The organism is Variovorax sp. GW821-FHT09D05, assembly GCF_059416325.1.
This window is the reverse complement of the sequence record NZ_JBWKOZ010000013.1, coordinates 1-56,666: the sequence shown is the minus strand read 5'-3', so window position 1 is coordinate 56,666 and position 56,666 is coordinate 1. Positions and strand designations below refer to the sequence as shown.

At 65.0% G+C, this 56,666-nt stretch carries 51 protein-coding genes (1 of these 51 running past the window's edge); 27 read left to right on the top strand and 24 right to left on the bottom strand.

Going from position 1 to position 56,666, the window contains the following annotated elements; all coding sequences use genetic code 11:
* A protein-coding gene (locus AC07O3_RS29835; protein WP_495341036.1) for an MFS transporter crosses the window boundary here: on the bottom strand, positions 1-1,226 show its 5' portion. It extends 22 nt beyond the left edge of the window; 1,226 of the gene's 1,248 nt are visible here — the first part of the coding sequence; its start codon is at positions 1,224-1,226; its stop codon lies off the left edge, out of view.
* Positions 1,227-1,295: 69 nt separating this feature from the next.
* Between AC07O3_RS29835 and AC07O3_RS29830 the strand changes: the two genes are divergently transcribed.
* The 9 genes from AC07O3_RS29830 (at position 1,296) to AC07O3_RS29790 (ending at position 9,206) form a co-directional block, all read left to right on the top strand.
* Positions 1,296-2,090, top strand: coding sequence for an AraC family transcriptional regulator (locus tag AC07O3_RS29830; protein WP_495341035.1), 795 nt, complete (start codon positions 1,296-1,298; stop codon positions 2,088-2,090).
* Between the two features lie 28 nt (positions 2,091-2,118).
* Entirely contained in the window at positions 2,119-3,138 is a 1,020-nt protein-coding gene (locus tag AC07O3_RS29825; protein ID WP_495341034.1) for a GNAT family N-acetyltransferase, read from the top strand.
* A gap of 45 nt (positions 3,139-3,183) precedes the next feature.
* The gene (locus AC07O3_RS29820) at positions 3,184-3,630 is read left to right on the top strand and encodes an SRPBCC family protein (protein WP_495341033.1); all 447 of its coding nucleotides are present in this window, start codon (positions 3,184-3,186) and stop codon (positions 3,628-3,630) included.
* 96 nt (positions 3,631-3,726) lie between these two features.
* Positions 3,727-4,452, top strand: a complete 726-nt coding sequence (locus AC07O3_RS29815) for a DUF6348 family protein (RefSeq protein ID WP_307617666.1) — start codon at positions 3,727-3,729, stop codon at positions 4,450-4,452.
* Positions 4,453-4,817: 365 nt separating this feature from the next.
* Positions 4,818-5,579, top strand: a complete 762-nt coding sequence (locus tag AC07O3_RS29810; RefSeq protein WP_495341032.1) for an SDR family oxidoreductase — start codon at positions 4,818-4,820, stop codon at positions 5,577-5,579.
* A gap of 152 nt (positions 5,580-5,731) precedes the next feature.
* A complete protein-coding gene (locus AC07O3_RS29805; protein ID WP_426389650.1) occupies positions 5,732-6,160 on the top strand; it encodes a hypothetical protein in 429 nt (142 codons plus the stop codon).
* A gap of 509 nt (positions 6,161-6,669) precedes the next feature.
* Entirely contained in the window at positions 6,670-7,557 is an 888-nt protein-coding gene (locus tag AC07O3_RS29800; protein WP_495341031.1) for a glycosyltransferase family protein, read from the top strand.
* 7 nt (positions 7,558-7,564) lie between these two features.
* Entirely contained in the window at positions 7,565-8,833 is a 1,269-nt protein-coding gene (locus AC07O3_RS29795; protein ID WP_495341030.1) for a TCR/Tet family MFS transporter, read from the top strand.
* Between the two features lie 82 nt (positions 8,834-8,915).
* Positions 8,916-9,206 carry a DUF1330 domain-containing protein gene (locus AC07O3_RS29790; RefSeq protein WP_093179630.1) on the top strand — a complete coding sequence of 97 codons (291 nt, stop codon included), beginning with the start codon at positions 8,916-8,918 and terminating at the stop codon, positions 9,204-9,206.
* A 29-nt stretch (positions 9,207-9,235) separates the two neighbouring features.
* Here the strand turns inward: AC07O3_RS29790 and AC07O3_RS29785 are convergent, their stop codons facing one another.
* Positions 9,236-10,126: a LysR family transcriptional regulator gene (locus AC07O3_RS29785; RefSeq protein WP_093080771.1), complete on the bottom strand. Its 891-nt coding sequence runs from the start codon at positions 10,124-10,126 to the stop codon at positions 9,236-9,238.
* Between the two features lie 82 nt (positions 10,127-10,208).
* On the opposite strand from AC07O3_RS29785, the gene argC reads away from it, so the two are divergent.
* Positions 10,209-11,132, top strand: coding sequence for an N-acetyl-gamma-glutamyl-phosphate reductase (gene argC / locus AC07O3_RS29780; RefSeq protein ID WP_097198554.1), 924 nt, complete (start codon positions 10,209-10,211; stop codon positions 11,130-11,132).
* A gap of 74 nt (positions 11,133-11,206) precedes the next feature.
* Here the strand turns inward: argC and AC07O3_RS29775 are convergent, their stop codons facing one another.
* On the bottom strand, positions 11,207-12,943 hold the full coding sequence (locus tag AC07O3_RS29775; protein ID WP_426389645.1) for a YadA family autotransporter adhesin: 1,737 nt from the start codon (positions 12,941-12,943) through the stop codon (positions 11,207-11,209).
* Between the two features lie 189 nt (positions 12,944-13,132).
* Here AC07O3_RS29775 and AC07O3_RS29770 point away from each other — a divergent pair, with 189 nt between their 5' ends.
* Positions 13,133-14,758, top strand: coding sequence for a phospholipase D family protein (locus tag AC07O3_RS29770; RefSeq protein ID WP_495341029.1), 1,626 nt, complete (start codon positions 13,133-13,135; stop codon positions 14,756-14,758).
* Between the two features lie 34 nt (positions 14,759-14,792).
* Here AC07O3_RS29770 and AC07O3_RS29765 read toward each other — a convergent pair whose 3' ends face one another.
* Positions 14,793-16,694 (bottom strand): GspE/PulE family protein, encoded by a 1,902-nt coding sequence (locus tag AC07O3_RS29765; protein ID WP_495341028.1) that lies wholly within the window; start codon positions 16,692-16,694, stop codon positions 14,793-14,795.
* Between the two features lie 244 nt (positions 16,695-16,938).
* Between AC07O3_RS29765 and AC07O3_RS29760 the strand changes: the two genes are divergently transcribed.
* Positions 16,939-17,280 carry a hypothetical protein gene (locus AC07O3_RS29760; protein WP_093058531.1) on the top strand — a complete coding sequence of 114 codons (342 nt, stop codon included), beginning with the start codon at positions 16,939-16,941 and terminating at the stop codon, positions 17,278-17,280.
* A 26-nt stretch (positions 17,281-17,306) separates the two neighbouring features.
* Here the strand turns inward: AC07O3_RS29760 and AC07O3_RS29755 are convergent, their stop codons facing one another.
* The 10 genes from AC07O3_RS29755 to AC07O3_RS29710 form a co-directional block, all read right to left on the bottom strand.
* Positions 17,307-17,768: a GNAT family N-acetyltransferase gene (locus AC07O3_RS29755; protein WP_093080889.1), complete on the bottom strand. Its 462-nt coding sequence runs from the start codon at positions 17,766-17,768 to the stop codon at positions 17,307-17,309.
* Positions 17,769-17,819: 51 nt separating this feature from the next.
* A complete protein-coding gene (locus AC07O3_RS29750; protein WP_495341027.1) occupies positions 17,820-18,767 on the bottom strand; it encodes a CobW family GTP-binding protein in 948 nt (315 codons plus the stop codon).
* 7 nt (positions 18,768-18,774) lie between these two features.
* Positions 18,775-20,451 (bottom strand): amidohydrolase, encoded by a 1,677-nt coding sequence (locus AC07O3_RS29745; RefSeq protein WP_495341026.1) that lies wholly within the window; start codon positions 20,449-20,451, stop codon positions 18,775-18,777.
* On the bottom strand, positions 20,448-21,485 hold the full coding sequence (locus tag AC07O3_RS29740; protein WP_426389639.1) for an ABC transporter ATP-binding protein: 1,038 nt from the start codon (positions 21,483-21,485) through the stop codon (positions 20,448-20,450). Before AC07O3_RS29740 ends, AC07O3_RS29745 begins: the two co-directional genes overlap by 4 nt.
* Complete coding sequence (locus AC07O3_RS29735) at positions 21,482-22,528, bottom strand: ABC transporter ATP-binding protein (protein WP_489016798.1); 1,047 nt, start codon at positions 22,526-22,528, stop codon at positions 21,482-21,484. Before AC07O3_RS29735 ends, AC07O3_RS29740 begins: the two co-directional genes overlap by 4 nt.
* Positions 22,528-23,445: an ABC transporter permease gene (locus AC07O3_RS29730; RefSeq protein ID WP_440532158.1), complete on the bottom strand. Its 918-nt coding sequence runs from the start codon at positions 23,443-23,445 to the stop codon at positions 22,528-22,530. Before AC07O3_RS29730 ends, AC07O3_RS29735 begins: the two co-directional genes overlap by 1 nt.
* Complete coding sequence (locus AC07O3_RS29725; protein WP_495341025.1) at positions 23,442-24,419, bottom strand: ABC transporter permease; 978 nt, start codon at positions 24,417-24,419, stop codon at positions 23,442-23,444. The genes AC07O3_RS29730 and AC07O3_RS29725 overlap by 4 nt, the downstream gene beginning before the upstream one ends.
* A 12-nt stretch (positions 24,420-24,431) precedes the next feature.
* Positions 24,432-26,036, bottom strand: a complete 1,605-nt coding sequence (locus tag AC07O3_RS29720; RefSeq protein WP_495341024.1) for an ABC transporter substrate-binding protein — start codon at positions 26,034-26,036, stop codon at positions 24,432-24,434.
* Between the two features lie 197 nt (positions 26,037-26,233).
* Positions 26,234-27,724, bottom strand: coding sequence for an NAD(P)/FAD-dependent oxidoreductase (locus AC07O3_RS29715; RefSeq protein ID WP_093080751.1), 1,491 nt, complete (start codon positions 27,722-27,724; stop codon positions 26,234-26,236).
* 62 nt (positions 27,725-27,786) lie between these two features.
* The gene (locus AC07O3_RS29710; RefSeq protein ID WP_495341023.1) at positions 27,787-28,182 is read right to left on the bottom strand and encodes a nuclear transport factor 2 family protein; all 396 of its coding nucleotides are present in this window, start codon (positions 28,180-28,182) and stop codon (positions 27,787-27,789) included.
* A gap of 137 nt (positions 28,183-28,319) precedes the next feature.
* Here AC07O3_RS29710 and pdxR point away from each other — a divergent pair, with 137 nt between their 5' ends.
* From pdxR to AC07O3_RS29690, 4 genes are all read left to right on the top strand, one after another.
* A complete protein-coding gene (pdxR, locus tag AC07O3_RS29705) occupies positions 28,320-29,858 on the top strand; it encodes a MocR-like pyridoxine biosynthesis transcription factor PdxR (RefSeq protein WP_093080746.1) in 1,539 nt (512 codons plus the stop codon).
* A gap of 166 nt (positions 29,859-30,024) precedes the next feature.
* Positions 30,025-31,038: a taurine ABC transporter substrate-binding protein gene (tauA, locus tag AC07O3_RS29700; protein ID WP_093058457.1), complete on the top strand. Its 1,014-nt coding sequence runs from the start codon at positions 30,025-30,027 to the stop codon at positions 31,036-31,038.
* 26 nt (positions 31,039-31,064) lie between these two features.
* The gene (locus AC07O3_RS29695) at positions 31,065-31,853 is read left to right on the top strand and encodes a taurine ABC transporter ATP-binding protein (protein WP_489016803.1); all 789 of its coding nucleotides are present in this window, start codon (positions 31,065-31,067) and stop codon (positions 31,851-31,853) included.
* The gene (locus AC07O3_RS29690; protein ID WP_093179650.1) at positions 31,846-32,739 is read left to right on the top strand and encodes an ABC transporter permease subunit; all 894 of its coding nucleotides are present in this window, start codon (positions 31,846-31,848) and stop codon (positions 32,737-32,739) included. Before AC07O3_RS29695 ends, AC07O3_RS29690 begins: the two co-directional genes overlap by 8 nt.
* Here the strand turns inward: AC07O3_RS29690 and AC07O3_RS29685 are convergent.
* Positions 32,657-33,670, bottom strand: coding sequence for a LysR family transcriptional regulator (locus tag AC07O3_RS29685; RefSeq protein ID WP_495341022.1), 1,014 nt, complete (start codon positions 33,668-33,670; stop codon positions 32,657-32,659). The genes AC07O3_RS29690 and AC07O3_RS29685 overlap by 83 nt on opposite strands.
* 148 nt (positions 33,671-33,818) lie before the next feature.
* Here AC07O3_RS29685 and arr point away from each other — a divergent pair, with 148 nt between their 5' ends.
* The gene (arr, locus tag AC07O3_RS29680) at positions 33,819-34,214 is read left to right on the top strand and encodes an NAD(+)--rifampin ADP-ribosyltransferase (protein ID WP_495341021.1); all 396 of its coding nucleotides are present in this window, start codon (positions 33,819-33,821) and stop codon (positions 34,212-34,214) included.
* Between the two features lie 181 nt (positions 34,215-34,395).
* Here the strand turns inward: arr and AC07O3_RS29675 are convergent, their stop codons facing one another.
* Together AC07O3_RS29675 and AC07O3_RS29670 are read right to left on the bottom strand one after the other, a co-directional pair.
* On the bottom strand, positions 34,396-34,941 hold the full coding sequence (locus tag AC07O3_RS29675; RefSeq protein ID WP_495341020.1) for a PM0630 family protein: 546 nt from the start codon (positions 34,939-34,941) through the stop codon (positions 34,396-34,398).
* A gap of 350 nt (positions 34,942-35,291) precedes the next feature.
* Positions 35,292-36,698, bottom strand: coding sequence for an MFS transporter (locus tag AC07O3_RS29670; protein WP_495341019.1), 1,407 nt, complete (start codon positions 36,696-36,698; stop codon positions 35,292-35,294).
* Positions 36,699-36,797: 99 nt separating this feature from the next.
* Between AC07O3_RS29670 and AC07O3_RS29665 the strand changes: the two genes are divergently transcribed.
* Complete coding sequence (locus AC07O3_RS29665; protein ID WP_093179654.1) at positions 36,798-37,670, top strand: LysR family transcriptional regulator; 873 nt, start codon at positions 36,798-36,800, stop codon at positions 37,668-37,670.
* 399 nt (positions 37,671-38,069) lie between these two features.
* Here the strand turns inward: AC07O3_RS29665 and AC07O3_RS29660 are convergent, their stop codons facing one another.
* The 3 genes from AC07O3_RS29660 to AC07O3_RS29650 form a co-directional block, all read right to left on the bottom strand.
* On the bottom strand, positions 38,070-39,230 hold the full coding sequence (locus AC07O3_RS29660) for a serine hydrolase domain-containing protein (protein WP_495341018.1): 1,161 nt from the start codon (positions 39,228-39,230) through the stop codon (positions 38,070-38,072).
* 268 nt (positions 39,231-39,498) lie between these two features.
* Entirely contained in the window at positions 39,499-40,368 is an 870-nt protein-coding gene (locus AC07O3_RS29655; protein WP_495341017.1) for an NmrA/HSCARG family protein, read from the bottom strand.
* Between the two features lie 41 nt (positions 40,369-40,409).
* Positions 40,410-41,351 carry an NADP-dependent oxidoreductase gene (locus AC07O3_RS29650; protein WP_495341016.1) on the bottom strand — a complete coding sequence of 314 codons (942 nt, stop codon included), beginning with the start codon at positions 41,349-41,351 and terminating at the stop codon, positions 40,410-40,412.
* A gap of 104 nt (positions 41,352-41,455) precedes the next feature.
* Between AC07O3_RS29650 and AC07O3_RS29645 the strand changes: the two genes are divergently transcribed.
* Both AC07O3_RS29645 and AC07O3_RS29640 read left to right on the top strand, forming a co-directional pair.
* Positions 41,456-42,331, top strand: a complete 876-nt coding sequence (locus AC07O3_RS29645; protein ID WP_097198568.1) for a LysR family transcriptional regulator — start codon at positions 41,456-41,458, stop codon at positions 42,329-42,331.
* A gap of 61 nt (positions 42,332-42,392) precedes the next feature.
* Positions 42,393-44,030 carry an alpha-amylase family glycosyl hydrolase gene (locus AC07O3_RS29640; RefSeq protein WP_495341015.1) on the top strand — a complete coding sequence of 546 codons (1,638 nt, stop codon included), beginning with the start codon at positions 42,393-42,395 and terminating at the stop codon, positions 44,028-44,030.
* A 4-nt stretch (positions 44,031-44,034) separates the two neighbouring features.
* Here the strand turns inward: AC07O3_RS29640 and AC07O3_RS29635 are convergent, their stop codons facing one another.
* The 4 genes from AC07O3_RS29635 to AC07O3_RS29620 are packed head-to-tail and all read right to left on the bottom strand — an operon-like array spanning position 44,035 to position 50,772.
* A complete protein-coding gene (locus AC07O3_RS29635) occupies positions 44,035-46,335 on the bottom strand; it encodes a CocE/NonD family hydrolase (protein ID WP_495341014.1) in 2,301 nt (766 codons plus the stop codon).
* The gene (locus AC07O3_RS29630; protein WP_495341013.1) at positions 46,332-48,092 is read right to left on the bottom strand and encodes an ABC transporter ATP-binding protein/permease; all 1,761 of its coding nucleotides are present in this window, start codon (positions 48,090-48,092) and stop codon (positions 46,332-46,334) included. The genes AC07O3_RS29635 and AC07O3_RS29630 overlap by 4 nt, the downstream gene beginning before the upstream one ends.
* 2 nt (positions 48,093-48,094) lie before the next feature.
* Complete coding sequence (locus AC07O3_RS29625; protein ID WP_495341012.1) at positions 48,095-49,486, bottom strand: glycoside hydrolase family 15 protein; 1,392 nt, start codon at positions 49,484-49,486, stop codon at positions 48,095-48,097.
* Entirely contained in the window at positions 49,483-50,772 is a 1,290-nt protein-coding gene (locus AC07O3_RS29620; protein ID WP_495341011.1) for a glucoamylase family protein, read from the bottom strand. The genes AC07O3_RS29625 and AC07O3_RS29620 overlap by 4 nt, the downstream gene beginning before the upstream one ends.
* A 139-nt stretch (positions 50,773-50,911) precedes the next feature.
* Here AC07O3_RS29620 and AC07O3_RS29615 point away from each other — a divergent pair, with 139 nt between their 5' ends.
* From AC07O3_RS29615 to AC07O3_RS29585, 7 genes are all read left to right on the top strand, one after another.
* The gene (locus tag AC07O3_RS29615; RefSeq protein WP_495341010.1) at positions 50,912-53,056 is read left to right on the top strand and encodes a glycoside hydrolase family 3 N-terminal domain-containing protein; all 2,145 of its coding nucleotides are present in this window, start codon (positions 50,912-50,914) and stop codon (positions 53,054-53,056) included.
* Between the two features lie 295 nt (positions 53,057-53,351).
* A complete protein-coding gene (locus AC07O3_RS29610) occupies positions 53,352-53,666 on the top strand; it encodes a hypothetical protein (protein WP_495341009.1) in 315 nt (104 codons plus the stop codon).
* A gap of 287 nt (positions 53,667-53,953) precedes the next feature.
* The gene (locus AC07O3_RS29605; RefSeq protein ID WP_495341008.1) at positions 53,954-54,475 is read left to right on the top strand and encodes a hypothetical protein; all 522 of its coding nucleotides are present in this window, start codon (positions 53,954-53,956) and stop codon (positions 54,473-54,475) included.
* A gap of 103 nt (positions 54,476-54,578) precedes the next feature.
* A complete protein-coding gene (locus tag AC07O3_RS29600; RefSeq protein WP_495341007.1) occupies positions 54,579-54,935 on the top strand; it encodes a hypothetical protein in 357 nt (118 codons plus the stop codon).
* 158 nt (positions 54,936-55,093) lie between these two features.
* Positions 55,094-55,615: a hypothetical protein gene (locus AC07O3_RS29595; protein WP_495341006.1), complete on the top strand. Its 522-nt coding sequence runs from the start codon at positions 55,094-55,096 to the stop codon at positions 55,613-55,615.
* A 97-nt stretch (positions 55,616-55,712) separates the two neighbouring features.
* Positions 55,713-56,000 carry a hypothetical protein gene (locus AC07O3_RS29590; RefSeq protein WP_495341005.1) on the top strand — a complete coding sequence of 96 codons (288 nt, stop codon included), beginning with the start codon at positions 55,713-55,715 and terminating at the stop codon, positions 55,998-56,000.
* An 88-nt stretch (positions 56,001-56,088) separates the two neighbouring features.
* A complete protein-coding gene (locus AC07O3_RS29585) occupies positions 56,089-56,514 on the top strand; it encodes an NIF family HAD-type phosphatase (RefSeq protein WP_495341004.1) in 426 nt (141 codons plus the stop codon).
* The last annotated feature ends 152 nt before the right edge of the window (positions 56,515-56,666 follow it).

The window sequence follows — 56,666 nt, the reverse complement described above, 5'->3', positions numbered from 1 at the left end:
GGCAGCAGAGCCGCCACCACGCCCAGCAGGGGCAGGTAGGCGATGGTCTGGTAGACGAAGGCGATGCTGGTGTGGTCCGCGAAGATGCCCAGCACTGCGGCGCCCAGCCCGCCCATTCCGAACGCGAAGCCGAAGAACAGCCCCGACACCATGCCCACCTTGCCCGGCATCAGTTCCTGCGCATAGACCAGGATCGCAGAGAAGGCCGAGGACAGCACGAGTCCGATCACGACGGTCAGCGCCGTGGTCCAGAACAGATCGGCATGCGGCAACAGGAGTGCGAACGGTGCCACGCCAAGAATGGACACCCAGATCACCGGCTTGCGGCCGATGCGATCGCCAACGGGTCCACCAAGCAGCGTGCCCAGCGCTGAGGCAAAGAGGAAGAAGAACAGGTGCAGTTGCGCGTTCTGCACCGTCAGGCCGAAGCGCTCCATCAGGTAGAACGTATAGAAGCTGCTGATGCCCGCTACGTAGAAGTACTTGGAGAAGATCAGCACCAGCAGCACCGCGATGGCGCCCATCACCACCTTGGGCGGATACGGCGCCGCGGCGGGCGGCTTCTTGCGGCCGGCCGTGGCGACATGGTGCGCGGCATACCAGCGGCTCACCTGCAGCAGCAGGACGATGCCCAGCAATGCCGCCAGCCCGAACCAGGCCACGCTGCGCTGGCCGAAGGGCACGATGACGGCAGCAGCCAGCAGCGGCCCGATGGCCGTGCCGGTATTGCCGCCCACCTGGAACACCGACTGCGCGAAGCCGTGCTGCCCTCCCGAGGCCAGCCGCGCGATGCGCGACGACTCCGGATGGAAGATGGACGATCCGATGCCCACGAATGCCGCGGCCAGAAGCACGAAGCCGAAGCTGGGAGCGAAGGCCAGCAGCATCAGGCCGATCAGCGTGGACATCATTCCGAAGGGCAGCGAATACGGTTGCGGCCGGCGGTCGGTGAACAGGCCCACCAGCGGCTGCAGCAGCGATGCGGTCAGCTGATAGGTCAGCGTGATCAGCCCGATCTGGGTAAAGCTCAACGAGAACTCGCCCTTCAGGATGGGATACATCGCCAGGATCAGCGACTGCATCATGTCGTTGATCATGTGCGAGCTGCTGATGCCGGCGAGGATGCCGAAGGCCGGCTTGGATTTTTGAGAAAGAGAGGCCGGATCGCTGGCCGCACCGGTCGGCGTGGCGCTGGCGTCCAAGGATGCTGCTGCGGAGGTTGTCATGGGAGAATTATCGAAAGCACCGCTGCGCCTGTCTCGCGCCAATCCACCAGAAACCCTCGCGAAAAGGACATGGACTCATCTCGCAAGCCCAAGGCCCTGCCTCAGGTGCTCAAGGAGATCGACGACGCGCCGACGCCCGTCACCGGCCGGGCCACCGACTACCCAAGCGGCTGGTACATAGAGCCGCATGCGCACACCAAGCACCAGTTGATCTATGCCGTGCGCGGCGTAATGGTGGTGCAGGCCCGGGCGGGCCGCTGGGTGGTGCCACCCACTCGCGCCATCTGGATGCTGGCCGGCATGACCCACGAGATCCGCTGCATCGGAGAAGTGCACATGCGCAGCCTGCAGGTGGCGACCGATGCCGCCCCCAAACTGCTGGGCGAGACCCGGGCCGTGGGCATATCGCCCCTGCTGCGCGAACTCATCCGAGCCGCCATGGAGGTGCAGCAGCCTTACGTGCCCGGCACCCGCGATGGCCGCGTCATGCGCTTGATTCTGGACGAACTGCGTGCCTTGCCGGTGTTACCACTGCACCTGCATATGCCGTCCGACCCGCGGCTGCTGCAGATCTGCGAACTGCTGCAGCAGCAACTGGACGACTCCTCCACCATGGCTGATTGGGCGCGGCGCCTTGCGGTGAACGTGAAGACCATCCAGCGCCTGTTCGTGAACGAGACCGGCATGACCTTCGGTCAATGGCGGCAGCAAGCTCGGCTGCTGCGAGCGCTGGAGCTGCTGGCGGCCGGCGAGAAAGTCATCGACGTTGCCCTTGCGCTGGGTTACGAAAGCCCCAGTGCCTTTGCCACAATGTTCCGCAAGCAATTCGACCAGACGCCCAGCCAGTTCTTTGCCGAAGGCTGAGTCCTCGCGGTAATCATCGGAACGAGCCATGAAGATCGACGCATTCGACGAAGGCCTTGAGCACCGGAATATCGTCCCGTATGACCTTGCATACGCCCGAGTCTTCGCCGGGGTGAAGGAGTACGTGTGCATGCATTTGGCCAGCGTGGAACTCGTGCACATCGGGAGCACGGCGGTGGTCGGACTGCGTGGCAAGCCGATGATCGACATCACGGCGATCACCTCCCGCGATGACCTTCGGGAAGAGCAGAGGGCGTTCGAGCGCATCGGCTTTCACCGTCGGCCGGTCTGGGTCGACAGGGATGAGAAGCCGTATGTCTGCGCCTCCGTCTTACATGAAGGGCGGCGCTTCAACGTCAACATCCACATCTGCCATCGCGGCGATCCTGTTCACAAGGATTCGCTGGCCTTCATCGACATACTCAGCCGCCGCCCGGATCTGCGCAGAAGGTACGAAGAAGCGAAGGATCGCGCCCATGCGGTAGACCCGGCCAACCCCCAGGTCTACAACCGGGAGAAAGAGGCCGTGATCAAGGAGATAGAGGCGCAGATTCCAAAGGCCTCGACAAAGGAAGGATGCATGGAAGTTCATCAAGTTGGCGCTTCAGAACTCAAGGACCTTCTGGCCTTGTACAAGTATCTTCACGACGCCGATGACCCCTTGCCCAACGCCGCAACTGTCGAGGCCGTCTGGCAGGAACTGCTGGGCAACCCTCGCTACAAATACTTCGGCGGTTATGTGGGCGGCAAGCTCATCGCAAGCTGCGCCCTCACCGTCGTCCCGAATCTCACCCGCGGTTGCAGGCCCTATGGCGTGATCGAGAACGTCGTGACCCACGCCGACCATCGCAAGCAGGGACATGGCAAGGCGGTGCTTGCAGAGGCCTTGTCCTTTGCGTGGTCGCAAGGCTGCTACAAGGTCATGCTGATGACCGGCAGGAAGGATGAAGCGACCTTCCAGTTCTACGAGTCGGCCGGCTTCAATCGCAATGACAAGCAGGCGTTCATTGCAAAGACGCCTGCCGACCAGGGCCGTTCCTTCCCGTGAGCCTCGAAACGAGGCTCATCCTCTTCACTTCAGGAGAACACAACCATGGCTACCAACACCGTTCGTCTGCACCGCGTGCTGCGCACTCCGCCGGACCGGCTCTACCGTGCCTTCGTCGAGCCCGGCGCTTTCGAGCGCTGGCTGCCACCGTTCGGATTCACCGGAAAAGTCCACAGCATGGAGCCCGTGGTCGGAGGCGCCTGGCGCATGTCGTTCACCGCCTTTGGTACGGGCCACAGCCACTCGTTCGGCGGGAGGTACCTGGAGCTCGTCCCCGGCCAGCGCATTGCATACGACGCCACTTTCGACGACCCCAATCTGCCTGGCACCATGAAGACCACCGTGACGCTGACTCCAGTGTCCTGCGGCACTGAAATGTCCGTTGTGCAGGAGGGCATCCCCGACGTGATTCCTGTCGAGATGTGCTACCTGGGTTGGCAGGAATCGCTTGTCGCACTGGCCCAGTTGGTCGAGCCGAATATTCCGGGTTGAGGAGGCCGCTTTGAGCTTGTGGTGCCACCTCTGGAGAAGGGCGTTGCGACCTGGCCAGAATTTGCTAGTCAAAACTTCAGGGGAAAGGGTAATTCAATGCACCCTGTGATCCGTCTTCTCGCAACCCTCATCGTGTTATTGAGCAGCGTGGCACACGCAGGACAGGGGCGCGAGTACGTCAACTCCTATTTCGAACTCTGGCTCAAGGCCCACAACTTCACGAAATTCGAGAAGAAGCCGGATGGGCTTTTCTTCCCCGCGCAAGGGGTACTTCTCGACGGTGAGATCCATGAGGCAAAGGAGTTTTCCTCCAGCAAGTTGTACTCGGTCGAATCCCGGGTTTCCATCACGTTCAAGGATGGACGTCGGCTCGATGATTTCGTCGCAGGCATAGGGAGCAGCGCCGAGGACGCGTTCAAAGACTCGCTGCAGAACTTCTGTCTTACGACGTTGCACCCGATCTACGCGGAGCTCTTCGATCATTCCGACTCCCATGTCAGAAAGGATGCATGGGAGATCAATGGCACTCGGCGCCGGATTTTCTTGTCCGAGTGGGGGCAGCGGGGTGTGTCGATCAATGAGGCCACCCAGAAGCAGATCGAGCAGTTGATCGCGGCGGAGTTGCGGAACACCTCCCCGACAAAGGAACTGCAATGGGCGAAGCTGGTTGTCCTGATCGTCAAGGGGAAGGTGGAGCAGGTGGCGTTCACGGTCAACGGCATGCAGGACGAGCGCATTACGCGACGGCTCTCCGCCTTCAAGTGGCCGGTCTCCGGCGAATTTACGATGGCGAAATTGTTCTTTGTGATCGGCGGGGTGTAACTACCGGAGTGGCGGTCAAAGGCCGGCACTGATGAAGCATTGACGACAGCGCAGCGCCACGCTTATAGTCGCCCCCGCAGTCGCCTCCACGGCACTGTCGTAGGCGTTACCGTCATCCAACGCGTCCTTTGTCGAGAGGATCCCAGCAGGGAGTGTCTCGACGCAGTAAAGGAGCCTTTGGCATGACATCACTTCCCTCATCCTGACCCCGTTGCCACGCTTGTCGCACTGATCCTCGGTCGACTGGCGCTGGACTCGTCCATCTTTTCCTTTCACAAGCCGCATCGCCGATCCTTTCAAGGACGAGGCGAATGCGCTGTCACGTCACCTGCATACGACCTCAACACAACAAGGAGTAGCGAATCATGAAAATGACCGGCAACACGATCCTCATCACCGGCGGAACCAGCGGCATCGGCCGTGCGCTCGCCGAAGCTTTTTACGACCGCGGCAATCGCGTCATCGTCTCGGGGCGACGGCAGGCCCTGCTCGATGAAATCACGGCGAGCCGGCCGGGCATGGTCGGGATGCCGCTCGATCTCGATGACCCGGCCTCGTTGCCTCGTCTCGCCGAAGACGTTCGTGCGCGCTTTTCCGAACTCAATGTGCTCGTCGCCAACGCCGGCATCTCGCGGGCGGAGAACATGGCCGCAGACGGCTGGGATGTTTCTGCTGCCCAGGCCATCGTGGAGACGAACATCATGGGCGTGCTGCGCGTGACGGCGGAGCTCCTGCCGCTGCTGAAAAGGCAGCCAGACGCGGCAATCATGGCGACCAGCTCCAACCTTGCCTTCGTGCCCCGGGTCGATTTTCCGACCTATTGCGCCAGCAAGGCGTTCGTGCACTCCTGGCTTCAATCGCTGCGCCATCAGCTGCGCAATGTTCCGGTCGAAGTGCTTGAACTGGCGCCGCCCTATGTGCAGACGGAACTCACGGGCGACAGCCAGGCATCCGACCCGCGCGCCATGCCGCTTGCCGCGTACGTGGCGGAGGTCATGCAGCTGCTGGAGTCGCAGGACCACCTCCGGGGCGAAGTGCTGGTTGAGCGCGACAGGGTCCGGCGCTGGGCCGAGCGGGATGGCTGCTACGACGCTGCCTTTGCCGCCATGAACCCGACTGCGGCGTAGTTTTAGAGAAGAGCGGCGCGGTGCGGAAAAAGCAAATGCGCTGGGAAGTCTCGATTTGTGGGATAACTTTTCTTCAGCCCACAATGGCGGCTTGAGTACAACGAAGTCGTGGCGTCGGGCTTCTTTTCCACTGAACGAGCAAGGGAGCTTCTATGGATTTCGAATCGCTGCTGGGGCGGCAGCTGAAGGATGACGAGGTTGTCGAGGTGTTGGAAGTGCAGGACATGCAAGTCGTCTACGACTTCGACCGGACACACGAGAATCTTGAGGATGTTTATTGGGCTGCAGCACAAGCGTCCGGTTTTCAGTTCCGCTTCGACCAAGACCAGAAGCTGGACGTTGTGTTTCTCTATATCGCGGCCAGCGAGGGTTTCAGGCCTATCGCGCGTGACGAAGTGGGCATCCCCTTGTATGAGAGCTTCGATGAGGCGAAGCAGGGCTTCATGCGGGAGGGAATTTCTTTCAGAGAAAGCCCTGGGGAGAAATGGTGGATCAAAGGCGATTTTGGGTCCAACACACGGCACTACGAGTTTCAGGACGACGCGCTGTTTCGTGTCACGCTGAGCATGAAAGCGGCATAGGCTGTGCCGACGGCAATGTCTCGATTGGCGTCTGCCAGGGTGCGCATCGCAACTACCGGCTACAAGCCGGTATCGATGTCGATTGCTTCACTAACTTTCTTCGTATCTATCCGATCGGTGTCCGTCTAATGTCCGCGCCACCATTCTTCAAATAGACGTGACTTCGCTAGAGCGACAGGATGCTCAGGCAAGCCAGATTCATACTTTGTTATGAACGCAGACAAGAACTCTCGCAGCCTCTCTTTGCCATTCAACGCACCAGATTAGTACTTCGGTGAGCTCGATCGCGCATCGCTTTTGCGCAAAACCAACCGCAGGGGCAGCATATCAATCCGCGCCCGTAACAACGCTTGAAATTGTCATCGGTTCGGGCCCACACTCCGAACGCCTGTCACTCTGGATAGATCGCGATGTCCTTTTCGTTCGGTGCCGTTGTCGTCACCTATTTCCCCACCGACGGGCAACTGACGAACCTCCATTCACTCGCGCAGTCGTGCCCGCGCCTTTGTGTGGTCGACAACACGCCAGAAGTGGGCGACTGGCATCGCGCGCTCATCGACGCGGAGATCCCCGTGCTGCACAACGGCAACCGTGGTGGCATCGCGGGTGCCTTCAACTGCGGCATTGTCGAACTCGAAGCGCGGGGCGTTGAACTCTTCTTTCTGCTTGACCAGGATTCGGAGCTCCCGCCCGGCTACTTCAACGCCATGTGCCAGGCCGCAGTGGCAGCACGAGACAGGAAACACGATCGCGGCACAGGCGATGCCGGCGAGAGCGAAGAGGGCGCTGCCTTCCTGATCGGCCCGCTCGTCCATGACACGAACCTGGACGCGCTGATTCCGCAATTCGGCCTCGAGGGCAAGCGTGTCTATCAGTTCGACCTGCGAAAGCCTTTCACCGAACCGCTGGTTCGCTGCGCCTTCCTGATCTCTTCTGGCTCTTTGATTTCGCGCGCGGCCTGGGCCAGGATAGGTCGCTTCGACGAGCGCTACGTGATCGACCACGTCGACACCGACTACTGCATGCGCGCACTGCACTGCGACGTACCGATCTATCTGAATCCGCACGTCGTGCTTCAGCACCAGATCGGCGATCTCCAGGCGAAGTCGCTGTTCGGCTGGAAGATCTACGTCATCAACTATTCGGCCGTGCGCCGCTATTACATTGCGCGCAATGCCCTCGACCTCTCGCTGGCGCATGTGCGCGCCTTTCCCGCGATTCTGTTCATCAACGTCTACACGCTGAAGCAGATCCTGCCCATGCTGATCTTCGAGCGCGATCGTTTGAGAAAGTGCATTGCACTGATGGTCGGCTTATTCGATGGCCTGCTCGGCCGGCTTGGCGGCATCCGCGAGGCGCGCCCCCGGATGAGCAAGTACCTGAGCCGCAGCGGTTGAACTCGCGATGAGCTCGACCCTTCAAGCGCCCCGCGCCCGCCGCGCCGCGCTCGCTTTCATATTCGTGACCGTGCTGATCGACTTCCTCGCGTTCGGGTTGATTCTTCCTGGTCTGCCGCATCTGGTGGAGCGCCTCGCTGGCGGCAGTACTGCAACAGCGGCGTATTGGATCGCAGTGTTCGGCACGGCGTTTGCGGCTATTCAGTTCATCTGCTCGCCGATTCAGGGCGCCTTGTCCGATCGCTTTGGGCGGCGACCTGTGATCTTGCTGTCGTGCCTGGGGCTGGCCGTGGACTTTGTGTTCATGGCCCTGGCCAACAGCTTGCCGTGGCTGTTCATCGGCCGGGTGGTGTCCGGCGTGTTCTCGGCCAGCCTTACTGCAGCCAATGCCTACATCGCCGATGTGACGTCGCCGGAGGAGCGCGCCAAGAGCTACGGCATAGTGGGCGCGGCGTTCGGTGTGGGCCTGGTGCTCGGGCCGGTGCTCGGCGGGCAACTGAGCCACATCGATTCACGCTTGCCGTTCTGGTTCGCGGCCGGCCTGACCATGCTCAACTTCTGCTACGGATGGTTCGTGTTGCCGGAGTCGCTGCCCTCGGACCGGCGCAGCCGGAAGTTTGACTGGTCGCACGCCAATCCGATCGGATCGCTGGTGCTGTTGAAGCGTTACCCGCAGGTGTTCGGGCTGGCGGCGGTGATCTTCCTTGTCAACCTCGCGCAGTATGTCTATCCCAGCGTGTTCGTGCTGTTCGCCGACTACCAATACCGCTGGAAGGAAGACGCGGTGGGTTGGGTGCTCGGACTGGTAGGCGTGCTCAGTGTGCTGGTCAACGTGCTGTTGATCGGGCCGGGCGTGAAGCGCTTCGGCGAGCACCGCACCCTGTTGTTCGGGCTGGGTTGCGGCGTGCTCGGCTTCGTCATCTACGGCTTCGCCGATGTCGGCTGGGTCCTTGTGGCTGCGCTACCGTTCGGCACGTTGTTGACGGTCGCCGGACCGGCGGCACAGACGCTGCTCACCAGGCAGGTCGACGCTAGTGAGCAAGGTCGCGTTCAGGGCGCGTTGACGAGCCTGGTGTCGGTGGCAGGTATCGTCGGACCAGCGACGTTCGCCGGCAGCTTCGGTTATTTCATCGGGGCGGACGCACCCGTGCATTTGCCAGGCGCGCCATTTTTCATTGCCGCGGTGTTCCTGGGCATCGGCGCGCTGATCGCGTGGCGCTACGCACGGCCGACGGTGGCAGTGGATGCAACGACAGCGGTGATCGAGCCGACCTAGCACGGCCTTCTCGGCTATGCCTCGGCAAGGTCATGGGCAACGGAAGCTATATTGTTCATTCAGCAACAAGAGAGAAGTCACCATGGCAAAAGCCTATTGGGTCAGTGCGTACCGTGCCATCAAGGACGCCGACAAACTTGCGGCCTACGCAAAACTGGCCGGCCCGGCGATCACTGCTGGCGGTGGGCGCTTTCTGGCGCGTGGCCTGCCCGCCAAGGTCTACGAGTTCGGTTTGTCCGAACGCACCGTGTTGATCGAGTTCGACAGCCTCGAGCTGGCTACGTCCACGCATGACAGCCCTGACTACCAAGCCGCGCTTGCCGCGTTGGGCGACGGCGCCGAACGGGATCTACGGATCATCGAAGGAGTCTGAGCAACCGCGGGCCAGGGCCCGGTGCCGACTCAAGCAGCCGAGTCCTTCTCTGGCAGCAACGCCTCCAGGACGAAGCGTGTCGGTCCGCTGGCACCCCGGTCGCTGACCGCGAGACCGAGCTGCCGCCATAGAGCCGGGCTGAGCGAGCGAACGGCGATGCGAGGATCGCGCGCGGGTTCGTGCGATTCCTCCGGCAGCAAGGCCGCTCCGTAGCCAGCGGCGACCAGTGTCCTGATCGCATCGTTGTAGTTGAGCTCGATGCGCGGCCGGCAATGGACGCCAGCCGCAGAGAACCATTCCGCGGTCAGCCGGTAGAGACGCGTGGAGGAGTCGTTCATGATCAGCGGTCGCTGGGCCAGCCACTGCGGGGTAAGCCGCTTGGGTGCTTTCCAGTCCGCCGGCAGAAAGGCGACGACAGACTCGCGCCGCAGCGGAGTGACATGAACACCGCGCACAGGCGCCTGCGGCAGTGCCACGACTGCCAGGTCGAGGCTGCCTGCGGCGAGCCGGGCCATGCTGTCGTTGGAGGTCAGCACCTGCACGTTCACGTCGATGCCGGGATGGTTCCGGGCAAGACGTTCGAGCGCGGGCGGCAGCAGGTGCGCGATGGCGCCCGTCGATGCCCCCACCCGCACGCGGCCCGTTTGGCCGGCGAGCTGACGTCGAACGTCCTCCACTGCGTCGTCCGCGTCTGCCAGCAACCTGCGGGCACGCGCGATGAAGCGCTCTCCCAAGGCAGTCGCTTGCGCGGGCCCCCGCCCGCGAACGAGCAACTGGCCACCCAGGCGCGACTCCAGTTCCGCGATCTGAACGGTGACGGTGGGTGCCGCCAGGTGAAGGGCGCGCGCAGCATTGGCCAAAGACCCGAGGTCGGCGATGGCGACAAGGGTGCGCAGATGGTCAAGGCTCAGTTCCCGCATATGGCTAATTTAACTTTTCTTAATCTGGGGTTCCATATATTTAGCTGGAGCCATCGAGGTCGTATCCCTACGATCGCGCTCCATGGACCTCAATATCTTCATCGACGGCGACCAGGGCACCACTGGCCTTGACCTGCAGAACCGCCTGCGGGGCGGGGAATTTCGCATCCGCACATTGCCGACAAGCCTGCGCAAGGATGCGGCTGCCCGCCGGGCCGCTCTCAACGAGTGCGACATCGCGATCCTTTGCCTGCCCGATGCCGCGGCGCGCGACGCGGTGGCGATGATCGAGAACCCTGCCGTGCGTGTCATCGACGCCAGCTCAGCCCACCGCACCAGCCCGGGTTGGGTCTACGGCCTGCCGGAGCTCGATGCGCAGCAAGGCGAACGTATCGCCTCGGCACCGCGGGTCACGAATCCGGGCTGCTATCCCACCGCCGCGGTCGCTCTGCTGCGACCGCTGACGGATGCGGGCCTGTTGCCCGCTGACTATCCGCTTGTCATCCACGCCGTCTCAGGCTATTCGGGTCAGGGCAGGGCGGGGGCGGAAGCGCATGAGGCCGGAGCTGGGGGCGCAGGAGCGCATTCGCTGAAGGTCTATGGCCTTGCACTCGAGCACAAGCACGTCGCGGAAATCGAGACCTATGGCGGCTTGGCGCAGCGGCCCATCTTCGTGCCGGCCTATGGCAGCTACCGGCAGGGCATCGTGCTCACCATCGGATTGCACGCGCGGATGCTTCCCTCTGATGCTTCGGGCGTGCGCATCCACGAATGCCTTGCGGAACGATACCGCGATGCGGCGCATGTGCGCGTGCTGCCGATGTCGTCTGCTGTGCCGATGACCGAACTGGACCCGCAAGTCCACAACGGCTCGAACGACATGAGTCTGGCCGTTGCATTCAATGAACGCACAGGTCAGATCGTCTTGAGCGCGGTTCTCGACAATCTGGGCAAAGGTGCCGCAGGCGCGGCCGTGCAGAACCTGCGATTGATGGCGAGCGCTTAGTAGCCCACTTTGTGAATTCGAAAGGGATATGGCTCACGCAGCCGGATTGTTGTGGGTCCTTCTTTCCACACCTCTCACCACGCATACCCCGCCTGCACCCGAGCCGCAACCCTGTTATTGCTCCCACTGCTCGTAGCAGTCGAAACCCCCACCCCCAGATTCAGGTTGTCATTGACCTGATAGCCAAACGCGAAGCCGACAGCCGATGCACCCGCATAGTTGCCCACAGCCGCGCCCATCCATTTCTTGCCCACCGGCAGCGTTGGCATCGACGGCATGGCCAACGCCGCGGCCACGCCCTGCGCAGCAAATGCATTGGCCTGGCTGGTCGCGTTGCTCACCGCCTGCTGCAGCTGATTGACGTTGACTGCGTCAGTGCCCAGCACCCCCGGCGCGACATTCGTGATGCCGCGCAACTGACCGGTGGCGGCATTGCCCACCGACACGGTGTTGTCGCGCTCCGCCACGGAGCCCTGGCCCAGCGCGACCGCGTTGCTGCCCGAGGCCAATGTGTTGGCGCCCAGCGCCACGGCGTTGTTGCCGGTGGCGATGGCGTTGTTGCCTACTGCGGTGGTTGGGTCGGCCAGCGCCTTGGCGCCGGCACCGATGGCGACCGAGCCTGCATTGCTGGCTTGCGCCCCGTTGCCGATGGCCACGGTGTTCTCGCCGTTGGCCTGTGCGTTGGTGCCCATCGATGTGCTGCCCGCGCCGCTGGAACTGGCGCCGGGGCCGCAGGCCACGGCACCGCCAGCGCCCACAGCGCACACGCCGCTGGCCAGGGCCTGGTTCATCAGCGTCTGCAGCGCCGTCACCTGCTGCACGGTGAAGTTGTTGGCCGTGGTGATGGCGGTCTGTTGTGCCTGCTGCACCTGGCCGACGTTGGCTGCATCGGTGGTCGCCTGACCCGCGCTCACGTTGCTGATGGTGGTGCCGGCGCCGCCGTTGGCGTTGAGTTGCAGCGATGTGCCGCCCGCGCCGTACTGCGCCGAGTTCTGCGCGAGGGACTGCGCAGTCGAGGCGGTCTGCTGCACGGTGTAGAGCTGGCTGCCGTTGACGGCATCGGTGCTCGTGGCGTTCACCGCGCCGGCGTTGACGTTGACGAGGGTGCGCGTCTGGCCCGCCGAGCCGAATGAAACGGTGTTTGCCGCGGTGGCGACCGAGTTGGCGCCGATGGCTGCGCTATTGGTCGCGCCACTGGCAACCTGGCTGCCCGTGCCGACGGCCACGCTGCCGGTGGCCAGCGCCGACGCACCGGATGACCCGTTGTAGGCGCCGCCAATGGCGGTGCTGCCGTTGCCCGATGCCACGGCGCCCTGGCTGGCGCCCGAGGCACTGCCGATGGCGACCGCCGAGACGCCCGATGCCTGCGCGCCGCCGCCGCCCGCCTGGCCGCTGAAGCCGCAGCAGCCGTCCGTGCCCTGGCCTCCCGACCCGACGGCGATGGCGCCGCTGGCAGAAGCTTGTGCACCGCTGCCGCCGTTGCCGCCCGTGCCGCCCGCGAACCCCTGCCCGGCGGTGCCGCCGCCGCCGATGGCCGTCGCGCCGTTCGCGTTTGCGCTGGCGCCCGCTCCACCTGTGCCGCCGGTTCCGCCGGCGGTTCCGTTGCTGCCGTCGCCGCCCGCTCCGATCGCGGTGGCGCCATCTCCGGAGACCGTGGCTGCGCCACCGCCGCTGCTGCTCGTCCAGCCCGGCTGGTTGGGGCCGGGGTTGCCGGCGTCACCGGCCACGTAGCCCGCTGCGTGAGCGCTTCCCATGGTGAGCAGGGCCACGGCCGGCAAGTACCGGCGCGAGAGCTGGAGTCGAGTGAGCATGGTTCTTCCCTTGCAAAAACGAATAAGACAAAACGCGGGCGAGTGTGTCTTTTTGTTTGCAGAAGAGCCATACCCGAGAACTGGTAGATCCGGCTCCGGCAAGGCTCGGCGTCAGGTTGAGCGCGTCATACTCCCAGCCGGATCATTCGCACGGGATGTGATGTGCCAACCGAGCCGGGAGTAGAAAAAATGATCACTGCATGCTGGCGTGCGCTGCCTGCCGCACTGGCGCTTGCCCTCTCGCTGCTGATGAGCGCGTGCTCCAGCCTGCCGCCCCGGGTACCGGAACAGCCCGTCAGTGCCATCGCCGATTTCTCGGCCACGCCGTTGAGCGCGATCACGCAGAAGGTGCTGCCCCCAGATACCCGCTCGGGCTTCCAGCTCCTGCCCTATGGCCCCACTTCCTTCGCCACCCGCATCGCAATGGCGAAGCTCGCCACGCGCAGCCTCGACGTGCAGTACTACCTGCTGGCCGCGGACAATACCGGCCGCGCCCTGATGCGCGAGCTACGCGACGCCGCGCTGCGCGGAGTTCGCGTGCGGCTGCTGGTCGACGACCTCTACACCACCGGCGAAGACGATCTGCTGCTGGCGCTCGCCAGCTATCCGAACGTGCAGGTGCGCCTGTTCAACCCGTTTCCGGGCGGGCGCGGCAGCGACGTGACGCGCTTCATCAGCTCGGGCCTGGACTTCGACCGCATCAACCGGCGCATGCACAACAAACTGTTCGTGGCCGACAACGCCGCGGCCGTGGCGGGCGGTCGCAACATGGCAGACGAGTATGTGATGAATGCCGCCGGCAGCAACTTCGTCGACATGGACGTCTTCGCGGCCGGCCCGGTGGTGCGCGAACTGTCGAACGAGTTCGACCACTACTGGAACAGCGAAGTCGTCTACCCCGTGGGCCAGATCGCCCGCAGCACGCTGACACCCGCGCAACTGCAGCAGAACTTCGAAGCGCTCACCGCCACGGCGAAGCCGCCCGAGGCGTTCCGAATCCCGCTGGACGGCAAGATCCTCAACGCCAGCGCAAACGAGCCTTCCGTCGTGCCGCTCGACATGGTGCCCATGCTGAACCTGCCTTTCGAGCTGGCCGAGCACCAGTTGAGCCCGCTGCTGTGGGCCAATGCGCGCGTGCTGTTCGATCCGCTCACCAAGACCGAGGGCCTGAACGAGCGCGAGAACTCCATCAAGGGCACGGTGACCGAAGGCGTGATCAAGTGGTTCGAGACTTCGCGCTCCAGCATCAAGATGGTGTCGCCGTATTTCGTTCCGTCCGATGCGGCCGTGGCCAACCTGGCGCGGGCGCAGGCCGAGGGTATCAGCGTGTCGCTGGTCACCAACTCGCTTGCGTCCACCGACGAGCCATGGGTGTACGTGGGCTACTGGCCGCACATCCACGAACTGCTCAAGTCCGGCGTGACCATCTACGAACTGAGCCCCACGCTGAGCGTGAAGCGCGGCAAGTACGGCATCTTCGGCCACCGCACGGGCGCGTTGCACATGAAGAACGGCATCGTCGACCAGAAGCAGGTGTTCCTCGGCTCGATGAACCTCGACCCCCGCTCGGCCCGGCTCAACACCGAACTGGGCGTGATCATCGACAGCCCCGAGATGGCGCGGCAGCTGCTGAGCTTCGCGGATGCGGGCAGCTCATACCGGCTGCGGCTCGACGCCACCGGCCGGAACGTCGAGTGGGTAGAAGAAGACGAGGACGGCAAGGAAACGGCCTACGACGTGCCGCCCGAAACCTCGGCGTGGCAGCGCTTCAAGCTGCGGTTGATCGCGCCGTTCATTCCGCAGAGCCAGCTGTAGCGGCTCTGCGTTCGCGGGCTCGCCCTTACCGCTCTTACACGTTGCTGGTGGCGCGCACTTCCTCGATGGTGGTCTGACCGGCCAGCACCTTCTCGATGCCGTCCTGCCGCAGCGTGCGCATGCCTTCCTGCAGGGCCGCCTGCTGAAGCTCTTCCGCGCGTGCGCCGGTCTGCACCAGGCGGCGCAGCGTCTTCGACATGGTCATCAGCTCGTGGATACCCACGCGCCCCTTGAAGCCGGTGTCGCCGCAATGCTTGCAGCCGGTGCTGGTGTAGGTGTGCAGGTGCCCGTCGCGGCCGTATCGCTGCACCCAGTCGCTTCGCACCGCCTGGCGCTGGGCCGCATCGTGCTGCTGCGCGCCGAAGGCGTGCATGTAGTCGTCCAGCAGTTCGTCGACGGTCTCGGGGCTTGCGGGCTTGCTGCTGATGCATTGCTTGCAAAGGCGGCGCACCAGCCGTTGCGCGAGAACGGCCAGCAGAGAGTCTGCGAAGTTGAACGGGTCCATGCCCATGTCGAGCAGTCGGGTCACGGTTTCAGGCGCGCTGTTGGTGTGCAGGGTCGACAGCACGAGGTGGCCGGTCAGTGAGGCCTCGATGGCGGTCTTCGCGGTTTCCTCATCGCGAATTTCGCCGACCATGATCACGTCCGGGTCGGCACGTACGAAGGCGCGCAGCGCCTTGGCAAAGGTCCAGTCGATGCGCGGATTGATCTGCACCTGCCGCAGCCCGGCCTGCGTGATTTCGACCGGGTCTTCGGCAGTCCAGATCTTGCGTTCGGGCGTGTTGATGTGCATCAGCGCCGAGTGCAGCGTCGTCGTCTTGCCCGAGCCCGTGGGGCCCACGCACAGCACCATGCCGTAGGGACGCTCGACGGCCTTGGTCAGCTGCGCAAGGTTGTTCGGCGACAGGCCCAGCTCGCTCATGGGAATGGGCTTGGCCGATGCCAGGATGCGCATCACCACGTCTTCGAGGCCATTGTTGGTGGGAATGGTTGCCACGCGCAGTTCGATGCGGTGCTGCGGCGAGTACTTCGCAAAGTTGATCTTCCCGTCCTGCGGGTTGCGCTTTTCGCTGATGTCCAGGTCGCACATGATCTTCACGCGAGCGACGATGGCGTTGCGGTAGCTCGGCGGCAGCTCCAGGTAGGTGTAGAGCAGGCCGTCGCGGCGAAAGCGGATGCGGGTTTTTTCCTGGCCGGGGTAGCTCTCGATGTGAATGTCCGACGCGCCCTCGCGATGCGCCTCGAGGATCATGCTGTTGATCATGCGCACAAGGGAGTTGTCAGACTGTTCGATAGGCGCGTCGGAAGTGGGTGCGGCGGGGCCTTCTTTCTCCAGCGTCTGCAGCAGTTCGCTGGTGCCGGCCATGTCGAAATCGAGCGGCTGGCTGGGATCGAGGCTGGATGAGAAGACGCCGGGAGCGGAGGCCGTGTGCTCGCCGATCTTTTCGTACACCGCTCGCAGCACGCCGTCGAGGTCGAGGCATTGCCCCACGACCGGCGTGACCTTCATCTGGGCGATGAACTCCACTTCGTCGAGGGCCGAATGCCGGCTGGTCGGGTCGTCGATCGCTACGACGAGGCGCCCTTCGTGCAACATCAGCGGCATCACCTGCAGGCGGCGCGACACCGCATACGGGAGCTTGCGCAACGCCTCGGCAGCAGCGGGAAACAGATGCAGGTTGACGAGGGGGTAGCCCATCTTGCGCACCAGCGCGGTCTGCAGCTGGCCGCGGCTCACTACGCCCATGCGCACCAGCGTCTCGCCCAGCGGCACGGTGGGCTCCAGCTTTTGCTGCGCCAGCCCCGCGCGAAGCTGCTCGTCGGTGATCATGCCCAGCGATGTCAGCGCCTCGCCGATGCGTGCGATCGGCGTGCGGCTCTGGGCTTCGAGCGCGCTATGCAACTGCTCGGGCATGACGACTTCGATGGGGGGCATGGGGCGATCTCCTGTCTGGATTGCGGACAGGCAATCGTAGAGCGTGATCGATGCACTTGCCACCAGCTTGACCCTTGAGTACACAAGTTCTCAATGCTGCAATGAAATGCCCCCAAGGCTTCGCGCACTTCGTGTCGCTTCGCCTGCCCCTCGCCGGGGGCGACACCTTCTCGGCCGTGGTTCGCACCCCGAATCTCCTTTAGTCCTACGCGGATTGCCCGCCATCTGCCCAAACATGGCCGCGATGCGTCAATTGATCCTTGCAACGACCCTGGGGCTGAGCGCGCTCGGCGCTTCCACACAGGCCGAGCCCGTCAAGGTGCCCGTCGACAGCGACGAGAAGGGCTCCGTCTACGTCGCGCCCAACGTCAACCCGACCGAGACATCGGCCACCGTCAAGGGCGGCACGGTCGGCGTGCTGCGGCCCGATGGCAGCGGCACCTACATCGGTACCGACACCTCCATGCCACGGCCTACTTACTCGCTGGGCGGAAGCACCGGCGGCAATCTGTCGCTCTCGGGCGGGTTGTCGTCGGACGGCAAGAACAACAACGGCGTGAAGGCCGGCGTCACCATCAAGTACTGAGTCGGGTACCGAAGGCCCCCACGGGCTCAGACCAGCGTGCCGTACACGATGAACCCATCGTGCGTCGCGACCTTGTCGTAGAGCGTGCGGCCGGCTGTGTTGGTCACGTGCGTCTGCCAGTACACGCGATGCACGCCTGCATCCTTCGCGCGCTCGTACACACCCTGGATGAGCTGGCGGCCAACGCCACGCCCACGCTCCGACGGCAGCGTGAACAGATCCTGCAGATAGCAGGTCGGCTCCAGGCGCGTGGTGCTGCGGTGAAAGAGGTAGTGCGTGAGCCCGACCAGTTGGCCATCTCGCTCGGCGACCAGCGCGTGCACCGGCTCGTAGGCATCGAAGAAGCGCTGCCAGGTGGCCTGCGTGATTTCATCGGCGAGCGCGGTCGCACCCTCGCGTCCGTAGAAAGCGTTGTAGCCGTCCCAGAGCGGCTTCCATGCCGCGTAGTCTTGCGGCGTCGGCGGGCGAATCAGGAGGGAGGAGGTCATGGCGTCGGTGGTCTGCACGTTGAAAGACATGCGATTGCAACATGACCCGGCTCAGGGCGCGAAGAACTCCTTCAGCGCTTCTTCAGGCAACTGTCCGCGCAGGCCGATGGCGACAACGCCGGGGCGCGTGTCATCGACGGGTGGCGCGGCCTTGCGGAAGCTGCCATGGCGGCCGGCGAACTGCACCTCTGACCATTCACCGTCGCCAGTGCGCAGCAAGCCCTTGAGCCGCAAGACACCCGGCGGCACCTCGCGCAGCCAGGCGCGCAGCGTGGCGGCGGGAATCGCGGCTTGGGGCAGCGCGCTCCACGTCTGGAACAACGATCCGTGATCGGGGTTGTCATGACCGTGGTGATCGTGACAGTCATGACCGCAGACATGCGGAGCCACATCCGCATGCGGCAGCCCCGACAGCAGCGCCAGCGGCACCGCCGATTCCGTCGTCTCGATGCATGGCGTGCCCGGCGCCGTCGCACCGACCCACGCTCTGGCCCCAGCGAGCGCCTCGGCGGACGCAAGGTCGGCCTTGTTCACCACCACGAGGTCGGCCGACTTCAGCTGCCGCACCAGCGTGTCGGCCAGCAGCGGGTCTGCCGACTGCTGCGCCACCGCACTCGCATCCACCAGCACGATCACGCCTTCGAGGCTCAGCTCCGGCGCGGCCATGCCGATCTGCGCGATGCGCCACGGGTCCGACACGCCGCTGGCCTCGATCACCACCGCGTCGAAGGGTGTCTTCGCCTCGATCACGTCCACCAGCGCCCGCCCCAGGTCGTCGCCGATCTGGCAGCACACGCAGCCGTTGGTCAGCGCGGTGGTGTCGCCGTGCGTGGCGGCGATGAGTCCGGCGTCGATGTTGAGGGCGCCGAAGTCGTTCACCAGAACCGCCATGCGCAGGCCGTTCGCCTCGCGCAGCCAGCGGTTGAGCAGCGTGGTCTTGCCCGCGCCCAGGAAGCCGCCGATGACGGTGAGCGGCAGGCGCTTCTTCTTCGGCGTCATGTGGCTTTCAGCCTCTTTGCGCCTCGAACACGCGGCCCGACAGCACCGTGCCCCACACGCGCGCGTCCTTCAGCGTCATCGGGTCCATCTCCAGCGGATCGTCTTCCAGCACGCAGAAGTCGGCGCGCTTGCCGCATTCGATGCTGCCGATCTCGCCGTCGAGCTTCAGCGTCCACGCCGCACCGAGCGTGATGGCGCGCAGTGCCTGCGGCACGCTGATGCGCTCGGCCTCGCCCAGCAGCCGGCCCTTGGGCGTGATGCGGTTCACGGCGCACCATGCGGTGAAGAGCGGCCCAAGCGGCGTGACGGGCGCATCGGAGTGAATGGCCAGCGGCACGCCCGCCGCCAGCGCGCTGCCGCAGGCGTCGAGCCGGTTCGCGCGGTCGGGGCCCATGGTCATTTCGTAGTGCTGGTCGCCCCAGTACCAGATGTGGTTGGCGAACAGGTTGGCGCACAGGCCCAGCGATGCCATGCGGCGGAACAGCGGTGCGTCGATCATCTGGCCATGCTGCAGCGTGTGGCGGTGGTCGGGGCGCGGGGCTCGTGCGAGCACGCGGCCGATGGCGTCGATGGCAACCTCGCTGGCTTCGTCGCCGTTGGTGTGAGTGTGGATGGTGAGCCCGGCGCGGTGATAGGTCTCGAAGTCGGCCTCGTACTGCGCGGGCGCGGTCACCCAGATGCCGTTGGGTGCGCCGTTGAAATGCCCCGGCCAGCGCAGCCGCGCCGAGAAGCCCTGGATCGAGCCGTCGAGCATCATCTTCACGAGACCGTAGCGCAGGCGGTCGGTGTTGCGCGGCACCAGCGCCTTCACGTGCTCCGCGCCCTGCGCGGCGCCATGCGTGCCGTGGAAGGCCTGGAACGCGGGCAATATGCGCACGCCGAAGCCGTCGTCCTGCGTCACCGTCTCCAGCACGCCGCAGTCTTCGGGCGTGAGCTTGTTGACGAGGTCGGTCGCGGTGGTCACGCCCTGCAGGCAGGCCAGCCGCGCGAAAGAGCGCACGCCCGCTTCGGTCATCGGCGCGAGCAGGCCGGCGTTGCCGATCTTGCGCAGCACCAGGAACATGGCAGCCGGCTCCTGCAGCTCGCCGGTGGGCTCGCCTTCGCTGGCTCCGTCCGCGAACTTGACCACGCCTTCGACCTCGTTGTCGCGCGTGATCTCGGCGATGTTCAACATCGCGCTGTTGACGTTCATCAGGTGCCCGTTGGCATGGCCGATGACGATGGGCCGCGTGCTGCTCGCACGGTCGACGTGCTGCACCGTCATGCGCTCGCCGCCGAAGTAGATGGGGTCGAACCCCCAGGCGATGAGCGGCTCGGTGTCGGGTATGCCATCGGCCGTCATCTTCGCGGCCACTTCGCTCAGGCGAGCGACCACTTCGTCCATCGAGCGCAGGCCACTCCACACCTTGCCTTCGGGGTCACGGCGGTCGAACCAGCCGAGGTACGTCCAGTCCCACATGCTGCCTTCCTTCAGGTGGCAGTGGCCTTCGACGAGGCCAGGCATCAGCACCTTGCCGGCAAAGCGCTCGTCGAGCGTGAAGGGGCCCCAGCCCTGAATGTCCGCCAGCGCGCCGACGGCAAGCACGCGGCCGTCGCGCACCGCCACGTGAGTGGCGTGCGGCTGCATCGGGTTCATGGTGATGATCTTGCGGGCGGCGTAGACGGTGGTGTTGCTGGTGCTCATGGCGATGTGGGAATCGAAAGAGGAGGGCGCGGCAAGCCGTCGACCACGTCGACGCGCCTGCAGCGTACCCAATGATCGGGCGCGACTTCGCGCAGCGGCGGCAGCTCGGCCGCGCAGGCCGGCTCCGCCACGGGGCAGCGGCCGGCAAAGCGGCAGCCCTGCGGCGGGTTGATGGGGCTCGGCGGATCTCCGCTGAGCTTGATGCGGTTCGCCGCGCGCCGCCGCCCGCCGCTTACCGTGGGCACGGCCGACATCAGTGCCACGCTGTACGGATGCAGCGGCCGCGCGAAGAAGCTGCGCCGCGGCGCGCGCTCGACGATCTGGCCGAGGTACATCACCGCGATGTCGTCGCAGATGTGCTCCACCACCGCCATGTCGTGCGAGATGAAGAGATAGGTCAGGCCCAGCTCGCGTTGCAGACGGGCGAGCAGGTTCAGTATTTGCGCGCGAATGGCGATGTCGAGTGCCGACACAGGTTCGTCGCACACCACCAGCTCCGGGTTGGTGGCCAGCGCCCGCGCAATGTTGATGCGCTGGCGCTGCCCGCCCGAGAACTGGTGCGGAAACAGGTGCTGCTGCTCGGGCCGCAGGCCCACCGCCTCGAACAGCTCTGCCACACGGCGCGTGCGTTCTTCCGGCGTGCCCACCCGCATCAGGTCGAGCGGCGCGCGCACCGCTGCGCCAGCCCTCTCGCGCGGATTGAGCGAGGAGAACGGGTCCTGAAAAATGATCTGCATGCGCGTGCGCGCCTGCCGCAATGCTTCGCCCTGCAGCGCGCCCAGGTCGGTGTCGCCGAGCCGCATGCGGCCCGAGGTAACGGGCGAAAGCCGCATCACCGCCAGCGCGGTCGTGGTCTTGCCCGAGCCCGATTCGCCGACCACCGCAAGCGTGCTGCCGCGGCGCACCTCGAAAGAGACGCCGTCCACTGCCTTCACCACCTCGGGCGTGCGGCCCCAGCCGGCCTTGCCGCGCGGAAAGTGCACCTTCAGGTCATCGACCGAAAGCAGCGTGTCGGTCTTGCCGATGAACGTCATGCGGCCTCTCTTTCGCGTTGGTCGAGCGCTTCGGCATGCAGCCAGCAGGCCGCGCCGTGCGGCACGCCAGCGGCCACATTGCCGTGCAGCGCGAACATCGGCGGCACTTCGGAGGCGCAGCGTGCCATTGCGCGCGGGCAGCGTTCTCGAAAGGCGCAGCCCGTGCCCAGCTCCCAGATCGAAGGCACCACGCCTGCGATCTCAGCCAGGTCTTCACGCGCATCGTCGTCGTACGCTGCGCTGCTGCCGAGCTCGGGCAGGCAATCGATCAGCCCGCGCGTGTAGGGGTGGCCGGGCTCCGACAGCACCTGCTCGGTTGTGCCCTGTTCGATGACGCGGCCCGCGTACATCACCATCACGCGGTCGGCCATCTCGGCGACCGCGCCCATGTCGTGCGTGATGAGCATGATGGCCGTGCCCTTCTCGCGCTGCAACTCGCGCAGCAGGTCGAAGATCTGCGCCTGTACCGTCACGTCGAGCGCAGTGGTGGGTTCGTCGGCAATGAGTATGTCGGGGCGACAGGCCAGCGCCATCGCGATCATCACGCGCTGGCGCATGCCGCCGGAGAGCTGGTGCGGGTACTCGTCCACGCGCCGCTCGGGCGCCGGAATGCCCACCTGCTGCAGCATCTCGATGGCGCGCTGCCTCGCTGCGCGTGCGTTCATGCCGGCATGCAGCTGCAGCGATTCGCCGATCTGGTCGCCCACGGTGAACACCGGGTTCAGCGAAGTCATCGGCTCCTGGAAGATCATCGAGATGCGGTTGCCGCGCACCTCGCGCATGCGTGCGTCGGTGGCCTGCACCAGGTCTTCGCCCTGGAACAGCACCCGGCCGTCGCGGATGCGGCCCGGCGGCGAGGGAATGAGCCGCAGCAGCGCCAGTGCCGTCATGCTCTTGCCGCAGCCCGATTCGCCGACCACGCACAGCGTTTCGCCGGCGCGGATCTCGAAGTCGACCCCGTTGAGCACCAGCGCCTGGCCTCGCCTTGTCTTGAACTCGACGTGCAGGTTCTGCACGCGCAGCAGTGCGTCGTCGTTCGTCATCAGCGTTCCCTCAGCTTGGGGTTGAGGGCATCGTTCAGGCCGTCGCCGATCAGGCTCACGGCCAGCACGGTGATAAAGATCGCCGCACCGGGAAAGGCCACGGCCCACCAGCACGAGAGCACGTACTGCCGGCTGGAGCCGATCATCAGCCCCCAGCTCATCTGGTTCGGATCACCCAGCCCGAGGAAGGACAGGCCCGCCTCGAACAGAATCGCAGCGCCGATGGCCAGCGTGGCCGACACCACCAGAGGCGGCAGCGCGTTGGGCAAGATCACCTTCCAGATGATGCGAGCGTCGCGTGCGCCGATGGCACGCTCGGCCCGCACGAACTCCAGCCCGCGAAATTTCATGAACTCGGCGCGCGTGAGCCGCGCGGTGCCGGTCCAGCTCACGATGCCGATGGCCAGCGTCACCGTTACCAGCGTGGGCGAGAACAGCGTTACCACCACCATCGCGAACAGCAGCGCGGGCAGCACCTGGAAGAACTCGGTCAGCTTCATCAGCGCCGCATCGACCTTGCCGCCGTAGTAGCCCGCGAAGGCGCCGAGCGTGATGCCGATCAGCACCGACAGCAGCGCGGCAACCGCGCCCACCAGCAGCGTGGCGCGCCCGCCGTAGATCAGCGCGGTGAGCACGTCGCGGCCGAGATAGTCGCTGCCGAGCCAGGCGTCCTCGCTGAAGGGCGGCGTGAGCGGCGCGGCCTTGATCTCGAACGGATCGGCCGGGTAGAGCCATGGCCCGGCAATGGCCACGAGCAGCACGACCAGCAGCATCGCCATGCCGGCGATGGCCGCGGGGTTGCGCAGGAACATGCGCATCGCTTCCACCCCCGGATGCTCGACGCGCACGGCGGGCTTTGCCTGGGCCTTGGAAGATGCGGCAGCAGCAGCGGTAGGCATCGTGATCACCTTGCTCATGAGGCCTTGATCCGTGGATCGATGAAGCGGTAGCACAGGTCGGTGAGCTGGTTCATCACCACCACCACGATGGAAGAGAACAGCAGCACGCCGAGAATCGTCGGATAGTCGCGCCGCAGCACAGACTCGAAGGCCAGCCGGCCGAGGCCCGGCCAGTTGAACACCGTCTCCACCAGAATGGCGCCGGCCAGCACGTTGCCGAACTGCAGCCCCAGCACCGTGACCACCGGCAGCAGTGCGTTGCGCAGCGCATGCTTGTAGAGCACCACGCGGTCGGCCAGCCCTTTTGCGCGTGCGGTGCGGATGAAGTCGGAGCCCAGCACGTCGAGCATCGACGAGCGCGCAAGCCGGCTGTACTGCGCGAGGTACACCAGGCTCAGCGTGAGCGTGGGCAGCACCAGGTGCTGTGCCACGTCGAGCATGTCCGCGAAGCCGCCGGTGCCCGTCGAGTCGATGGAGCGCATGCCCGCGACAGGAAGAATCGGAAACACCGATGCCAGCAGGATCACCAGCATGATCCCCAGCCAGAACACCGGCGCGGCGAAGCCCACCAGCGACAGCACGGTGATGAACTGCGACAGCAACCCGTTCGGCCTGCGCGAAGACAGCACGCCCAGCGCAGTACCCACGAAGAAGGCCAGCAGCACCGAGCTGAGCACCAGCAGCAGCGTGGCCGGCACGCGCTCGGTGATCATGCTCGTCACCGGCAGGTTGAAGAAGTACGAATAGCCCAGGTCGCCCTGCGCCACCTTGCCCAGGTACACGCCCAGCTGCACCGGCAGCGACTTGTCGAGCCCGTACTGCGTGCGCAGCTGCGCCATCAGCTCGGGCGACATGCCGCCGCTGGCGCCGGCAATGGTTTCCACCGGGTCGCCCGGCGCCGCGTGCACCAGCACGAAATTGAGCACCACCACCGCGAGCACCAGGCCCAGGGCCTGGAGCAGTCGCGAGGCGGTGTAGCGAAGCGTGCCCATGTCGTGCCCGCCTTACTTGAGGTACACCTCGTCGAGCGGCGACAGCGGCCCCCAGATGGTGGTCGGCACGTTGCCGACCCTCTTGCTGGTGATGGTGTGGTACGGCACCTGGTTGATGAACTCGATGGGCAGCTCGTCGGTCACGATCTTCTGGAAGGTCGCGTAGTAGGCCTTGCGCTGCGTCGGGTCGATCAGGCCGCCTGCGGTGTTGAGCAGTTCGTCGACCTTCGGGTTGGCGTACGACTGCGTGTTGGTCCACACAATGGGCTTGATGTTGGTCGACAGGTAGGTGCGGTGCACGCCGATGATCGGGTCGCCCCAGTTGAACACCGCGTCCATCGACATGTCGAAGTCGTGCGAGGCCAGGCGCTTGGCCCAGGCCGGGAAGTCGGCCGAGGCGCGCACCTCCACCGTGATGCCCACTTTCTTGAGCTGGCCGCGGATGTACTCGGCCACGTTCTTCTGCTGGTCGTCGCCGCCGGGCAGGTAGTCGATGGTGAGCTTGAAGCGCTCGCCGCCCGCGCCTGCCTTGTAGCCCGCGGCGTCGAGCATTTCGCCGGCCTTCTTCAGGTCGAGCGGGTAGCGCACGAGGTCGGGCACGGCAAAGGGGCTGCTGGCCACCAGCGGGCCATCGGACACGGTGGCAAAGCCGCCCATCAGCGCCTTGGTGATGAAGTTCTTGTCGATGGACGTGGCGATGGCCTTGCGCACCTGCACGTCCGACAACGGCTTCTTCGCAGTGTTGAAGGCCAGCCAGTTGAGCGGGCCGATGCCGTCGTAGCCCTTGGGCGTGAGCGACACCCTGGGGTCGTTCGCGAAGCGCTTCAGGTCGGTGGGCAGCGTGGCGAAGGGCAGCATCTGGATGTCGCCGCGCTCCAGCCCGAGCACCAGGCTCGCCATGTCGGGCGTGACGTTGACGATGATCTTGTCGAGGTAAGGCTTGCCGGGCAGGAAGAACTTGTCGAAGCGCTCCAGCACGATTCGCTGCGCAGGCTTGAACTCGGTCACGCGGAAGGGGCCCGAGCCGATCACGTCGGTGGTGTTGCGCGGATGGTTCTTCAGGTCTTGCCCGTCGCCGTAGATGTGCTTGGGAAGAATGGGGCACAGCGCCGGCGACATTGCCAGCACGATGGCCGGGTGCGGCACGCTCATGCGGATGATGGCCGTGTACGCATCGGGCGTTTCCACCTTCTCGACCGGGCCGAGCATGGTGGTGAACGGATGGTTGGCCTTGATGGCCATGATGGAGAAGGCCACGTCGGCCGAGGTGACGGGCTTGCCGTCATGGAACACGGCATCTTTGCGCAGCTTGAGCGTGAGCGACTTGCCGTCGTCGGCCAGCTTCCACGACTCGGCCAGGTAGGGCTGCGGATTCCACTTGTCGTCGAAGCGCAGCGGGCTCGCAAAGATCTGCGTCGAGGGCAGGGCGGTGGCAATGCCCGACTGCACCGCGCCGTTCAGGTGCCGGGGCGTCTGCGTGCTGCCGATGACCAGCGTGCCGCCGCGCTTGGGCTCGTCGGCCGCGGAGGCGGGCAGCGGAAGCAGGGTGCTCGCGGCCAGGAGCGCGGCGGAAAGCAGTGTGGTGCGGCGCGTGAAAAGAGAAAGCGGGAGCTGCATGACAAGACCTCGGAGAGTTCGACACAGGCAATCGGATTCGGCCAACGCCAACGCGAAGACCTTGTGTCGAAGATAGGCGCTTGGTACACACCGGCGAAGAGCCAACGCGGCACGACTCACAGGGCCAGAAGGGGCGGGTTTGCCCCGTTGTGCAGCAGGGCGTGCGCCACTTCGGTGAATGCGCGCAGGCGGTGCGCCTACTTCTCGTCGCGCAGCCAGTACCACTTGTAGAGCATGCGCTGGCCGATGCGCCGGAACGGCGCGAACGCGCGCGACTCGACCACCCCCAGCACGTTGGGAAAGGGCAGCGGCGAGCGGTAGATGGGCAGCTCGAACACGTCCTTGCCCGAGTCCTTGCCCGCCACGCGCTCGGCCAGCCGCTTGCCCGCCCAGGTCGAGAACGACACGCCGTTGCCGCCGTAGCCCACCGCGTACCAGATCTTCTTGCCGGCATCGGGCTGCGTGATGCGCGGCATCATGTCGTGGCTCATGTCGACCCAGCCCCACCACGAGTAGTCGATGTGGATGCCCGCCAGCGGCGGGAACTTGCGCGCGATGGCGTCGGTGAGCAGCTTCAGGTGCACCGGGCCTTCGGCGTCGGCGCCGCTCACGGCGCTGCGGCTGCCTATCTGCAGCCGGTTGCCCTTGAGCAGCCGGTAGTAGAAGCGCAGCGTGCGCGTGTCGGTCAGGAAGGTCTGCGACTTGAAGTTGGTGGCTTGCAACTCGGCATCGGTGAGCGGGCGCGTGACCACCGAGTTCGACAGGATCGGCATGATCCGGTTCTTCAGCAGCGGGTTGAGCGCCTGCCCCGTGTAGCCACCGGTGCACACCGCCACGCGGCGCGCGCGCACCACGCCGGCCGGCGTCTGCAGGTGGTGCACGCCGTCGATGGTCTGCCAGCCCTGCACGGGGCTGGATGTGTGCACCGTCACGCCCAGCGCGCGGGCGCGCCGCATCAGGCCGAAGGTGAACTTCAGTGGGTGGATGCCCACGCCCTCGGCCTCGTACATCGCGCCGACGGTCTCGCGCTCGTCGCAGTAGTCGTGGCGCACTTCCTCGGCGCTCATCATGCGGGTGGCGTAGCCGAACTTCTCGCGCATGAGCCGTGCCTCGGCGTCGAGGCCGGCGAGCTTTTCGGGGCGGTGCGCGAGGTAGAGGTGGCCGCCGTCGTAGGCGTCGCAGTCGATCTGCGTGGTGAGGTGGCGAAAGTTCTCGAAGCCGCTGCGGATCTCGGCGTCGAGCCGCTTGGCGGTGTCGAGGCCCCAGCGTTCGATCCACTGCGATCGCTTGAGCCGGCCGCTCGCGTTCTGGCCCTGGCCGCCGCTGCGGCTGGAGCAGCCCCATGCGGCCTGGTTGGCTTCGAGCACGGTGGCGCGGATGCCGTGCTCCTGCGCGAGGTAGAGCGCGGTCGACATGCCGGTGGCGCCCGAGCCGATGATGGCCACGTCTACATCGATGTCGCGCAGCAGCGGGCCGTCGTCTTCCGGCGGCTCGCCGGCGCTGGCCACCCACCAGGTGGGTGCGTAGGCTCGGCCGGCGCCGGGGTCGGGCGCGCGCAGCGGGTCGTACTGCGGGTCGTAGGGGCGGAAAGGGGCCTGCGGCGGCTGCTGCTCGAACGCGGCGGCGTCGATGGCCGCGCTGGCGGTGGCCGTGGCGGAGGCGAACTGCACGGTGCCTGTCATGGTCATGAAGGGCTCCAGGAGAAGGGGAAAGAAGAGGGCCGGAAAGAAGTGGGCCGAGGCGTGCTTGCCTACTTCGCGGCGGGCAGGTTCGGGCGTGCCTTGCGGAACACGTTCTTCAGGTGGATCTTTCCGCCCTTGAAGGTGAAGACGTCGATGCCGTCGGTCTCGATGCGGCTGCCGTCGGCGGCGGTGCCGGTGAAGGTCCATTGCGAGGTGCCGAAGTCTCCGTGCACGAAGTGCTGGCCGTTGATCCATTGCGCGTCGGGCACGGCTTGCCATGCTGCGGCAAAGGCCTTGCGCACCGCCTCGGTGCCAACGTGGCGGGTGCCGCAGGCGTCGGGGCCGGCGGCGGTCTGGAAGATGCAGTCGGCCGTCATGAAGCTCATGAGGGCGGCGATGTCGTGGCGGTTCCAGGCGTCGCTGAAGGCGGCAAGGGTGTCGGTGGTCACTGAAGTGGAAGGCATTGCGGTCACGCGGGAACTCCGGAAATTGATGCGGCAAGAGTAGGCAGCCGCCTGCCGGCGCGATAGGGCCAGTTGGGAGGATTCGACCGAGCCAGAGCACCACGAACTGCGTGCGCTGCCCTAAACTGCGGCGCACCATGCCCCCGAATCCGCGAGCCACCCAGTGGGCGCAGCTCTTCGCGCTGCCCGATCAACCGGCGCTGCCGCTGCAGGCCCGTTTGCGAGCCGCCGTGGTGCAGGCCATTCTTGAAGAGCACCTGGCGCCCGGTGCGCCGCTGCCCTCGTCGCGCGAGCTTGCGGCGTTGCTGGGGCTGAGCCGCAATACCGTTACCTCGGCGTACCTGCAGCTCATTGACGAAGGCTTTCTGGAAGCGCGTCCGCGCAGCGGGGTGTTCGTGGCGCACGATGCCCGTCCGCTTTCAGCCGTTCATGCGGAGCCGCTGGTCGGGCGCAGCGGGCAGGCGAGCCAGCCGCCCGACTGGTCGGGTCGCGTGCTGCGCTCGCTGGTCGACAAGCCCACGCTGTCGAAACCCGACCGGTGGCGCGACTATCCGTACCCTTTTGTCTACGGCAACTACGACCCGCAGCTCTTTCCCACTGAAGACTTCCGCGAGTGCTGCGCGCGCAGCCTGGCGCGCTCGCAGCTGCCGCACTGGACGCCCGACTTCGAAACCGACGACGTGCCCGACCTGATCGAGCAGATCCGCACGCGCCTCTTGCCCAAGCGCGGCGTGTTCGCGCTCAAGGAAGAAATCCTCGTGACCATGGGCGCGCAGCATGCCTACTACCTGCTGGCCGAGGCGCTGTTCGACGAGCAGACGCGCGTGGGGCTGGAGGAGCCGGGGCATCCGCATGCACGCAACAGCTTCTCGCTGCGGCAGCCCAAGTGGGTGGAGGTGGATGTCGACGAAGACGGGCTGGTGGTCGATGCGCTACCGGCGGCGGACTACTTGTTCGTCACGCCTTCGCACCAGAGCCCCACCACCGCAACGCTGAGCCTCGAACGGCGCCAGTGGCTGCTTCGCAAGGCCGAGCTGCAGGACTTCGTGATCATCGAGGACGACTACGAGGCGGAGAACCTGTACGAAGGCACGCCCATGCCCGCGCTCAAGAGCCTGGACAAGACGGGGCGGGTGATCTACGTGGGGTCGGTGTCGAAGAGCCTGTCGCCTGCCTTGCGGCTGGGCTTTATCGTGGCGCCGCGTGCGCTCATCAAGGAGCTGCGCGTGATCCGGCATGCGATGGTGCGGCACCCGAGTGCCTTCCTTCAGCATGCGTATGCGCTGTTTCTCTCGCTGGGGCACCACGAGTCGCATGCGCGGCGGGTGAACCACGCGATGCAGGAGCGGCTTGCGCTGGCTGCCCAGGCGCTGCGGGACCATCTGCCCGATTTCGAGTTCCGGCTGCCTTCTGGCGGGGCTTCGATCTGGGTGCAGGCGCCGACGTGGGTGGATGCCACGGAGCTGTCGCTCATGGCGCGCAACCATGGGGTGCTGATCGAGGCCGGCGATGTGTTCTTTGCGAAGCCGCCGTATCCGTGTCCTTTCTTCCGGCTGCGCCTGTCTTCGATTGCGGCCTCGCAGATTCCGGCGGGGATCCGGGCCCTGGGAATAGCGGTGGAAGAACTGGCTTTGGCGCGCGGTGAGAAGCGGCCGGCGGGCGGCCGGACCCACTGACCGGCTGAAGAGTCCGGGGGAGGCAACGCCCCGTCTGAGTGCCATGTGCACCAGAACAAGGGTATTCACCCATCGGCTGGCTCCATGCCCGCCCCGGTGCTGGTACTTCCTGGCTGGAGGCGATGCGTGCAAAGTCGCTGCGAGATTCACCTACTGGAGAAACCCGATGACCATGTCCCGCCGTCTCCCCCTGCAACTCGCCGTGCTGGCCACCACGCTGGCAGCCTTGTGCGGCACCGCTTCCGCACAGCAGGCCAAGGAACTCACCTTCGCCCACCAGGACATGCTGGTTCCACTGCGCCTCGTCATGGAGTCCGGTGAGGTCGAGAAGGCCACGGGCTACAAGATCAACTGGCGCATGTTTGCGGGCGGCGGCGACGTGATCCGCGCGATGGCTTCAGGCGACGTGCAGATGGGTGAAACCGGCTCCAGCCCGCTGACGGCCGCGGCCAGCCAGGGGCAGGACATCAAGCTGTTCTGGATCTCCGCCGACATCGCGAATGCGGAAGCGCTCATCGCGCGCAATGCATCGGGCATCAACAGCATGAAGGACCTGGCCGGCAAGAAAGTGGCCACGCCCTTCGTGTCGACCGCGCACTACCAGCTCATGGCCGGCATGAAGATGGACGGCGTCGACCCCAAGAGCGTGAACGTGATGAACATGCGCCCGCCGGAGATCGCGGCCGCATGGGAGCGCGGCGACATCGACGCCACTTTCATCTGGGACCCGGTGCTCTCGAAGATCAAGGCCAGCGGCAAGACCATCGCCACCTCGGGCAGCATCGGCAAGCGCGGCGCGCCCACTTTCGAGGGCATCGTGGTCAACGCCAAGTGGGCGGCCGCGAATGAGCCTTTCATGATCGCCTTCGTGAAGGCACTCAACCGCGCGAACGAGGAATACAAGGCAACAGGCAAGAGCTGGACGCCCGACTCGCCGCAGACCAAGGCCATGGCCAAGTGGACCAAGGCGGATCCGAAGGACGTTGGTGCGGCCATGGCGCTGTACACCTTCCCGACGATGGCCGAGCAGGTTTCGCCGACGTGGCTGGGCGGTGGTGCTGCCAAGGCGATGGCTAACACGGCGGCCTTCTTGAAGGAGCAGGGGCGGGTGCAGGAGGTGAAGCCTGACTACGGCGCGTTCGTGACCACTACTTATGTCGAGAAGGCAATGGGCAAGTAGCAACGAACGGAAAGCGGAGATCTGAAATGCCCACGCTAGACATCCGAGACCTGACGGTCAACTACGCGGTAAAGGGCGGCACGCTGCAGGCGCTGGCCCCCGTCAACCTCACGATGCACGACGGCGACTTCGTCGTAGCGCTAGGCGCCTCGGGCTGCGGCAAGACCACGCTGCTCAACAGCATCGCCGGCTTCCTGCCGCCATCGACCGGCGAGATCCTGCTGGACGGAAAGCCGGTAGTCGGCCCCGGCGCTGATCGCGGCGTGGTGTTCCAGAAGCACGCGCTGATGCCTTGGCTCAACGTGCGCGACAACGTGGCGCTGGGCCTGCGGCTGGCCGGCGTGGGCAAGGCCGAGCGCGACCGCATCGCCGAAGAAAAGCTCGGCCTCGTCGGCCTGCAGAAATACGCCGACCGCGCGGTGTACGAGTTGTCTGGCGGCATGCAGCAGCGCGTTGGCATTGCGCGCGCACTCGCGAGCGACCCGGCCGTGCTGCTCATGGACGAACCCATGGGCGCGCTCGATGCTTTCACGCGCGAACAGGTGCAAGAGATTCTTCTGCAAGCCTGGTCCAAGTCGAACAAGATGGTGTTCTTCATCACCCACTCGGTGGAAGAGGCGCTGTTCCTCGCCACCCGGCTGATCGTGATGAGCCCGAGCCCCGGGCGCATATCGCACGTCTACGACGACGTGCCGTTCTCGCGCCAGTACCTCTCGCACGGCGATTCGCGCAAGGTGAAATCGGAGCCCGAATTCATCCGCATGCGTGAAGAAGTGCTGTCGATCATTCATCATCGCGAGGTTGCCCATGTCTGAGGTGTCGATCGCATCCCCCGTCGCCATGACGCCACCGCCTTCCAAGCCCGCCACCCCGCCAGTACTGCCTGCACCCGCAGCAGGCGCCAAGCTCAAGACCAGCGCCTTCAAGGTGCCGGGCGAAGGCTCGAGCGTGGCCATCAGCATCGTCACCGTTGTGGCGTTGGTGGCGCTGTGGTTCATCGTCACCAACATGGGCTGGGTCAAGCCTCTGTTCCTGCCCACGCCGCAGGCGGTGTTCCAGCAGTTCTACGAATACCTCACCGGCCAGGCCAACGACAAGCCGCTGTGGCAGCACTTCCTGGCGAGCATGTTCCGCGTGTTCTCGGCCTTCTTCCTGGCCTGCGTCACCGCCATTCCAGTGGGCATTGCGATGGGCATGAGCCGCTTCTGGCGCGGGATCTTCGATCCGCCGCTGGAGTTCTACCGGCCGCTGCCGCCGCTGGCGTACCTGCCACTCATCATCATCTGGTTTGGCATTGACGAGCTGCCGAAGGTGCTGCTGATCTTTTTGAGCTGCTTCGCGCCGCTGGCGCTGGCCGCGCGCTCTGGCATGCGCAGTGCCTCACAGGAGCAGATCAACGCGGCCTACTCGATGGGCGCGAGCTACATGCAGGTGATTCGTCACGTGATATTGCCGTCGGCATTGCCCGACATCCTTGTGGGCATGCGCATCGCCATCGGCTTCGGCTGGACAACGCTGGTGGCCGCCGAGATGGTGGCGGCCAACATGGGGCTGGGTCAGATGGTGCTGAATGCGTCGAACTTCCTGCGCACCGACATCGTCATCATGGGCATCATCGTCATCGGGGTGGTTGCTTATCTGTTCGACCTGCTGATGCGGTGGCTCGAGCGACGTCTGGTGCCCTGGAAAGGGCGCATGTAGTCGGTGCCATGTGCACGGGCTGCTGTGGCGGCAGCGCCGGGCCTTCGGCCAGCGCGCCCATCGATTGCTCCAGGAAGTCGAGCATCGCGCGCATCGCGGCGCTGTTGTGGCGGCGCTGCGAATACGCGGCATACAGCCAGTGCTCGCGCGGCATGTGCTCGCGCAGCACCGGCACCAGCGCCCCGCGCTCCAGGTGCGACTGCGCCAGCGGCTCGGGCACATAGGCCACGCCCACGCCACGCAGAGCCAGCTCGATCAGCGCCACGGCGTCGTTGGCTTCCATGCGGCTGTGCACGGGCACGTCGTACGGCTTGCCGCTGGTCTCGAAGGGCAGGTGGGTGGTCGGCTTCGCCGAGAAGCTCAGCACATCGTGCCGGCCCAGGTCTTCGGGCGTCTGCGGCATGCCGCGCTGGGCCCAGTAGGCCGGCGTGGCGCAGACCACCATGTCGAACTGCACCAGCCGGCGCACGATCAGGTTCATGTCGTCGATGCGCCCGCCCGTCAGGTGGATGTCGATGCCTTCCTCGATCAGGTCGAGGTTGTCGTTGGTGAACACCAGGCTCACGTACACATCGGGATAGAGCTTGATGAACCCGGCGATCACGTCCGAGAGCCAGCCGGCGATAAGCCCGTGCGGCGCGCTCATGCGTAGCCGACCGCGCGGATGCGAGCCGTGGGCCTGCAGGTCGTTCAGGGTGTTCTCGGCCATCGTCACCAGTTGCGTGCTGCGGTCGAGCAGCACCTGGCCGGCGTCGGTCAGGCTCAGGGAGCGGGTGGAGCGGTTCAGCAGGCGCACGCCGCTGCGGGTTTCGAGCTCCGCCACATAGCGGCTCACCGTGGCTTTCGACATGCCCAGCGAGATCGCCGCGCGGGAGAAGCTGCGCCGGAACGCGACTTCACGGAATGTTTTGATGAGATCGAGGCCGTCCATGGTGGAGGCATTGTTCCAGCATCGGGGATGAGGCCGTGGGGTGTAGGGGCATACCCAGGCCTGGATCGGACTTCACGCGAGACGGCTTCCGTGACGATCGACACGAGTAGACTCCGCGGCTTTTCCTTTCTGCAGAGGAGCGAGCTGCATGGCTATCTTGGACGCCGGCCCCTACTTCCACGGTACGCGGGCGGACCTTCAGATGGGCGATCTGCTCACGGCCGGCTTTCGGTCAAACTACGACGGCCGCGTCGTCATGAACCACATCTACTTCACCGCCTGGCCCAAGGGCGCCGGGCTGGCTGCCGAAATGGCGAGGGGCGACGGCCGTGGCCGCGTCTACATCGTCGAGCCCACGGGCGCCTACGAGGACGATCCCAACGTCACCGACAAGAAGTTTCCGGGCAATCCCACACGCTCGTACCGCAGCCGGGAGCCGCTTCGGATCGTCGGCGAACTGGAGACCTGGGAACCCTTCGATCCGGAGTACATCCGGCAGCTCAGGGAGCGCGTACGCGTCGGCATGGGAGAGATCATCAACTGAATCCCGTCTGCCGTGCCGCGCCGGGTAGCGAACGGAAATGGACTGGCTTGTTGACCGTCTTGGGCCTCTCGGCGCCACTGCTGTGCGGCTGAATTCGGCGAGAAGCGCTCCCCCGCAGCCGACGTTCGAAGCTGAGGCAGGTAGCCGCAACGAGTTCAACCCACAGGTCTACGGCAGTTGGTCATTTTGGATCGATGACATCAAACTCGAACTGCACCGGAGCGGAGTCTTCGACGTAGGCGCTGATCAGGTAGTGGCCGGCAGGATCGCCATCGGCCACGCCCCAAGACTTCGAAATGGTGCCGTCGTAGATGGTCAGGGTCACGTCCAGCGAAATGGTCTTGCGATCCGCCGACGTACCGTAAGGCTGGCCACCGCTGCCCCACGTCTTCGGGGTTTCCGGCAATGTCACGCGTTCGAGAACGCGGACCTTGCCAGATTTCCGGTTGAGTTTCAGGATCCAACCGTAGTTTTGGTTGATCGCCCGTGGCACGGTGTTCGAAACCTTGAAGTCCAGCACGTCGTTGTTGGGCGCGAGCTTGAAGAGCCCAAAGACCGCATCGAGCGGGCACGCTCCATTCGTTGTCGGGGCGACGGCGCAAGCTTTGAACACGGCGGCATTGGATTCAGAAATGAATCCATGCGATGCGGCGCCCGTTGTTTGAGCGCCAATGTGGGTGCATGCGACCGCGGCGAAAAGAACAGGAAGATGGCTTAAATTTTTCATGGCGGATGAGGCTCAGCAAGCGACTGTCAAACGATCAAACCTTGCATGTCTTGTGGCATAGGTTGAGCCAGGAGCGAGCTCGACCTTCGATGCGAGATGCGCCCGCCATGCTCTCCCGGCGAAACGCAGCAGCATTGCCAGCGAGACCTACTTGAATGTAAGGCTCAAGGGTCGGCTCCCGTCAACCAGGCGTACCCGGCGGAATCCTAAGCGTCCGCTTTCGAGAACGTCGCTGGGCCCTTTGCGCAGACTTCCCGTGCGGCCAGAACCGGACGCTCTTCGATGGCTGCTTTGCCGCCGTATCGATTGGGAGATAGCCCTGCGAAGGTCTTGCTTGTGAACGCTGGTGCTCACAGATCGGGCTGTCGTTTTCCATCGATTGCACTGTCTTGGCTTGATATGCCGAACCAGCACAGTACGAAACCAGCCAGCAGCAAGGCTGCTGCCATGGCAATTGCACGGTGCATACCTTGCATGAAGACGGCAGGCTCGGTGCCCCGGACCAAAAAGCCGCAGACAGCCACACCGAGCATGCCGCCCACCTGGCGTGCGGCATTGAGCACACCCGAGGCAATACCGGTCTGCGCCGGAGCGACCGATGACAAGGTCAGATTGGTCAAGGTCGGGACCATCGTCGCGATGCCACTGGAGGCAATCAGCATGGGCGCGATCAGCCAGCCATAGGCACCCTCGATGCTGACGGGCCATAGCAAGGCGTAACCGAGAGCCGCCCAGGACATGCCGAAGAGAAGCAGCCCCCTTGCACCCATTCGGCCATTCAGCCGACCGACGAAGATGCTCACCGCCATCAGCACCGCCGTCATGGGCAGAAAGGCCAAGCCGGTCTGCAACGGCGAGAGATGCTGTTCGATCTGGAAGAACAGGCTGAAAACAAAGATCAGGCCGTAGTACGCGAAGTTGATGATGGCACCGCACACCGAGGCCAGCGTGAAGCGTTGCAGCCGGAACAGCGTCAGCGGCAGCATCGGTGCGGCGCTGCGGGACTCGATGGCGATGAAGCTGGCCGCCGATGCCAAGGAAAGCAGCAGGCCGCCATAGACCCAGGGGTGTTCCCAGCCCAGGCTGCCCGCCGCGCTCAGGGCATAGGTCAGGGCCGCCAGGGCAAGGCAGGCGGTCGCCTGGCCGGGAAGATCGAGCCCGCGTTTGGGGCTTGCTGAGCTGCGTTGGCCGGACTCGGCATGGCACCAGCTCAGATACAGGCCGAGCAAGCCGATAGGAAGATTGACCAAAAAAATGCTGCGCCAGCCGGCATGGCTCACCAGCACCCCGCCCAACACCGGCCCTGCCGCAAGGGCGATGCCGCCTGCTGCGCCCCACCAGCCCACAGCCCGGCTGCGCTGCGCGGGGTCTGGAAAGGCTTGCTGCAGCATGGACAAGGAATTGGGCACCAGCATCGCCGCGCCAAGCCCCTGCGCGATGCGCGCGAGGATCAACGCCGCCAGGCTGGGGGCCAGGCCGCAGCCCGCCGAGGCCAGGGTAAAGAGCGCGAAGCCCAGCATGAAGACGCGCTTGGCGCCCAAGCGGTCGCCCAAGGCGCCGGCCGACAGCAGCAAGGCGGCGAAGACCAGGGTGTAGGCATTGACCACCCATTGCAGCCCGGCAATGTCGGTGTCGAAGCTCTGGCGCAGTGCGTCCAGCGCCACGTTGACAACACTGACATCGAGTAGGACGACCACAAAGCCGATGGCAGCGGCCGCCAGCGTACCGCGTGAACGCGCATGGGATATGGAAAACATGGCAGGGCATTCGAGAGAGCTGGAAGGCCTCGATGCTGGGCTTGATGGAGCTTTGCGTAAATTCCCTAAAATCGCACATATCCTGGAGAAAACGCACTGATGATGGACTGGGAAAGTTTGCGCCACTTCCTGGCGATCGCGCGCATTGGCACACTCTCCGGCGCTGCCCGCGCCCTGCAGGTGGACCATGCCACGGTCAGCCGCAGATTGGCCTCGTTGGAGTACGAGCTGCAAGCCGCCTTGGTTGACCGCCTGCCCCGTTCCTGCCGGTTGACGCCGCTGGGTCATCGGGTGTTCGAACAGGTGCAAGCCATGGAAGATGGGGCCTATGCCATCGAGCGGCTGCTGCATGCAGCGCGTGCGCCGCTCGATGGCAAGGTCTCACTCAGTGCGCCCCCTGTCCTGGTCACGCAGCTGCTAGCAAGCCACATGGCCGAGTTCAGGCGTCGTCATCCGGGGCTCCAGCTTGCGGTCTCGGCCCAGGGCCAGCAGGTGTCGTTGATCCGGCGCGAAGCCGATGTGGCGCTGCGTCTCGTGCGGCCCAAGGACGCCAGCTATGTCGTGCGGCGGATCGGCCGGATGCACTTCGGGCTGTATGCCAGCAATGACTATGTCCATCTTCAGCGCCCGGCCGAATGGGAGTTCGTCGCCTTTGACGCGCAGTTCGACGAGATGCCGCAGCAGCAGTGGCTGCTGGGACTGGCCGACGGCCGCCGGGTAGCCTGCACACTGAACGACATTTCCAGTCACTTGGCGGTTGCGCGGGCCGGCGCTGGCGTGGCCGGATTGCCGCGCTTTCTCGGCGATGTCGATCCGGGTCTACAGCGGCTGGAGCCGGACGGCAAGCCCTTCTTCCGCGACATCTGGCTGCTTGTGCATCGGGATCTACGGCGTAGCGCATCTGTGCGTGCCGTGATGGACTTCATCGCACAGATCGTGACTGAGCAGCCAGCACTACGGCTAGCCATATAGAGCGGCCGTGCCCCTGCGGAGCGCCTGCTCCAGATCAGTTGCGCGAATTCGCGAGTTCAGGTCGACCGGTCGCGCTGCAGTGCTGCCGACCAAATGGCTCGACCAAGAATGGCCGCGAATGTGGTCAGCTTAGTCGGGTTTCCGGCGACCGGTTGGACATACCGTCAGACGATCTTGGGTCGAAACCTGAAGTCCACTTCTCGACGCCACGAAAGTCAGGTATCCGGTGAGCCACGTGCCGCGGCCTATGTCGGTTCTGGGCCCCAAGCGGATGTAGCGAGTGCAACGTGGGCCATCGCCAAGCGGCCAGTCACCGTAATAGGCGTTTCGCGAAGATCGCCCGGTGTTTCGCGGTTCAATTAAGCGCTGACAGCATGGACGCCAGTCACGGTATCCGAGTCACGGGGACGGTGAGATAGCCTGCAGCACATCGTTGAACACGCCGTACTGCAACTTGAATGCCTGCGGGCTGTAGTCCTGGTAGTAGCCTGCCGTCACGGCAACGACGAGATCGAGCTCGGGCACGATGCGGATCGATTGCCCGCCTCGACCGAGCGCACCGATCCAGCGGACTATTCGTCGGTGCGCTCTGGCATGGCCGCTCCACCAAAGGTAGCCGTAGTCCTGGTCGTCCGTTGCCTTGATGAGCGACGCGGTGGAAGCTTCGATCCAGCCCTTCGACACGATCTGGCGTCCATCCCAGCGACCGCCCGCCAGCACGAGCTGTCCGATCTTCGCCATATCCCGTGGACGCATGCGAAGGCCTCCGCCGGCGTCGCTGTCTCTGCCCATTCGGCTCCATTCTTCGCCGGAGATGCCCAGGGGCTCCAGCAGGCTCGTTCGCGCGAACTCGTCGAGCGGTCTGCCGGTGGCCCGATGCAGGATCGCCGATATAAGCGCCAGCGCGCCGGTACTGTAGAAGAACTGCTGCCCAGCCGCCGCCACAGTTCGGCGCGTGAGCACGTAGCGACACGGATCTCCCGAAAAATACATGCGCGTTTCGTCGTTCGCGAGATCGCCGGTCGCGGGCGTTGACTCGATCCATTCGAGGCCGAGCGTCATGCCGAGCGCGTGCCGCAGCAACAGGCGATCCGATTCTGGCGTTCGCAGGTCTGCGAGTTCGGGGAAGAAGCCAAGGATCGGCTCGTCGACGCCATGGATCAGCCCCCGGTCGATCGCGATGCCGACGGCGAGCGACGCGACGCTCTTCGTCGCTGACTTCATTGCATGGCGCATGCCGGCGTTGAAGACGACGTTCTCCACACGGCTGCCGAAAAAGCTGGTCGGCACCTGATCGCTGCCTTGGAGGTAGCGCTCGAAAACGAGCCTGCCGCGATGCACGACAAGAACCGAGTGAATGTTCGAGCCCGAAGCCGCAAGCCGATCGGCCATCTTGCTGAGTGCGGTGGTGTCAACGAGCTTGTCGTCGTCGCCCGCGGCGATGTTCCAGCCATCTTCTCGCGACGTTTTTGCGGCGAAGCCTCCGATCGAATGGGTGCATGCTGACACGCCGAGTGAGGCGAGCGCAGTGCCAACAAGAACGAACTCACGGCGTTTCATGGCACGTCGACGGTGGAAGGTGCATTGATGTTAAGCAGCGAAGGCTGCGCGCGTCAATCGCTTGCTCCTCCGAGCTAACGATCCCACACCTTTTTAATGAGGATAGAGCATCGCCGAAGCAGCCATTCGCGATTGGCCGCTTATGGCCGATAGTACTCACCCGCGCTTTGCCGCCAAATGCCAGTAACCGCCGCGCACGGAACGGACATCAGATCCCCAGAGCGCGGCGTGTGATGCAGTCCCAGCCGACATACGCGAAGCACGCAGCCTACGACGCGGCAACGGCCTCCTTGACGAAGTCGGTGTACTTGCGCAGAGGACGCCCGAGGATGGCCAGCAGGCGATCCGCGGCGCCGTCCGCGCCATGCATGCCGAACTTCTGGATCCCGGCCATCATCAGGCGCATGTCGTAGGCAAGCCAGGACGGGCCCGATGTGGCCATCTGCGCTTCGAAGGCCGCCACGTCGTCTCCGCCGTAAGTCACTTCACGACCGAGCGCAGCACTCCAGATTTTGGCCACCGACTCTCCGGTCAACAGCTCGGGCCCGACCAGCTCCAGCGTCACGCGTGGTGACGGCGCGGTCGCGCGATCGCGGCGCAGCAGTTCGGCGACGGCGGCGTCCGCGATGTCTCGTGCATCGATCATCGCGACGCCCGTGGAGCCGATCGGCATCGGGTAGACGCCATAGCCCTGGATCACCTGCTGGACCATGCGCTCGTTTTGCATGAAGTAGGCCGGCCGAAGGACGGTTGCCGGAATGTCGAGGCTCTCGATCATTCGCTCGACCGTGTGCTTGCCGGTGAAGTGCGGCACATCGGTGAACTTGTCCGCATGGATGACCGAGAGGTAGACGATGCGCTCGATGCCAGCTTCGCGCGCCAGGTTCAGCGCGACGAGGGCCTGGGTCACTTCGTCGGGCGTGACGGCGTTCAGAAGGAACAGCGTGCGCACCGACGACAGTGCCGCGCGCAATGAGGGCACGTCGGTCAGGTCGCCGACGACCTCCTTGACGCCGGTCGGAAAGCTCTGCTTTCCGGGTGTGCGAACGAAGGCGCTGACTTCGGCGCCGGCACTGGCCAGGCCTTGGACGACGAGGGAACCGATGGTGCCGGTGGCACCGGTGACGAGAATGCTCATGGAAATCTCCTGGGAGGTTGGTGGGGGGATGAAAAGATCGATCAGCGCGAGAAGTCCGCAACGACCTTGCCGATGCGCGGGTCGGTGCGATTGCGTTCGATGGCCATGGGGATGTCGCCGAAGCCCACGACTTCGTCGAGCTTCGAAATCAGCGTGCCTCCGGCGATCCCTGCCGCCAGCCGTTCCAGGAGCGCCGCGTCCGGCTTGCTCATGAACCACAGTCCGCGGCGGCCGGGAGGCGTGCGTGCCAGGATGTCGGGCGAGGACGTGCCGACGATCGCGCCGTCCTTCGTCAGCACCTGCCATGAGCGATCGAGCACTTCGCCGCCAACGTAGTCGAGCACAAGGTCGATGTCGCGCGCGACCGACTCGAAGCGTTCGGTGCGGTAGTCGATGACGTGGTCCGCGCCCAGGCTGCGCACGTATTCGATATGGGCGGTCGACGCCGTCGCGAAGACTTCGGCGCCTGCCTGCTTGGCGTACTGCACGGCATAGCCGCCCAGCCCTCCCGCTGCACCATGAATGAGGATTCGCTGGCCTGCGGCGATCGGACCCGCGTGGTGCAGGCTTTGCCAGGCGGCCACGGCCGCGACGGGGACGGCGGCCGCATGAACGTCGTCCAGGCCTTGCGGCGTGCGCACGAGCTTCGCCTCGTCGACTGCCACGAACTCGGCATAGGCACCCAGGCCGCCCAGCGGGCCCATGACGCGATCGCCCACGCGAAAACGCGAGGCGCCGGAGCCAAGCGCTTCGACGACACCCGCAAGCTCGATACCCAGCACGGCGGGCAGTTGAAGCGGGAATGCGTCCCGGACGAAGCCTTCACGAATCTTCCAGTCGATACCGTTCACGCCGGCCGCCCGGACGCGCACCAGGACCTGGCCCTGTCCGGCCGTGGGCCTCGCGGTCTCGGCGACCTCGGCGGCGGCAGCACCGCCATAGGTCCGGATAAGCACGGCACGTTGAGTGATGGTGGTGGTCATTTCAGTTTTCTCCTGTTGAAGTTGCGGTAAGGAGAAGATAGGCCGTTGCATTGTTAAAACGAAGATCCGAAAATGAAGATACCTCGTTTCAATTTCGGAACACCATGGATCTGAATGCACTGAGCGACTTCGCGCTCGTCGCAATGAACGGCGGCCTCGGAAAAGCAAGCCGCGCGAGCGGTAGATCGAAGGCGACCTTGTCCCGGCGCATCGCCGATCTGGAAGAGCAACTCGGCGTGCGGCTCATCGAGCGCAGCGCCCGCGGGCTCAAGCTCACAGAAGCCGGGCAGATGCTGATGGACCGCACCGAAGGGCCGATGCACGAGGTGGCCGACGCCATGACTTCCGCGCGCGAGGGCTTGTCGGTGCCCCGCGGACGCCTGCGCATCGCTTCGCCGGTGCTGTTCTCGCAGTTGGCGATGGGCCGCATCTCCGCCGAGTTCTGCACGGCCTACCCCGAGGTCAGCTGCGAGGTGGTGGCGGACGATCGCCTGGTGGACCTCGTCGAGGAGCAGTTCGACGCCGCGATCCGGATCAATCCAAGCCCGGACAGCAGCCTCGTCGGCCGGTGTTTTGCCAAAGACCGGCTGGTGGTCGTGGCCGCGCCCTCCGTGCCCGTGCCTGCGCCAGGCAAGGTCAGCCCGGTCCCAGGCATCGTCTCGACAAGCTTTCAACCGACGAACTGGACGCTCGACGACGGACGCCTTGTCCTGGAGCCGATTCCGAGGCTCAGACTTTCCTCGTTCCTGATGATTCGCGACGCTGCGATCGCCGGCGCTGGCGTCGCCCTGATGCCGCAGTCCATCGCGTGGAACCAGCTGACGCGCGGAGAACTGGTTCAGTGGGGCATGGTTTCAGGCGTGGAGGTCGCGCTCTGGGTCCTGCATACGTCGAGGCGACTCCCTGCACCGAAGGTTCGGGCGTTCGTCGACTTCATGTGCGCGCAGTATCCGCAGGGGTCTCTCGTACTGAACGGCTAGGTCAGCTGTTTTCTTTCTGGGGAAAATGGACCCACCCGAAACCGAGCATGAGGGGATCAAGATGTCAGCCGACGACTGGTGGAAGTGCGGAATCGTCTATCAGGTCTACCCGCGTTCGTTCCAGGACAGCAACGGCGACGGCATCGGCGACCTGGGCGGAATCCGCGCCCGGCTGGATCATCTGGTCTCGCTCGGCGTCGATGCCATCTGGATCTCGCCGATCTATCCGTCGCCGATGGCCGACTTCGGGTACGACATCTCCGATTTTTGCGGCATCGATCCGCGCTTCGGCACGCTGGACGGCTTCGATGCGCTGGTGCAGGAGGCCCACGCGAGAGAGCTCAAGCTCATCCTGGACTTCGTGCCCAACCACACGTCGGATCGTCATCCGTGGTTCGCGCAGAGCCGCAGCGCGCGCAGCGATCCGCGACGCGACTGGTACATCTGGCGCGACCCGGCGCCGGGCGGCGGGCCGCCCAACAACTGGCTCAGCAATTTCGGCGGCCCGGCCTGGGCCTTCGATGCGACCACCGGCCAGTACTACTGCCATTCGTTCCTGAAGGAGCAGCCCGACCTCAACTGGCGCAACCCCGAAGTGCGAGCCGCGATGTACGAGGTGCTGCGCTTCTGGCTTCGGCGCGGCGTCGACGGATTCCGTGTCGACGTGCTCTCTCAAATCATCAAGGACGCGCAGTTCCGCGACAACCCGCCGAATCCGGACTTCGCCCCGGGCCAGGACCCATTTTTTCGCTGGTTGATGCTCTACAACACCGACCTGCCGGAGGTGCAGCCGATCGTGGCCGAGATGCGCCGCGTGGTCGACGCGTTCAGCGACGCACGCTCGTCGCGCGTGCTGATCGGCGAGCTCTACCTGCCGCTCCCGCGCCTGGTCGCCTACTACGGACTCAACGCCGAAGGTGTGCTCGAAGGCGTGCAGCTGCCCTTCAACTTCCAGCTGATCGCGACCGAGTGGCAGGCGGCGCGCATCGACCGCTTCGTGCGCGACTACGAAGCCGCCTTGCCCACCGGCGCCCAGCCGAACTGGGTGCTGGGCAACCACGACAGACCTCGCATTGCGAGCCGCGTCGGGCCACAGATGGCGCGGCTCGCGGCCATGCTGCTGCTCACGCTGCGCGGCACGCCGACGCTCTACTACGGCGACGAGATCGGCATGACGGACGTCCCCATTCCCGCCGATGAAGTGCAGGACCCGTTCGAGAAGAACAAGCCTGGCATGGGCCTGGGTCGCGACCCGGAGCGAACACCCATGCAGTGGAGCGCTGCAGAGCATGCGGGCTTCACGACCGGCACGCCGTGGCTGCGCCTGGCAGCCGACTGGCCCACGAACAATGTGGAGGCGCAATCGCACGACGCAGGGTCGATGCTGGCGCTCTACCGGCGCCTCATCGCGTTGCGCCGCGCGCAGCCCGCGCTGAACCGGGGCAACTTTGAAGCGCTTGAAACCGGGGGCGAAGTGCTCGCCTATGCGCGCAACGACGAAGGGCAGCGGCTGGTAGTGCTCTTGAACTTCGGCACCACCCCGGCGCCGATTTCGCCGGCGTTGATGCCGCACCAACCGATCGTGCTCGCATCGACCGATCCTGCGCGCGCCGAGTTCATCAAGGGGCCCCTGGTGCTGGCGCCTTGCGAAGGCATCGTCATCGGCGCCGTGGACGACAAGGGTCCGACGACACGATGAGCAATCAAGACTTGCCGGTCTGGATCTCGACGTAGCTGCGCGCATGCCAGCGCACTCGGATGGGCCATTTCGCGTCGGCAATGGTTTCCGAATTCACGTCCTTGCCGCTGCCGTAGTTGATCTGCCGGTCGGGACGCCTGTTGAGGCCGATCAGCAGCACGATGCGGCTGCCCGCCGCGAGCTTGCAGGCCGTCACGCGTTCGGCGGTGAACGCAAGCAGCTGACGCTCGCCGGCCCGCAGAAGCCGGCGACGCATGCGATGGCCTGCGTAGCTGGCGCGAAAGTCGTAGGGATCGAACAGCAGCTGGTATTCGCCGCTTGCCGTCTGCTCGTACAGCGAGATGTTGAAGTCCACGTCCTGCCGTGAGGGCGTGATGTCGAACACGCCGCGCAGGCTGCCGATGAGCTCGGTGCCCTCCGGGAGCGGATCACTGACAAAGCTGATGCTGTTGCGCGCCGGCAGTTGCTTCACGCGCAGCGCGTCCGGCCACGGGATGCGCACGTCGCGTCGATCGGCGAGATCGACCGAGAGCCGCACGTTGCCACCGCCTTCGGACGGCGACGGCAACAGGCGGTGCGGGTCGTCGCGCTCGCGGGTGTCGAGGTGAAGGCGCAGCGGGGCGCGCTGCGGCGCGTCCAGCGTTGGCGCATGGCGCCACTGGTCCGCGCCCATCACCTGGTAGTTGACGCGATCCATCAGCAGGGGAGGTTTGTTCGCGCCCTTCAGGATGTGGTCGAGCCATTGGTAGCGCAGCTCGGGCAGGTCGACGCGTGCGACGGGGTCGAGCGTGTAGCCGCGCAGCGTTGCCGCCGTGCCGCGCCGGATCGAGGCCGCGTCGTAGGGGCCGAGCAGCAGCGTCGTGTCGGCCTGCGGCCGGTTGCGCAGATGCTCGTGGTGGAAGTAGAGCGCGCCGGCATCGGCGCCGTAGTAGCCGGCAAAGCCGAGCACCGGAATGTCGATTCGCGCAAACTGCTCCGCCGACGGCAAGAACTTCTGCCAGTAGCGATCGTGACTCGGGTGCGTCAGCCAGGTTCGGATCAACCTGCTGCGCTTGCCCAGCAAGACGCGGTCTATGTCCCAGTAGGGGCGATTGCCACGGTGCCAGCGTGCGTCGAGTGCCTGCCACATCGTGTCCGGGTCCGCGTCGGCGTCGACGCCGGCCCGCAGGGGCTCGGCAGTCGCGTGCTCCTGCGCCCAGCGGACCATGGCGTTGCGGAAGATTTGTCCGGCCATCGGGAAGTCGATGCCCGGCGCCATCGGCGCGATCGTGGCAATGGCCTTGAGGGCAGCCGGTCTCCTGCGGGCGGCGGCCCAGGCGGCGTAGCCGGAGTAGCCGTCGCCGAGCATGGCGACGCGGCCGTCGCTCCACGCCTGCCGGGCAATCCAGTCGATGACGGCGGCGGCGTCTTCGCCGTCGCGAACGAACGGCCACACGGCGCCCTTGCCGTCGGGCGTGCGTCCGCGCACGTACGCCGTGACGCCGACGTAGCCTTTGGCGGCGCTGTGCTGTGCGTCGTCCTCGGCGGGATCGAGCGTGAAGCGCAGCAGCGTCGGCAGGGCTGCCAGTGCGTCGTTTGCGCGGCCGGGCCGAACCAGGTTCGCATGAATGACACCCCCGCGCACGGGAATCCTGACGTCAGCCTCCGCCACGTAGCGGTTGCGGTTTTCCGCCGCGAACAATTCGGGCAGCAGCGCATTGAAGCTGCGACGCGACTGGTACGAAAGCCAGGTTCGCACGAGCGCCAGCGCATCGGCCTGCGGGAGGCTGCCCTTCGCACGCCAGAGATCGAAAGCCTGGCGCAGCGGCTCTCTGTACACCGCCGGCGGGATTTCGAGCCGCGCCATGATGGCCTGGGCTTGCGCGTTGTCGAGCGGCGACACCAGTTCCTGGAACGAGCGCGCGTAGGCTTCGGCGAAGCCGAGGCGCCCGTCCGCTTCGAGCATGCGCGCACGCGCATAGATGCCGTCGAGGATCGCCCGCTGGACCAGGTCGTCGAACGGCTTGCCCTGGCGGCGGCTGCGCAGGGACGCGCTGCTGTCGTAGGCTGCACGGTAGGCGCCGCTGACGATCTGCAGGGCGGTCAGGTTGGCCAGGAAGACATCGGTGTCCGCCTCCTGGTACACCGGCAAGATGCGCTCGGCCAGGTCCCGCATCAGGTCCGCCGCGGTGGCATCGTCAGGATCGCGCGGTGGCCGGAAGCCGAAATCGGCCGCCCAGGCCCAGGTCGGCCACGCGGGCAGCGCAAGAATCAGCCGCATGAGGGCGCGACGCGCACGACTGACGGTTGACCCGGGGTGTCTCATGGTCGCTGCTCCTCGGGCACGGCGTTCGGCGCCTTGACCAGATGCACCACCCGCGTGAACAGCCGGTCGTGCGCTCCTCCGGCCGAGCCTATATGAACAATGCCCGTGTGCGTGAGCTTGCCCAGCGCGTCGATGATGAGTTCGAGCGTGTCGTCGTCGAACGCGCCGAAGGCTTCGTCCATCACCAGCCAGGGCGGCGCCTGCAGCACCACGCGGGCGAAGCCCAGCCGCAACTGCTCGTCCATGCTGAGCTCGCTCTCCCAGCGACCCGTCTTGTTCAGCAACTGTTCCAGGCGCTGGAGGCCCACACTCGCCAGCGCGGCCACCATGGCTTCTCTCGGGTAGCTCGATGGCTCCATCGCATACGACAGCACTTCGGCCAGCGTGCCGCGGGGAATGTAGGGCGTGCCGCGCGGCATGTAGTGAATCGTCTCGCCGACGGGCCGGCGCACGGTGCCGCAGCCCCAGGGCCAGAGGCCCGCTAGCGCCCGGAACAGCAGGGTCTTCTCCGTGCCCGGTGTGCCGAGGATCAGGACGCACTGGCCGCGGTGCACGACGAGACCGGGGTCGTCCAGCTGATCGTGGCCGCTCCAGGAGCGAACCTCGAGCGCTTCGATCGCGAGCGTCCCGGCTTCGCTCTCTTCGTAGGCGATGCGGCTGCCACCTGCCTGTGTCTCCAGATCGGAGGCCAGCATCCGGCGCAGGTCGGTGACACGCAGCAGCGTGGCGCGCCAGTCGGCAATGATGCTGAAGTTGTCGACGAACCAGCGCAGCGACGACTGTGCCTGGGTGAAGGCCGCGGCAGCCATCATCAAGCCGCCGAACGAAACCTTCCCCGAGAAGTAGAGGGGGGCGGCCACCAGCGTCGGCGCGATGATGGTGACCCAGCCGAAGCCCGCGGTGACCCAGGTCAGGTTGGTCAGCCCGAGCACCACGCGCGACGTGGCGCGCAAGACGTCGCCGAAATGCATGGCAACGCGACGCTTCTCGTCGGCCTCGCCACCAGCCAGGGAGATGCCGTCCAGATGCTCGTTGATGCGCGTCAGCGAGAAGCGCAATTCGCCTTCACGCGCGTAGCGCTCGGCGTTGCGCGAGATCAGGCCGTTGCCGACCCAGTAGGTGAGCAGCGAGCCGGCGATCGCATAGGCAATTGCCGCCCACAACATGAAGCCCGGCAACACGTGGTCCTCGCCGTTGAAGAAGAGGCTGAAGTCCTTGGAGATGACCCACAGCACGCTCGCAAAGCTGCCGAACAGCATCGCTGCCTGCAACAGACCCACGCCGAGGGTGACCGACAGATCGCACAGCTTCAGCGTGTCGTCGTGCATGCGCTGATCCGGGTGGGCCCCCATCGGGCCGCTGGCCTGGAGCCAGAACGCCCGGCGCGGCTGCAGCCACAGCCCCACGAGGTCATTGACCACGGCCTCGCGCAGCTTCAGCTGCAAGGTTTCGCCCAGCCACCTCTGTGCGACGTTCAAGACCAGCAGCACGCCCGCAATGATGGCGAAGACGCCTACCTGCACGACGAATTCGCTCAGGTCGCGACGCGAGATCGCATCGTAGAACGGCTTGTTCCAGCTATTGAGCTCGATCTGCCCATACGCCGTGAGCGCGACGACCACGACGATCGCGCCCATCAGCACGACAAGCGTTTTCGCGACCGGGGACACTCGCAAGGCGCCGAGCAACTCGCGGACCTGACGGAAGACACCGGCTCTTGCAGCCGGCTCGACACGGTTCTCAGGCCTCGCGCTCATCGCTACCGCGGCGCCTGACAAGCGGCGGCCGCGATGCGGCGCGCCGAGACACACGAAATGAAGGCGGCGTGGCTCCATGCCAGTTGCTTCGCCGAGGTCTGCGCGCCGCTGCGCTGGTCGAACTGTTCCGACAGATCACCACCGGCCGGCGTGTACGCGCGCACGGTGGCGAGGTAGGCGTCGCCGCGCCCCATCCACTGGTTCCAATGGCGTGCATCGCCGCCCATCGCCGCGGCGCGGAAACAGAACTCGGCGGCACCGAGTGTCGAGAAAAAGTACGCACCGCCCGAGTAGTACACGTCGCCGGCATACCGCCCCATCGCCGCGCCACGGCCTGCGGCACGGCCTTGGTTGATCGGATAGGCCGCATCGAACAGCGCGTCGAGTCGCGCCAGCGTGGCCTGCATGCGCGGATCGGCCGGGCCATGCGCGGCCTCGGTGCCGAGGCTGTGGATTGCCGACAGGATCACCGCGATGTCCAGCGCCTTCGCACTGGGCTGGCCGTCCACCAGCACGCGTGAACGGTAGTAGCCGCGCGTCGAGTCGCGTTCGTCTCGCTCGTCTACCCAGTAGTCGTCGAGCAGGCGCTGCACGGCCCGCGACTCCTCCCGGCAGCGCTGCGCCAGCGCCGCGTCGCCCAAGCCCTCCAGCCATGCCGCGCCTTCGGCCAGCGCGGCCCCTGCGACGCGCAGTGTGTAGTAGTGGTGGCCGAGCTCTTCCTCCCAGATGTCGTACGACGGCTCGCGCCAGTGACGCAGCGTGAAGCCGATGTCGAAGCGAATCAGCGGCGTGACCTCCGCCAGCAGGGCCGCGTCGAGGTGCCCTCCGGCTGCCCAGCGCAGCAGCGCCAGCGCGCGCAATGGCGGCCCGTCGTGCTGGGGGCGCGCCCAGCGGAGGACATCGAGCGTGCCGTCGGGGTTCACCCGCGTCTCGGCGACGACCGCATCGCCGTGGACGCTCGCGAGGTCATGGTCTTCGCGCAGGTACTGCAGGAGTTCGGGGGCCACGCGCGCTCTGCGGCCTTGCTCCGCGGCAACCGCGCGGCCGTCGAGTCCGTTCACGGCAAGGCTGAAGCGGGTGAAATCGCGCAGATGCTGCAGGGCTTCGTCGCCGATGCGTCGGTCAGCGTAGAGCAGGCGCAATGCATCGATGACGACAGCAGAGTCCCGGAACCAATGAAAGAAGTAGTCCGGGTCCGGGTCGTAATTGCCGAGTACGGGCGAGGCAATGATGGCGCCGGCGACCGGCCGTATGGTCTGACCGAAGCCGGGGCGATGCTTGACGATCGACACCGGCGAGATGCAGGGCAGCATCGCGCTCGCCGAAGCAGACAGCTGTCTTTCGAGCCATGACTCGAAAGCCGGGTCTTGCTGGCTCGCCACGCTGAAGGTCACGGTGCAGGCGACTCGAGGTGCGGGCTGCTGAAGTCCAGGGCGCGCAGCCCGGCCTGCACTTCGGGCACGCTCATGAACAGTTTCCACAGAAGGCCCGTGCGATGGTTCTCCATCATCACGACGATCGGGCCCTGGTCGATGGCGAGATATGTCTCTGCGAACCAACCGCGCCGTTCGCAGAACGCATCGATGAAGCCGTAGTCCTTCCACAAGCGCGTGCCATGCACGGTGAGGAAATGCCGCAGAACCTGCATCACCTCGGTGGGCGCATACGGCAGGCTGGCCAGCGCAGCCGTCGGCGAAATGGTGCCGTTGTCGATGTCCGGGGCGTGCGCGAGGTAGCCGTCGGGGTCGTCGCTGGCGGTCAGGCCCCAGCACGATTCACCGTAGCCCGGATGGCCATGAGGATTGGCGATGCAGTGCGCACGGTTGATCTGCAGGTGACGGCAGTTGAGGTCCCAGTAGTCGGCGTAGCGATCCTTCAGGCCGTGCGGATCAAGGCCGCAGAACGAGTAGTGCGTGAAGAACAGCGGGCCGCCGTACGGCATGCCCAGCGGTATCTCGATGTCGTAGTACGACCGGCCGTTGAGGAAACCGGCCCCCGCCGCAAAGCCGCGGTGGTACACCCGCGGATCGATCGCATGGCGCGGCGCGGCCGACGCCAGCAGGTAGGTGATGAGGCACTCGTTCCAGCCGCGCACTTCGTGGTTCATCGCCCAGCCGTGGTTCGGGCTCCAGTGCCAATACAACACGTCCCGTCCGCCCTGGGTGAACCAGTTCCATTCGACGTCGTGCCACAGCGTGTCGATGTCGCTGCGCAACCGGCGCGCCGCGGCCGTGTCCTCGCTGAAATACTGGCGCGCACAGAGCAGCCCCATGCAGAGGAACGAGGTCTCGACCAGATCGCCCGCGTCGTCCTTCGGGCTCATCGGGATCGTCTCGCCGCTCGCTGCGTCCATGAAGTGGGGGAAGGCGCCGTGGTAGCGCCTGGCGCGAAAGAGGGCGTCCCGCATGCGCCCCAGGCGCTCCAGCGCTGCGTCCCGCGTGACCCAGCCGCGCTCCACCGCGACGATCAAGGCCATGATGCCGAAGCCCGTGCCGCCGATCGCGACCCTGTCATCGGGCAGGTCTTCGCCCGTGGCGCCGACGAGCGTGCGGCGGTCGAGCGCCAGGCCGCTGTCGGCATCCGCACCGTCCCAGAAATAGCGGAAGGTCTGCCGCTGCACGGCGTCGATCAAGGCTTCATCGGGCAGGGCTGCCAGTGCCCTCGGGTTCCTGTCATCCATCAACACGAACGGTTCCTTTCGTTGTTGTCCCGGGTGTCACGTTTGGTTTCACCGAATCATCGGCGGCGCCACGCGGCTGAGGGCTCTTCGCCCGCAGCATGCCATCATTAGGCCCCCTGGGTTCTATTCGAAATCCCTGATGAGTCGCATCGATACTCTCATGGCCCGGATGACGCTAGCCGAAAAGCTGGGTCAACTGACGATGACTGCCTCCGGCTACACGGTCACCGGGCCGGTGCTCGCGGGAGACTCCACGCAGTCGATCATCGACGGCACCGTCGGCAATCTGCTGAACATGGTCGGCGCCGGTCACACGCACGAGATGCAGCGACTGGCCGTCGAGAAGTCGCGGCTCGGCATTCCGCTGCTGATCGGCCTGGACATCATTCATGGCCATCGCACGCTCTTTCCGATCCCGCTTGCGGAGGCCGGCACCTTCGACGAAGACCTCTGGGAGCGCACGGCGCGGGAGGCCGCACGCGAAGGCGCTGCCGACGGCCTGGCGATGACTTTTGCGCCGATGCTCGATGTATCGCGCGATCCCCGCTGGGGCCGTACCGCGGAAGGACCCGGCGAAGACCCTTGGCTTAACGCACGCATCGCGCAGGCCAAGGTGCGCGGCTTCCAGGGGGGCGATCTGTCATCGGCCGATTCGCTGGCCGCCTGCGCGAAGCATTTCGTCGCATACGGCGCAGTCACCGCGGGGCGGGAGTACGCCGCCGTGGACATCTCCGAGCGCACCTTGCACGAGGTGCATCTGCCGGGCTTCGCAGCAGCGGTGCGCGCCGGCGTTGCGACGCTGATGCCCGCCTTCACCGATCTCAACGGCGTGCCGATGACTGCGCACATCCCCTTGCTGCGCGACTGGCTGCGCGGCGAGATGGGCTGGGACGGCGTCATCGTCAGCGACTACAACGCGATCGCGGAATTGATCAAGCACGGCGTCGCGGCCGATCTCGTCGATGCCGCGGTACTGGCGCTGAAGGCCGGCGTCGACATCGACATGATGGCCGACGCGTATCGCAAGGGCCTGCCCATCGCGCTCGCGCAGGGACGGGTGACGATCGAAGCGATCGACGCGAGCGTGCGCCGCGTGCTGCAACTCAAGGAGCAGCTCGGCCTGTTCGACGACCCTTACCGCCGCGGCGCGACACCCGAACTCGCGGCGGTTGTCGCCGAGCGGCACGCGGTGGCGCGCGACGCCGCGCGCAAGGCCATCGTCATGCTGAAGAACGAGCGGGACACCCTGCCTTTGCCTGCTGCGGCGAAGGCACTGTGCGTCATCGGCCCGCTGGCCGACGCAAGCACCGAGATGAAAGGCCCGTGGTGGGGTGCCGGCGAACACGAGCCGGCCGCGAGCGTGCTTGCCGGCTTGCGTGCCGCGCTGCCGCAGACCGACATACGCCATGCACCCGGCGTTGCCATCGAGAGTGATGACGACAGCGGCATCGAAGCTGCTGTTGCGCTGTGCGATGGCGTCGACGCCGTCCTGCTGTGCCTGGGCGAGCGTGCCACCATGAGTGGCGAGGCCGCGAGCCGCGCCACGCCCGCGCTTCCCGGGCTACAACAGGCGCTGGCCGAAGCGGTGACGGCACGTGCACACGCGCTCGGCATCCCCGTCGTCGCAATCTTGTTCTCGGGCCGTCCGCTCGTCGTTCCCTGGCTGGCCGAACACGCCGATGCGCTGCTGGCAGCGTGGTTCCTCGGCATCGAAGCCGGCCATGCGATCGCCGACGTAGTCACGGGCCAGGCAACGCCAAGTGGCCGCACGCCGATGAGCTGGCCGCGCGCCGTCGGGCAGCTGCCGATCTACTTCGGCCAGCGTCCCACCGGTCGGCCGATGAATCCCGCCGACTACTTCACGAGCAGGTACCAGGACGTCGAAAATTCGCCGCTATATGCCTTCGGCCACGGCTTGACCTTCGGCCGGTTTGTCTACGACGAGCTTCAGGTAGAGCCGCGACGCGTGCGCGAGCAGGACGCGCTGAAGATCAGCGTCAGGCTGCGCAACGTTGGTGCGCGTGAGGCTGAAGAAACTGTCTTCCTGTTCGTTCGCGGCAAGCGGAGCCGTGTCACCCGGCCGTTGCTGGAACTCAAGGGCTACGCGAAGCTGCGATTGATGCCGGGCGAAGCCGGCTTGGTGAACCTGGAACTGCCGGCGGCCGAGTTGCGCTACCTCGGGCCGGACCTGCAGCCCTTGTTCGAGGCGGGCGAAGTCGAGATCTTCGTCGGGCCGAGTGCTGAGCAAACAGGGTTGCTGCGGCAGACCATTGAATTGTGTTGAAGCCCTAGGGCGTAGGGGCATGCCGTTACCCGTGGCTATACTGCGCCGGTCAGTTCAAAAAGAGGCGTGATCGGGCTTGGACTCCCGTTGAAATCACTGCGACGCAAGCCGCAGTCACCCCGCAGGGTCTGCGGCTTCGTCGTTCGTGCTTCCAGTTTTGGCGGCTCGATGGGCGGGCGCAAGCCCGGCCGGTTTCACGCAAGTGGTTTCCCGGTAGTCCAACCCGTCGAGCCGCCGCCTCCGCTTGGACTCGGGGGTGTCGGTTTCAGCAAACCGAAACCCTTGGAGGCCATTCATGGCTGCATCTGCTCGCGCTTCTGCGCTCGTCTCTTCGTTTCCCGAATCTTCTGAAACTGCCGGCGTTGAAGCGCTTGTGCTGCAGGCGTGCGATGACATCGACAGCTTTCACGCTGTGCATCGCGCCTATGCGTGTCTTGAAAAGCTCATCGTTCCGCAGAGGATGAGCGATACGGAAGAGGTCTATCCGACGCGCGCCGAACTCGGCGCTCTGGTGCGGCTAGTTAATGAAGAACTGCAGCGGCGCGTCGAAACGGCCGAGGCTACGATTCAGTCGTTGCGTGCTGCCGCAGGCGAGGGCGGTGCGCAATGAAAAGATCGCCATGAACCATGTCCGTCGGCTTCGGGCCTTGTTGCGAGGGCCGTGCGCGAGGCTCCAGTCGGGCATGAATGTCGTACAGCGACCTTACCTAGATCGCCGGAAAGCAGACCTTCGCAGCATGCTCACAACACTAGTCGAACAGATTGGTATCGCGGCAATGAAAGCGCGTGCACACCAACTGAAGGCGCGTCAACAATCAATTGCTAGGAAGTCCAAAGTATTGAAGCTCGCCAATCGTGGCTAGGCAAGCGCAGCTTCGTTCACAACGCAAGGAGATCATGGAAAGCGAAAGAAAACGACTCGAGGAAGAGCAAACCTTCGCCATCTTTGCACTGCCTGAAGACTATGCGTACTACATCGGCCAGGTGGTGAGCATTGGTTCCGACGGCTTGAGGGTCGTTCGCAAGCAACTTTCGATAAAGAGTCCGTACAGAATTGAGGTATTGCCTGCATCCAGCATTTCCAGAGTGGAATACGAGAGCGGCTTGGCGGCAACGCGAATCGTGGCGGGCGTACTGGTGCTGCTTCTACTAGTTGGCATCTTCTACTACTTGGGGGTTTATTGGGACAGCCTTGAGCCAGGGACGACCATCCGGGTCGGTCTGCTTGGGCTTGCCGGGATCTATGGGCTGAAGTGGGCCTTTATGTCGCGGCGGCACCAACTGACATTTCATCTCCACGACGGCAGTCGAGTTCGATGGCGCTCCCGCTCGGGCGACTTCAAGTACAAAGAGCGGGTTGCCAGTCGTGCAGTGGAGCATTTAAGAGAGCTTGGATTGCTGGCCCGCAGTGCGGCATAGGGGGCTTGGCTTGACGCAATCCGGCCAACTGCGGTCGTTCAACGGCGCTGCACAATCGCGTCCAAAGCGGCCACCCGCTGCATACGGCTCACGAGGAGGAGTTTTGGGAATCAGCCTGTTTGTCGAGCGGCTCGGCCGCGCCAATGCCATTTCCCTGGAGGAATGGGGGAAGCTCGTCGCCAACGAGCCGGACCTACGGCTTCGCGCCAAGCCGTATGCCGCCATCAACCCTGAGACCGGTGAACAGATTCATCTCCCAGTTGGCGATGCAGACTCAGAGATTTACAGCGGAATGCAATGGCATCCGTTTCTTCGCTTTGCTCGAGGCAAGTTGGTCATGGAGTATCAGTCCGGGTTCGAGAATCCGGACAATGAGCTTCGGCTGCGGATCGCCTCGATTTCAAGGGCACTCGACGCTCAGATCACAACTGACGTTGATGATGAGCCTTTGAAATGGTAGCAAAGCGAATAGGTCGGGACGCGGCCACAACCGGACTTTCACTTCCATTCTCGAAGCTAGGGCTAGTGCACATGTCGCATTCGAGAATTCCTCCCTTCGCATTCACAAGAGGTTGACCAATGGGCCGGAGTATTTACGTTGCAGCGACGGCGCTCGTCTTGGCATTGCATACCCCCGTCTTTGCACAAGCGTCGGTGAAAGTTGTCGAGGCGGCTCGACTCCAAGCAGCTCCTGTCCAAGCGGTGGTGGATCTCACGGAGCAGATTTCTTGGGTCAGAAAATCTGAGTCCTGGATGCAGCGAGACGTTGAGCAAGGCTTGCTCCCAGGCAAGTACGGCTTACAGCTGAGGGATGCGGACGGCGTCTACCACCTTGGACCAGAATTAGCGGTGTATGTGGTGGAGCGAAACTCCGTCGCAGTATTCCGTGGCGGTGTGTTTATTCCTATCTCCCAGGCGGCCTCACCGCGCCTATTTGCGGTGGAGGAAGGTAACCCTCGAAGGGGGAAAACTTTGGCTGAGGCGATGAACTCTCAGCCTCCGGGAGGAACTATTTTTCCTCTTGGAATTGCCTTGATAGAAACCTGGGCGATAGCGTCAAATCGAGGCAATTTGGTGCTGCTTCAGGAAATACAGGACGATGTCGTCGCGGCGAAAGTACGGGCCATCTTCCACCCCTAGAACAAATCTGGCAGATAGGCTAGCGGCCACATCCTATTGAGCGACCAATGGCAAGAGTCGGCCAATAGCCGTCACTCATGCCAGAGACTCAACTTAAATGAATAAGGGCGAGATTGCACTCAAGATCACTAATCACGAGAGCATTGAAAGCCTGATTGGCTTCGCGTCATCGTGGTTGGTCGATCTAGGCTTCGTATCGCACGCCGGGCCAACTTGTGCGCTGCTGATGCCAGACGACCCTGAAGAGATCGACCTGCATGACCAGGAGCAATTCAACTGGTTTCGAGCCTCAGTGGTCGAGTCTCTGCACGTGGCGGGGCTGGCCGGAGTCTGCGTGGCTGCAGGGCCAACTGACCCTGCAGCGGAAGACGTCCGCCGACTCTGAGTGCATTTGGCTTCGAGCAACCGTAGTGCCGCAGGCGAGGCAGAATTCGGCCGGAAGCGGACTCTTACCAACCGAGCCACATCTGTTCATGACCAGCTACGTCCTCGCCCTCGATCTCGAAGGCACCTTGATCTCGAATGCGATGAGCCAGATCCCCCGACCGGGTCTGGCAAATTTTCTGACGCGTTGCGCTGAAATTTTTCCCCGCATCGTCATGTTCACCACCGTCAAGGAAGATCGATTCAGAAGGATCGCGCGCTTGCTGGTGGACGAAAAGGTCGCACCCGATTGGTTTGCGGATGTCGAGTACGTCACATGGAACGGGGAGACAAAGGACCTCCGATTTGTGCCCGGCGTGCAACCGCACCAAGTGTTGCTTGTAGACGATTTTGAGAAGTACGTGCATCCGGGCCAGGAAGCTCAATGGCTGCAGATCGAGTACTTCGACTATCCCTATAGTTCGACAGATACCGGCCTTGCCAAGATGCTTCAAGTTCTGGTGGCGCGTGCTTGATTTCCGACTTGGTTCAGTACGGTCGCGGCAAGAATCGGTTAAGGGCCTTTTCGCCGGCAGTGCGACCGGCTACAGCCGGCCACATGCAGTCATTCAGCCAATTACCACCAGTCCCGCGAGACCGGTCGTTCGTGGCGCATTCCAATCTAGAA

Bases quoted from the DNA above. Each gene is read 5' to 3' on its own strand.
- pdxR (WP_093080746.1), top strand. From the start codon at position 28,320: ATGCCCCCGAATCCGCGAGCCACCCAGTGGGCGCAGCTCTTCGCGCTG.
- AC07O3_RS29770 (WP_495341029.1), top strand. From the start codon at position 13,133: ATGATCACTGCATGCTGGCGTGCGCTGCCTGCCGCACTGGCGCTTGCC.
- AC07O3_RS29610 (WP_495341009.1), top strand. From the start codon at position 53,352: ATGGCTGCATCTGCTCGCGCTTCTGCGCTCGTCTCTTCGTTTCCCGAA.
- AC07O3_RS29760 (WP_093058531.1), top strand. From the start codon at position 16,939: ATGCGTCAATTGATCCTTGCAACGACCCTGGGGCTGAGCGCGCTCGGC.
- AC07O3_RS29710 (WP_495341023.1), bottom strand. From the start codon at position 28,182: ATGCCTTCCACTTCAGTGACCACCGACACCCTTGCCGCCTTCAGCGAC.
- AC07O3_RS29720 (WP_495341024.1), bottom strand. From the start codon at position 26,036: ATGCAGCTCCCGCTTTCTCTTTTCACGCGCCGCACCACACTGCTTTCC.
- AC07O3_RS29645 (WP_097198568.1), top strand. From the start codon at position 41,456: ATGGATCTGAATGCACTGAGCGACTTCGCGCTCGTCGCAATGAACGGC.
- arr (WP_495341021.1), top strand. From the start codon at position 33,819: ATGGCTATCTTGGACGCCGGCCCCTACTTCCACGGTACGCGGGCGGAC.
- AC07O3_RS29755 (WP_093080889.1), bottom strand. From the start codon at position 17,768: ATGACCTCCTCCCTCCTGATTCGCCCGCCGACGCCGCAAGACTACGCG.
- AC07O3_RS29640 (WP_495341015.1), top strand. From the start codon at position 42,393: ATGTCAGCCGACGACTGGTGGAAGTGCGGAATCGTCTATCAGGTCTAC.
- AC07O3_RS29695 (WP_489016803.1), top strand. From the start codon at position 31,065: ATGCCCACGCTAGACATCCGAGACCTGACGGTCAACTACGCGGTAAAG.
- AC07O3_RS29660 (WP_495341018.1), bottom strand. From the start codon at position 39,230: ATGAAACGCCGTGAGTTCGTTCTTGTTGGCACTGCGCTCGCCTCACTC.
- AC07O3_RS29830 (WP_495341035.1), top strand. From the start codon at position 1,296: ATGGACTCATCTCGCAAGCCCAAGGCCCTGCCTCAGGTGCTCAAGGAG.
- AC07O3_RS29785 (WP_093080771.1), bottom strand. From the start codon at position 10,126: ATGCGGGAACTGAGCCTTGACCATCTGCGCACCCTTGTCGCCATCGCC.
- AC07O3_RS29685 (WP_495341022.1), bottom strand. From the start codon at position 33,670: ATGGACGGCCTCGATCTCATCAAAACATTCCGTGAAGTCGCGTTCCGG.
- AC07O3_RS29620 (WP_495341011.1), bottom strand. From the start codon at position 50,772: ATGGATGACAGGAACCCGAGGGCACTGGCAGCCCTGCCCGATGAAGCC.
- AC07O3_RS29655 (WP_495341017.1), bottom strand. From the start codon at position 40,368: ATGAGCATTCTCGTCACCGGTGCCACCGGCACCATCGGTTCCCTCGTC.
- AC07O3_RS29690 (WP_093179650.1), top strand. From the start codon at position 31,846: ATGTCTGAGGTGTCGATCGCATCCCCCGTCGCCATGACGCCACCGCCT.
- AC07O3_RS29745 (WP_495341026.1), bottom strand. From the start codon at position 20,451: ATGAGCACCAGCAACACCACCGTCTACGCCGCCCGCAAGATCATCACC.
- AC07O3_RS29675 (WP_495341020.1), bottom strand. From the start codon at position 34,941: ATGAAAAATTTAAGCCATCTTCCTGTTCTTTTCGCCGCGGTCGCATGC.
- AC07O3_RS29615 (WP_495341010.1), top strand. From the start codon at position 50,912: ATGAGTCGCATCGATACTCTCATGGCCCGGATGACGCTAGCCGAAAAG.
- AC07O3_RS29585 (WP_495341004.1), top strand. From the start codon at position 56,089: ATGACCAGCTACGTCCTCGCCCTCGATCTCGAAGGCACCTTGATCTCG.
- AC07O3_RS29795 (WP_495341030.1), top strand. From the start codon at position 7,565: ATGAGCTCGACCCTTCAAGCGCCCCGCGCCCGCCGCGCCGCGCTCGCT.
- AC07O3_RS29815 (WP_307617666.1), top strand. From the start codon at position 3,727: ATGCACCCTGTGATCCGTCTTCTCGCAACCCTCATCGTGTTATTGAGC.
- AC07O3_RS29750 (WP_495341027.1), bottom strand. From the start codon at position 18,767: ATGACGCCGAAGAAGAAGCGCCTGCCGCTCACCGTCATCGGCGGCTTC.
- AC07O3_RS29765 (WP_495341028.1), bottom strand. From the start codon at position 16,694: ATGCCCCCCATCGAAGTCGTCATGCCCGAGCAGTTGCATAGCGCGCTC.
- AC07O3_RS29740 (WP_426389639.1), bottom strand. From the start codon at position 21,485: ATGACGTTCATCGGCAAGACCGACACGCTGCTTTCGGTCGATGACCTG.
- tauA (WP_093058457.1), top strand. From the start codon at position 30,025: ATGACCATGTCCCGCCGTCTCCCCCTGCAACTCGCCGTGCTGGCCACC.
- AC07O3_RS29650 (WP_495341016.1), bottom strand. From the start codon at position 41,351: ATGACCACCACCATCACTCAACGTGCCGTGCTTATCCGGACCTATGGC.
- AC07O3_RS29820 (WP_495341033.1), top strand. From the start codon at position 3,184: ATGGCTACCAACACCGTTCGTCTGCACCGCGTGCTGCGCACTCCGCCG.
- AC07O3_RS29605 (WP_495341008.1), top strand. From the start codon at position 53,954: ATGGAAAGCGAAAGAAAACGACTCGAGGAAGAGCAAACCTTCGCCATC.
- AC07O3_RS29735 (WP_489016798.1), bottom strand. From the start codon at position 22,528: ATGACGAACGACGACGCACTGCTGCGCGTGCAGAACCTGCACGTCGAG.
- AC07O3_RS29805 (WP_426389650.1), top strand. From the start codon at position 5,732: ATGGATTTCGAATCGCTGCTGGGGCGGCAGCTGAAGGATGACGAGGTT.
- argC (WP_097198554.1), top strand. From the start codon at position 10,209: ATGGACCTCAATATCTTCATCGACGGCGACCAGGGCACCACTGGCCTT.
- AC07O3_RS29825 (WP_495341034.1), top strand. From the start codon at position 2,119: ATGAAGATCGACGCATTCGACGAAGGCCTTGAGCACCGGAATATCGTC.
- AC07O3_RS29810 (WP_495341032.1), top strand. From the start codon at position 4,818: ATGAAAATGACCGGCAACACGATCCTCATCACCGGCGGAACCAGCGGC.
- AC07O3_RS29630 (WP_495341013.1), bottom strand. From the start codon at position 48,092: ATGAGCGCGAGGCCTGAGAACCGTGTCGAGCCGGCTGCAAGAGCCGGT.
- AC07O3_RS29775 (WP_426389645.1), bottom strand. From the start codon at position 12,943: ATGCTCACTCGACTCCAGCTCTCGCGCCGGTACTTGCCGGCCGTGGCC.
- AC07O3_RS29730 (WP_440532158.1), bottom strand. From the start codon at position 23,445: ATGAGCAAGGTGATCACGATGCCTACCGCTGCTGCTGCCGCATCTTCC.
- AC07O3_RS29590 (WP_495341005.1), top strand. From the start codon at position 55,713: ATGAATAAGGGCGAGATTGCACTCAAGATCACTAATCACGAGAGCATT.
- AC07O3_RS29670 (WP_495341019.1), bottom strand. From the start codon at position 36,698: ATGTTTTCCATATCCCATGCGCGTTCACGCGGTACGCTGGCGGCCGCT.
- AC07O3_RS29665 (WP_093179654.1), top strand. From the start codon at position 36,798: ATGATGGACTGGGAAAGTTTGCGCCACTTCCTGGCGATCGCGCGCATT.
- AC07O3_RS29635 (WP_495341014.1), bottom strand. From the start codon at position 46,335: ATGAGACACCCCGGGTCAACCGTCAGTCGTGCGCGTCGCGCCCTCATG.
- AC07O3_RS29715 (WP_093080751.1), bottom strand. From the start codon at position 27,724: ATGACCATGACAGGCACCGTGCAGTTCGCCTCCGCCACGGCCACCGCC.
- AC07O3_RS29725 (WP_495341025.1), bottom strand. From the start codon at position 24,419: ATGGGCACGCTTCGCTACACCGCCTCGCGACTGCTCCAGGCCCTGGGC.
- AC07O3_RS29790 (WP_093179630.1), top strand. From the start codon at position 8,916: ATGGCAAAAGCCTATTGGGTCAGTGCGTACCGTGCCATCAAGGACGCC.